Raw genomic sequence first — 54,809 nt, forward strand, 5'->3', positions numbered from 1 at the left:
CGAACCCTGCGATGCGCAGGTAAACCTGCGCCATTCCCGCGATGTCCGGGTCTTGCCCCAGCGCGACGAGCAGCGGCTTGGACCAGATGAAGGCCGGCAGACAAAGTGCGCCTGCCCCGAGAGACACCCACAGGCCCATGCGCGTGACGCGCCGGATGCGCACCTCGTCATCATGCTCCGCCGCTGCCGCGACCAGCGGTGTGACCGCCCATGCGAAGCCGGAGATGAAAAGGAAAAACAGAATGTAAACAGAGGTGCCCAAGACCAGCGCCGCGAGCGCGCGCACGTCGTACCAGCCGATCATCAGCGTGTCGGTCGTCTGCACCGCGACCTGTGCGAGCTGGCTGCCTATAAGCGGCAGGCCAAGGGCCAAGTGGGCACTGGCATGACTGCGATATGTGGCGAGGCGGGACATGGGGGTCCTTTGCCATGAGGCGCAGGCGGGGGAAAGGGATTTGATCGGATGGTCGAAAACGGGGCGTGCCTGTTCCGGGCACCCCTCTTCATGGACTCGGCGTCACGCGCGCTCGGCCATCATCCTGACAAAACCGAGCCGTTGGAGCCAGGTATCGTTATATCTCAGGACCTTGCCGGAATGGCTTGCCGCTTGAGCGACGGTATCATGGCCGCAGCTGGTGCATGCCGCACCATTCAGCCGGGCTTTCGCGCGATCAGGTCGATGAGCGCTGACATGCCGGAATGACCGGCCCCCTCATCGAGCTCGGTCTCATAGGACTCGAGGCAGAGCACTTCCCACCCGGCGACAGCCTCTGCCAGCAAGTCTTCCGTGTAGAGGTTCTCCGCCACACCTGGTCCGCCGGTACCGTACTCCAGTTGCTTCGGCGTGTACCCGTGGATCATCAGCAGCCCGCCGGGAGCCACGGCGCGCTTCATGCCGTCGAAGACCGTGGCGCGATCCTCAGGCCCCATGAATTGAAAGAAGATGCCCGCGACGACGTCGTACTGCGTGGCGTCCCAATCCCAGTCGAAAATGTCAGCCTCGACGAACTCGACCTCGACGTGATGCGCCCGCGCGAGCTTGCGTCCCTTGGCAATGGCGTTGGGTGCGGCCTCCATCGCCGTGACGCGCAGGCCCTTTCGGGCCATGAATACGGAATTGCGTCCTTCGCCATCGGCCACGGCGAGCGCGGTCATCCCCGATTCGAGGTAGTCCTGCCGCGCGACAAGAAACTGCGAGGGCGCGGTGCCGAAGACGAAATCCTCGATAGCGTAACGGTCGTTCCACATAGCTGACGCCTCCTGTCAGGATCCGTTCATCAAGCCTATTGGCGAATGGGGTGTTGGGGGCCAGACTGCACCGAACTCGGAGGAGAGTGAATGGACAGCTTTCATGACCTCGTGCCCGGCTCCCGCGACTTTTTCGCACGGCTGGCTGCGAACAACGACCGGGAGTGGTTTGCGGCGCACAAGGCAGATTACGAGGCTGCAGTGAAGCGCCCCGCCGACCTGTTGCTCGACGATATCGCACAGCGGCTCGCTCGCGACATGGGCCAGACGGTCACGCCCAAACTCTACCGGGTGCATCGCGACGTGCGGTTTTCCAAGGACAAGACACCCTACAACACGCATCTGCACATGCAATGGACCGTGCAGGGCGCGCCCATAAGCTTCATGTTCGGAGCCTCTGCGAGCTATTGCAAGCTGGGCGTGGGGTCGATGGCCTTTCCCAAGGACGCCCTGCCCGGCTGGCGTGAGCGGGTGGCGGGTGGGCATCCGGTGGTGGCGCAGGCCGCCGCGCTGGAAGCCGCTGGGTGGGACATGTCGGACCCAGCGTTGAAGCGCGTGCCGACTCCGTTTCCGCCCGATCACCCGCAGGGGGCGCATCTGCGGCGCAAAGGCCTCGTCCTGTGGCATGAGGTGGATGCGGGCGAACAGGCGTCGCTGACCACGACGCTGCCGGCCCGTTTCGCCGAGGCGACCGGTTTCCAGAGGGCGCTGTCGGACGCGCTGGCCTGAGCCCCGGGATTTCCAGACCGAAGAAGAGCGAGCCCAGCGCTCAGGCGCCGGGCCGACCGCCCAGCTTGACCAGTAACGCCTTGGTGGCGAGACCGCTCGAGGGCATACCGTTGGCAGCCTCGAACGCGCGGATGGCCGCTTCGGACTTGGCACCAATAACGCCGTCCGTGCCATCGGTGTCGAAGCCCTTGGAGGTCAGCCGGCGCTGGATGTCCTTGCGGTCTTCGAGCGTGAGGCCCTGCGGATCAGGGCCGAAGTTGCCCCGGATCGGGCCGCCGCCTGCGATCCGGTCACCCAGATGACCCACGCCAATCGCGTAGGAGGTCGCGTTGTTGTAGCGCTTGATGACATCGAAGTTCTTGAACACCATGAACGCCGGACCGCCGCCGCCGGCGGGTTCGATCACGCGGGCGGCGCCGTGATTGGGCACCGTGCCGCCGTTCATGTCGCGCACGCCCATCGACGTCCAGGTGCTCACGCTCCGGCTGTTGGAAAAGCCGGCCTGCGAGCGGTCGAAGCCCTCGGGCAATTTCACCTCGACACCCCACGGCTGTCCCTTGGTCCAGCCGAACTGGCGCAGGTAGTTGGCGGCGGAGGCCAGCGCGTCGGTCGGATCGTCAGCCCAGATGTCGCGCCGCCCGTCGCCGGTGAAGTCCACGGCATAGGCGAGGTAGGAGGTCGGCATGAACTGCGTATGCCCCATCGCGCCGGCCCATGAGCCGCGCATGTTCTCGGGCGTGGTGTCGCCGGCGGCCAGGATCTTGAGCACCGCGAAGAGCTGTTTTTCGAAGAAATCCTTGCGCCGCCCGTCGTAGGCGAGCGTGGACATGGCCGAGACGATGTGAACGTCACCGCGCCGCGTGCCGTAGGAGCTTTCCATGCCCCAGATCGCCGCGACGACCTTCGCGTCGACGCCGTACTGGCTTTCGATGGACGAGAGCTTGCCCGAAAGCGCGCGGAAATTGGCGCGTCCGTTGCGCACGCGCTCGTCGCTGGCTGCGATGGCGAGGTAGTCTTCGAGCGTACGCGTGAATTCCGTCTGCTTGCGGTCCCGCTCAATCACGCCGGGGAGGTAGCCGGCCCCGCGAAACGCGCGATCGACGACGGGTTGGGCATACCCCGAACCCACGGCCCGGTTCTTGAAGCTTACGACCCAGGAATCGTATCCCGCGTTGGACGCCGTCTGAAATGACGAGGACGAGGTCGAGGCCACGTTGCTCGCCCCACCGATCGGTCCGGCTGCACGACCGCAAGCGGTGAGCCCCGTCAGCGCGAGTCCGCCCAGCGCAAAGCCGCGCCGTGATAGTTTCGTGATCGTCATGCCTGCCCCCGGCCGTTTCGGGTTTCATTTTGCGAAACAATAGCGCGGACAGCGGTTTGGGCCAAGGCTTCCAACGCGGGCCGCGATGATCGTCGGCGAGCTTACGCCTTGCCGGCACCCGACCCCTTCGGTCCCGCCTTCTGTCGCGCACGGAAGCGGCGCTGGAACCCCGCGACGAGGCGTGGGTATTGTCCCGGAAACGCCCGAACGAGCAGATCGAGCCAGAAGGCGCGCGGGGTGATGAGAATACGCCAACGCCCACGCGCAACCCGGTCGAGGATCTTCTTCGCCGCTGCCTCGGGTGACATGCGCAGCATCGTCTCGTAGTGCAGGTCGATGGCATGGCGCACCTGCGCCTGACGCTCCGGCGACAGTTGGTCGAAATCGGGCGGCAACATCCGCACGATATTCGTGGCGATCCCGCCCGGCAGGACGAGCGACACCTGCACCGGATGGCGCGCGTCCAGCATCTCGACCTGCACGGATTCGGTGAAGCCACGCACCGCGAATTTCGACGCCGAATAGGCTGACGCCTGCCCCATCGCGAGAAATCCGTTGATGCTGGAAATGTTGCAGACGAGCCCTGCCCCGCTCTCGATCAGATAGGGCAGGAACGTTCGGGTCCCGTGGATGACGCCCCATAGGTTCACCCGGAACACGCCAAGGAAGTCGGCGTTCTTCGTGCGCACGAGCGGCTTTTCCCCGACCGTCAGGCCCGCATTGTTGTAGATCTGGTGGATCACCCCGAAACGCGCGTTCACCTCGGCAGCATGGGCGCGCATTGTTGCACCGTCAGAGACGTCCAGTTGCCGGTGCAGAACCTCGACGCCCGCAGCGTCCAGCAGCCGCGCGGTTTCCGCGACCGTCTCACCATTAATATCGGAGACCGCGAGTTTCGCGCCGCGCGTTCCGAGATCAAGGGCCAGCGCCCGGCCCAGTCCGCTGCCAGCGCCGGTCACCACCGCGACCTTGTTCGTGTAATATCCCACGCCTGCCCCGCGTCCAACCTGTCCCGACGGAACGATTACCCCGTCAGAGCGGAACGGTCCATATTCTCGCGCCTCAGGGCGTCGAGCGCCGCAGATCCGGGTGAAGGCTCGCGCCAAGGATATGGTCGGCCCCGTGGATCACATGACTGGCGTGGCCCACGATCAGCGGGTCCGGGGCGGTTGCGATGTCGTGGTCCTTGTCCGGGTAGTCGATGGTCGACAGGAAGTGGCGCATGGCCTCCAGCCGCGCGCGTTTCTTGTCGTTGGACTTCACGATGGTCCAGGGCGCGTCGGCGGTGTCGGTGTAAAAGAACATCGCCTCCTTCGCTTCGGTGTAGTCGTCCCATTTGGAGAGCGAAGCCTTGTCGACCGGCGACAGCTTCCACCGCTTGAGGGGATCGCTCTCGCGCGCCTTGAAGCGACGCGCCTGTTCCTCACGCGTGACGGAGAACCAGTATTTGTAAAGCCGGATGCCGGAGCGCACGAGCATCCGCTCGAGATCCGGCACCTGGCGCATGAATTCCAGGTATTCGTTTGGGGTGCAGAACCCCATCACCCGCTCGACGCCCGCGCGGTTGTACCAGGACCGATCGTAGAGAACCATCTCGCCCGATGTTGGCAGATGTTCGAAATAACGTTGAAAGAACCACTGTCCCTTTTCGCGGTCCGACGGCTTGTTCAGCGCGACCACCCGGGCCTCGCGCGGATTGAGGTGTTCCATGAAACGCTTGATGGTGCCGCCCTTGCCGGCGGCATCGCGACCCTCAAAGAGCATGACGAATTTCTGGCCGGTCTCGCCCGCCCATTTCTGGACCTTCAGAAGCTCGGCCTGAAGCTGGGCCTTCTGTGTCTCGTAATCCTTGCGATCAAGCTTGCCCTCGTAAGGGTACTCACCATTTTCGAAAGTCTGCCGGATGAGGTCCGAGGTCACCTTGGGAAAGCTCGTCACGCGTCCCTCGCCTGCGCTTTCCGTCGTCGTTGCCGTGTCGCGCGCCATGTTGCTCTCCTGTCCTGATTGGGACGATTGTACGCCCCTCAAGCCCTGTGCGCCTTGATACCGGTCAAATCTTGCCGCGCTCGAAAGGTCAGGCTAGGCTCACCCCCATGATTGCCTGACCACATACGTTTCGCGCTTTTCTGTGAACAGGACAGCCGTGCACGACACGGATTGTCCGGCAATCGAAAGACACCAAATGATCGGATATATTACCCTCGGGTCGGACGACCCGCATGGCGCAGCCCCGTTTTATGACGCCGTGTTCGGCGCGCTCGGCGGCACACGGTCCCACACGACCGAAACGCTAGCCGCATGGGACTTCGGCCCGTTACGACCTCAGGTCATGCTGACCGTCCCTTTTGAAGGGGCGGCGGCTAGCGGAAACGGCTCCATGGTCGCGCTCATGGCCCCTGATCCGGAAACGGTCGACCGGGTCCATGCGCTCGCCCTGAACCAGGGCGCTGCTGATGAAGGCGCACCGGGACCACGCGGGCCCGACTTCTACGCCGGTTACTTCCGCACCCCGGACGGTCACAAGATGAACCTCTTCGCAGTCGGTTGACGAAAAAGCCCCGCCGGGCGCGAACCCGGCGGGGCAATCCGGCCGCTGCGCGCGCCCTAAAGCGGTTTGTCGCACCGCACCGTGACATGAGCCGTGCCGCGACAGGCCTGCGGCCAGACAAGCTGAACGAATCTGTTCTGTGCCCCGGCATTCACGTTCACATAGGGCAGCCCGTCGACGCGCCCGTTGGAGCCGTTCTTGATTTCGCCCTCGGTCACGACCGACGAGACCGCGCGCGCATTGGCCCCGAACGGGAGGTAGCCCGAGGGGTTCAGGGTCCAGGTCGTCGCGTTGGAGGACTGGTTGAACTCGAGGCAGACAGGACTGATCGTGCGCTGGCTGATGCCATTGAAGTTGTTGCGCTCGAACGTGATGTTGCGGAACCTCCAGTAATCCGGCCCGGCGTGGGTCGTGTCCCATTCCTCCACCCGCTGCACGGTTCCGGTCGAGGAGTAGAACGAGTTCTCGTTCACCTGGAAACCGGACAGGAAATGCCCGCTGCCATAGGGTTTCACCCGGATGAACCGGAAGCTCGAAATCGCGTCGGAGCAATAGAAGATATTGCCGGTGATCGTCAGCCCGCCGAACCCGTATTCATTCGAGAAATCGGGCTTGGCGTCATGCTCGTTGGTCCATTCGATCGCGCAGTTATCGATGTAGTTGCTGGTGACGGTGGACACGCAGGCCTCCCGCGTGAAAACCAGCCCGGCGATCCGGGGAGCGTTCGAGAAATCGTCGCCCTGAAAGAAGTGGTTACCGGTGATCATGTGGCCAGTGCCGTTGATGATGGCGGAAAGGCCCATACGCTGGAACCGGCAATCGCGGATCTTGGAGTCGTTGGCGTTCACATTGAACCCGACGCTCACCCGCTGGTCGGCCGCGACACCCTGCTCGGAAGAAATCCACTGACACTGCTCGAGGTGCAGGTCCTGACATGCCCGACCGGCCGAGGTGATGCCCTTGTGCTTGGGTTTGACGAAGAAGCAGTCCTTGAACTGGATGTTCTCACCCTCCTTGGAGAGCATGACGCCGTTGCAATAACCGTTCATCTGGAACTCGACCTCCGAGAAGGTCAGACGGCGCAGGTTCTCGAACCCCATGAAGTCGAGGATGTATTTGTAGCGGGTGAAGGTGTAGCCCTGCGTGGAGTTGGGACCGTACAGCGGCTGGCTCAGTTGCAGCGTCCCTGCCCCGACGTTCACCGATTTCACATAGACTTCGCGCCCCACGCCATTGCCGGTGACCTGGCTGCCCGGCTGAATCTGGCTCGCGTTCGTGAGGCCGGTGATCTGAAGCGGGTTGTTGGGGTTGTAGCTGCCCTGGCTGCTGGCCACCTCCGGCTCCCATGCGGGATCATCCTGCGCATAGAACTGCCCGTTGCGGATCACGCGCCGGATCAGGAAGGTGTCCGCCGTGTTGAGGGCATCCTGCATGTCGATCGGACCCCAGAGGTTGATCGTGCGGCCCTTGAGGTCGAACCCGTCGTGGTCCGAGAAATTCATCAGCGCCTGAAAACCGCGGCGGAACGCCTCCACCTCATCCCCGAAGGCGTCGATATAGGTGGGCAGGTCGAAGTTGCGGATCAGCGCCAGATGCGCACCCGCCGGCATGTTCACGGTTCCGTCGAAGCGCACCTTGTTCTGGATCGTGAGGGTGGAGCCGATGTGGTAATTGCCGTCGGGCACGACGACCGTGCGCCCGTCCGCGTCGGCATCTGCGGCGGCGAAAGCCGCACGGTCGTCGGTCGAGCCGTTGCCCACCGCGCCATAATCGCGCACGTCCACCACATCCAGGATGTCGCGCAGAAACGTCCCGGTCACATCTTCGATCTCGATGTCATCCACGCGCACGATACCGCCCGAGGCGCCGATCAGGTCGATGCCGAAATGGCCATATTCCGGCGCCGCTCCCCAGATCATGTCGACGCCGTCCCGGTTGCCTGCCGCGACGATCCCCGTCACCGTCACGACCTCACCGTAGCTGTCGAGCGTGACGGTGGGCGCCGTCTCGTCCAGTCCGCCCACATGGCTGTTCGATCCGTCCATCGCATAGCCCGCGACGCGGACCGAGGGGAACGCCCCGCTCATTGCCTTCACGCGGGCGGTAATGCGCAAATAGGTGCCCGGCAGTATCGGCGTCTGGCCGGTCCAGCGCAATTTCTGCGTGCTTTCTGTCTTCAGAAGTTCGAGGCAGCCGCCGAAATCTTGGTCCGAGGGGACGAAAGCGGCGTTCGCGGCCCCGTTGTAGGTGGCGGACCCGGCGGTCCCGTTCTCGCTGGACCACTGGTCCAGCCCATCCACGAAGGGCGACGGCATCAGGTCGAGGTTGGTGCTCATGGGGGTCCCTTTCCGGTCAAGCTGTGCGAACGCCACGCGCCGCACCCATCGCGAAAAGGGCTACCCTGCCTGCCTTAACCGGCCTTGAGGCCACCGTACGCTGCCTGCGGCCGCACGGCTCGCAAACGCGAGCGCGTTCCTTATGGGAAAACTCAGTCCAGAATCCATCGGAAGGCCCGGCGCAGCTCCGCCACGCCCTCGCGGTCGTACCAGCGTCCGTGCGCAAGGATCACCCGCTCTGGCCGCCAATTGATCATGCGCTCCACGTCCGCGCGAAGCGCGTCTCGCCCCTTGCGGAACGTCGCGCGCATGTCGCGGGGCATCTTGCCGTCCGGATCGGCCACGCCCACGAGCGGGACCACCGGGCGCAGCCACCACGGCAATTTCCGTGGCTCAAAATTCTCGATGAGATCGGTAAGGATCAGCGTCCGACTCGCCCGGTGATGAAACACTGCCTCGCGGTGCACGTCGCTGCCGCGGACGATCAACTGGTCAATCTCGCCCTCCCATGCCGACGGAGGTTCCCGCGTCAGATCATGGTCGAAGGCGACATCCAGTCCGTGCTTGCGCGCCCGCGCCGCGACACCGGGCGCGGCCCAACTCTTGGCCTCGGGGAACGCAGCCTGCCACTGCGCGACATAGGCGTAGTGAATCCAGTTCGGCGCGACGAGATGCGCCACCGGGCCAAGCGCCATGACCCGTTTCTTCAGCTCATCGTCTAGCCGGGTTGGCGAGTGAACCCATAAAGCCCCGTTCGCGAGCCGGACAATGGTCGCCCGAGTGGAAAACGGTAGACCGTAGAACCGAATAGCCGGCCCATCCACGACCCAGATATCGTCTGCCACGGGCTTGGGCGTGTCGAGTGGCTCGTAACCAGTGCCGTTCATCGACCTAAGGAGGCGGGAACGGGATCTGGATAGTTGCGCAGATAATCCGTCATTTGCCAGCGGATCAGATAGTCCGCTGTGTAGGTCTGAACCTCGACACCAAAATAGCGTGCCGCCTTTTCGACCTGCATTTCAAAACGGTCTTCAGTGCGATTGGTGTCGATTATGGCGATGGCCGGAATCTTGCCGCTGATGTCCGCGGCGACGCCAGCTTGATGCAAACTGTCAAACGAAGAGCGCCTGTCCAGACCGAACTCCCAGACATGAGTGTCCGTCTCGCAGTCGAAGTAGGTAGAGTATTCTCCAAGCTCACCATACGAGAAATTCTCATAGCGATGATGGGATTCCGCCTCGCCCTTGAGGACGAGCACGCACAATATTGCGCCTAACAGGTCTTCGTTCATAAGTTCATCTCCCCCCAGCAATCATGCAGAGATAGGGAGAGATGACGCGGACGTTAACCTTTTGTTAACACTTTTTCACCGCCTTCAAACGCCGATACCGGCCTCGCGGATGAGTTGAACCCCGTCGATCAACCAGTCGCCTTCACGTTGGACCATCTTGTATTCAAGGACGTGGAACGTGCCGCCAGTGTCTTGGACCAGCACCTTTTGCCACAGCGCACCATTGCGCTCGTCGAGTTCGAGAAACTTGGTCGAGGCCGGAGCCCAGACCATCGGATAGCCGTTCTCGACCATCTGGCCGAAATTTGTGGCCGACCGGAAGAGCCCCTGGATCATCGGGGAGGCGTAGGAAAACGCCGTCTCGACATCTTCGGCAAGGAACGCGTCGAATTGATCGGAAATGACGCCCTGAATCGCGCCGGCATCTCCGTCCTGAGCGGCGGTCGGGCGCGGCAGGATCACCGCAAAGGTCAGGGCGATCACGAGAAGGATCTGTTTCATGGTATTGCCTCCTGTCTGATGAAGTTACGGGCGAGACGCCATGAGGGTTTCATCGGAAGGCGAAAAAGTTGACCCTTGGTCAGCCCCGCGCAGGAACCGCTCGTCCGTCAAGGGGTTGAGCTTCATAACGGAATCGTGCGCCCACGCGGCGAATTGTCCAGTCGCACCGGAGGAGGTGGCGCACCTAAATTGTATCGGGAAGTCAGGTTAAGGCTGCGTCCTGCCACAAGGAGACAGACATGCTCGCCAGTTTCGACGCGATCCTCCTCGCCCGTATCCAGTTCGCCTTTACGGTGTCCTTCCACTTTCTGTTCCCTGCCTTCACCATCGGGCTGGCGTCTTACCTGGCCGTGGTGAACGCGCTCTGGCTGTGGACCAAGGACCACAAGTACCTTGATCTTTTTCGCTACTGGGTGAAGATTTTCGCGCTCGCCTTCGCCATGGGCGTCGTCTCGGGCATCGTCATGTCCTACCAGTTCGGCACCAACTGGTCGGTGTTTTCGGATAAGGCCGGTCCCGTGATCGGTGCTCCGATGGCCTACGAGGTGCTCTCGGCCTTCTTCTTGGAAGCCGGGTTCCTCGGCATCATGCTTTTCGGGCGCGAGCGCGTCGGACCGGGGCTGCACATGACGGCGACCGCCATGGTGGCCATCGGCACGTTCATCTCGGCCTTCTGGATCCTGTCGGTGAATTCGTGGATGCACACACCCGCAGGCTTTTCGATCGACCCGGACACCGGGCAATTCATGCCCGAAGACTTCTGGCAGGTGATCTTCAACCCGTCCTTCCCCTACCGGCTCGCCCATACCATCACCGCCGCCTACCTCACGACCGCCTTCATCGTCGGTGGCGTCGCGGCCTGGCACCTGCTCCGGCGGCGGCGCGAGGGCGCTGAGTCGTCCCCCGCGACCCGCACCATGTTCTCGATGGCGATGTGGATGGCGACCATCGTGGCGCCCGTCCAGATTTTTCTGGGCGACCTGCATGGGCTCAACACGCTCGAACACCAGCCGGCCAAGGTCATGGCTATGGAGGGTCACTACGAGAGCCACCCGGATGGTGCGCCGCTTTACCTGTTCGGCATCCCGAACGACGCGGAGCAGCGGCTCGACTATGCCATCGGCATCCCGAAGCTTTCCTCGCTGATCCTTAAGCACGGCTGGAACGAGCCGCTGGACGGGCTGGACACGATCCCGGACGAGGATCAACCACCCGTGGGCATCGTTTTCTGGTCGTTCCGGATCATGGTCGCCATCGGCTTCGCCATGCTGGGGCTTGGCCTGTGGTCGCTCTGGGCGCGCTACCGGGGGCGGCTGTTCTACTGGCCCTGGCTGCACCGCGCAGCCGTCGCGATGGGCCCCTCTGGCCTGGTCGCCGTGCTTGCCGGGTGGGTCACGACCGAGGTTGGGCGCCAGCCCTTCACGGTCTACGGCCTTCTGCGCACCGCCGACAGCGCGGCGCCGCTGGACGCGCCCGCTGTGGGCACCTCGCTCATCGCCTTCATCGTGGTCTATTTCGCCGTCTTCGGCGCAGGAACCTTCTATATCCTGAGGCTGATGGCGAAACCGCCAACACCTGACGAGCCACGACTTAAGGACGTCGCGGACGGACCGACCCGTGCGGCGGGCATCACGCCCGGCACGCATGGCCACCAGCCGGGAGAGTGACATGCCTATCGTATCCGACATCTCCTTCGACCTGACGACCATCTGGGCCTTCATCATCGCCTTCGCGGTGCTGGTCTATGTCGTGCTCGACGGCTTCGACCTTGGCATCGGCATCCTGTTCGCCGCCGAACGCAAGAAGGACAGCCGCGACGTGATGATGAACTCGGTCGCGCCGGTCTGGGACGGCAACGAAACCTGGCTTGTGCTGGGCGGCGGCGGGCTGTTCGCGGCCTTCCCGCTGGCCTACTCCATCGTCCTACCTGCGCTCTATGCGCCACTGATCGCCATGCTCCTCGCCCTCATTCTGCGGGGCGTTTCGTTCGAGTTTCGGTGGAAAGCCAACACAGGGCGCTGGATCTGGGACGCGGCCTTCATCGCGGGCTCCACGCTTGCGGCGTTCGCACAGGGCGTGGCTCTCGGCGGTCTCCTCCAGGGCATTGACGTGAACGAGGCCGAACGCGCCTATGCCGGCGGTTGGTGGGACTGGCTCACCCCGTTCTCGGTTTTCGTCGGGTTCGCCGTGGTGGTGGGCTACGCGCTCCTCGGTGCGACGTGGCTGGTGATGAAAACCACCGGCGACCTTCAGGAGCGGATGCGGACCCGCGCATGGCACCTGGGCATCGCCACCGTGATCTTCATCGGCTCCGTCTCGATCTGGTCGCCCTTCCTGCAGGATGGGTATTTCGCCCGGTGGTTCGAGGGCTGGCACATCCTTTGGGCCGTTGCGGTGGCAGCGGTCGTGCTCGGCCTGACGTGGGCGCTCTTTCGCGCGCTCCATGTGCACCGCCACGACCACTGGCCGTTCTTCTCGGCTCTCGGTCTGTTCATCGTGAGCTTCATCGGGCTGGGCCTGACGATGTATCCCTACATCATCCCCACCGAAATCACGATCTATGAGGCTGCCGCCCCGCGCGCAAGCCAGGTGTTCATGCTCGTCGGCGCAGGCGTGCTGATCCCGATCATTCTGGGCTACACCGCCTATGCCTATTACGTTTTCCGGGGCAAGATCGACGTGGATTCCGGGTATCACTGATGGATGACACAGGTGACGAAAGACGACCCAAGAAGCCGCTGCGCCGGGCGCTCTGGTTCGTGGGGCTCTATTTGGTAAGTGTGCTTGCCATTGGCACCGTAGCGTGGCTCATCCGGCTCTGGATCGTCTGACTCGTGGCCGGGGTGCGGTGGCGTAAGCCGCGCACTCTGCCCGCAGCGAACTGTCAGGCGACCAGCTCACCCGCGAGCGCTCGGTTTATGAGCGTAGTCGTTTCAGCAACCCCGTAAAGGGCGATGAAGGAGCCGAAGCGCGGGCCCTGATCGGCGCCAAGCAGGACTTGATAAAGCGCCTTGAACCAGTCGCGCATGGGTTCGAACCGCTCACGGCCGCAGGCGAATACCTCACCCTGAAGACCCTCGGGGTCATTGCCCCCTTCCCACGCCGCAAGCCGGGCCCTGAGATCCTCAAGCGCCTCGCGCTCAAGATCGGTGGGCAGACGGTACGACTTCGTGGGCGCCACGAAATCCTCGTAGTACCGGACGGCATAGCCCGCCGCGGCATCGAGGTCCGGGTGGCTTTCGGGTGTCGCATCCGGCGCGTAATTGCGGATGAAACCCCAGAGCACCGACTTGTCATGGGCCGACGCGACCGAGGCGAGGTTGAGGAGCATCGAGTAGTTCACCACCATCCGGCTTTCGGGGACATCGCCCGCATGGATGTGATGCACGGGATTCGCGACCTGCTGCTCAGGGGTCTGGCCCGGATAGGCCGCGAGCTGCTGGTGATACTCGTCCATCGCCCGCGGGATCACGTCGAAGAACATACGCTTCGCCGTCTTGGGCTTCTGATACATGAAATAGGCGAGGCTCTCGGTCGAGGCATAGTTCAGCCACTCGTCGATCGACAGGCCATTGCCCTTGGACTTGGAGATCTTCTCGCCCTTGTCGTCGAGGAACAACTCGTAGGTGAAATGCTCCGGCGCCCGGCCGCCGAGCGCGCGGCAGATACCGTCGTAGATCGGCGTATTGGTCGAGTGATCCTTGCCGTACATCTCGAAATCGACATCGAGCGCGGCCCAGCGCGCGCCGAAGTCAGGCTTCCATTGGAGCTTCACGTTGCCGCCCGTAACGGGCAGCGTCCATTCACGCCCGGTCTCGTCGTCGAAGGTGATCGTGCCATCCTTGGCGTTCACCTCCTTGAGCGGCACATAGAGCACGCGCCCGGTTTCAGGGTGGATCGGCAGGAAGATCGAATAGGTCTGCTGGCGCTCTTCACGCAAGGACTTCAGCATGATTTTCATCACGTCGTCATAGCGCTCTGCCGCGCGCAGAAGCGTCTCGTCGAAGGCACCGGATTTGTAGAACTCGGTCGCAGAAAAGAACTCGTACTCGAACCCGAAGGTGTCGAGGAACCGGCGCAGCATAGCATTGTTGTGATGGCCGAAGCTTTCGTACTCGCCGAACGGATCGGGCACCGAGGTCAGCGGCTTTTGCAGATGCTCGCGCAGCATGTCGGCCTGCGGCACGTTGTCGGGCACCTTGCGCATCCCGTCCATATCGTCGGAAAAACAAATGAGCCGCGTCGGGATATCGCTGATCGTCTCGAACGCCCGGCGGATCATGGTTGTCCGCGCCACCTCACCGAAGGTGCCGATATGCGGCAGACCCGAGGGGCCATAACCTGTCTCGAACAGCACATGACCCTTCTCGGGCGGGGCCTTTTCATAGCGTTTCGCCAGCCGCCGCGCCTCCTCGAAGGGCCAGGCTTTCGAGTTCATCGCGGCGTCACGCAGATCAGACATTGTTCGGTTCCGGTTCATATCGTCGGGGCGCACCCCGCGCCCGTGGAAGCGTCTACCTATTGAACGGGATGATCCGGGTCAATATTCTGCAATGCAACAAAGAAAATCCAAGGAGGCCGCCGTGCCCGATCTTCCCAACGCTTTGACCCCCGAAGACTGCCTTATCGCGGTGATGCTGACCGTGTCGCTGTCGGACGGGCAGATCCGCACATCCGAACTGGTCCGGATCGAGGAAATCGTCGACCACCTGCCCGTTTTCGCGCAGTACGACGCGGACCGCATCAAGCAGGTGAGCCAGGCGGTCTTCGACCTCATGAGTGAAGAAGACGGGCTGGACGCGCTCTTCGGTCTGGTGCGTGAGAACCTGCCGGACCGGCTGTGGGAAACCGCCTATGCGATGGCCTGCGACGTGGCCGCCGCCGACACTGTTATGCGCGAAGGCGAACTCCGGTTGCTCGAAGAAATCCGCTACGAACTCAACATCGACAGGCTTCACGCCGCTGCCATCGAACGTGGGGCGCGCGCCCGTCACATGACGCTCTGATGCGCGCTTACTGCGCTGCGTCGTGCCGAAACCGCGTCCAGTGGGCCTTCTGTTCCACTCGGCCAAGCCGTCTGGGGTGAACGACCCTTGTGCGCGAATGGTGATGGCGGAGGGTGCGGCGAAATGAAACACTCTCGATCAAACGTGACCGCAACCCAATGAAGGACGCAGACATGCTCACCGATTTTCCGATCACCAAACGCTGGCCCGCCGAAGACCCGTCGAAAATTCAGCTTTATTCCCTCCCGACCCCCAACGGGATCAAAGTCTCGGCCATGCTCGAGGAAACCGGGCTCGCCTATGAGCCGCATCTCGTCAACATCATGGAAGACGACCAGTTCACGCCGGAGTTCCTGTCGCTTAACCCCAACAACAAGATCCCCGCGCTCATCGACCCGGACGGACCGGGCGGCCAGCCCCTCGGCCTGTTCGAAACCGGCGCGATCCTGATCTATCTCGCGGACAAGACCGGGTTGTTCCTGTCGCAGAATCCGGCAGAAAAATACGAGACGATCCAGTGGCTCATGTGGCAGATGGGCGGCGTCGGCCCGATGTTCGGGCAACTCGGCTTCTTTTACGCCTTCGGCGGCAAGGACATCGAGGATCCTCGCCCGCGCGAGCGGTACATCGGCGAGTCGAAGCGACTTCTGGGCGTTCTGGACAAGCGGCTGGACGGGCGCGAGTTCCTCATGGGCGACGATTACACCATCGCCGATATCGCGACCTGGCCATGGGTTCGCGGGCTGACCTCGGCTTACAAGGCCGACGACGTGCTGGAATTGGCGACGTTCGAGAACGTCCTGCGCTGGCGCGCGGCCTGCATGGCGCGACCCGCAAGCGAGAAGGCGGTCAATATCCCCGGCCGGCCCTGACGTTTCCAGACTGCGCGCGGGCAATCCCGCGCGCAGGTCTTGCGCCGGACCGGGCAGCGCCCGAAAGAACCGGCGGCTCAGGCGCCGTAGACCGTCATCCAGCGGTTAATGAACTGGTGTTGCAGCCAGCGTGACCGACCGGCCCAGCCGCGACCGCCCGGCGGACGTTCCCGTTCGGCCTTGGTCAGCGCGTTGCGCCGCTCCATGTCACTGGTGAAAATCGCAAAGGCGAGCACGTTGCCGTCCGGCGCCGTGACGTAGCCCGCGAGCGTCGAGACGAAGTTGAGCGTCCCGGTCTTTGCTTCGATCGCGTATCCCGCCTCGGGGTCGAGTTGCCCCTCCTCGTCTTTGGCGACCACCGTCTTCATGTGGCTGCGCAACGCACCGCCGGGCCCCGTACGCACGAGCATGTTCACCAGATCCTGAGGCGAAACGCGGCTCGTATCCCCCAGACCGGAGTGGTCCGTGAAGGCGGGGGCATCGGCACCCATCCTTTCGCGCATCCAGTCGCTCATCGCGGCGCCGGAGGCAGCGAGATCGGCCACGTCCAGTCCGCGGGCGCGGGAGGCGGCAAGGCCAAGCGCTTCGGCGGTTATGTTCGTCGAGTACTTGAGCATCCCGCGCACGATGTCCGAGAGGCTCTCGGATTGATGCACGACGATGGGCGCACCCTGAGCGGCATCCTCCTGAACACCGGGCTTTGGCAGGGTCACACCGTTGACCCGCGCCAGGGCCTGAAAGACTTCGCCGGCGTAGAGGTCCGGGCGACGCACCGGGAGCCATCGGGAGCCGCCGTTGCCCAGCGCGCTTTTGGCGACGGTCCACGCGTCCACGCCGCCCTCGGAGGCGGAATAGGTATAGACGGGCAGATCGCGGTCCACGACCTGCATCGTCGCCATTCTGACCGGCGGACGATAGCGGTCGGAGCGCGCGTCCATTTCGACCGCGTAGCCGTTGCTGCCTTTCGTCCATTGGAAATGAACGCGATTGAAATTGAGATTCAGCCCCGAAACCGCCGGGTTGTACCCGAGGTGATCGGGCTGGCCGGGGTCGATGGAGTTGACGTAGGGAAGCGCGCTGCCGTCGACCCGGAACGCCCCGCTGATGCCGGTAACTCCGAGTTTGGCGAGCTTCTGCGCCATACCGGCCAGCGCGTTGGTATCGAGCGTGGGATCGCCCGAGCCCACAAGGATGAGGTCACCTTGCACCTTGCCGTCGGAAATGCCGCCGGTCGCGACGAGCCGCGTCTCGAACACATGGTCCTGCCCGAGTGCGTCGAAGGCGTAAAGCGCCGTGACCGACTTGGCGACGCTTGCGGGAGGCATCGTGCGGCCGCCTTCGCGTTCCTCCAGTACGAGGCCCGTCCTGGCGTCTGCAACGACGAAACCCACCTGACCGTCCAGATTGGCCTGAGCGATGAGCGAGTCGATATCGGGTGCCACCGAACTGCGCCGGGGCGGCGGGCGGCCGGCCATGTCTCGGGGCATTGGACGAATGGAGGTAAGAGGGGCCTCGGCAATGGCTGTGGTCGCCAGCGCAGAGACTGCGCTGGTCAGGAACATGCGCCGTGAAACTCCCCCTGCCATGCGGTCGAGTAAAACCAAACGCGCCGGTCGCGACAAGTCCGATTCAGGAAACAATAGATCGAGAGTCTTATTTAATCGGTGCCGACGCGAGGTCAATTTTCCGGCACCGGCGCGTCAGTCGCGCCACTCACCCCGCGCGCGGATCTCGGACGACGAGTGCGGCCGCATCGGGACATTAATCAGGGTCCAGGCCGGGGGCATGTGATGGACGATCTTGCGGGCGTGGCGGCCCGGCACCCGGTAGTCGCGAAAGATCTGGGCGGCGGGTGAGGACCGGGCCGCACCCCGCTCGCCCGGGCGCGCGATCACACCCACGGGGAGCGCCGACATGATCCAGTCCCAGTTTTCCCAGCGGTGGAACTGGGCGAGGTTGTCAGCCCCCATGAGCCAGACGAAACGCACACCCGGATAAAGCTCGAAGAGCCGGCCCAGCGTCTCGGCGGTATAGCGCGTGCCAAGCAGGGCCTCGATATCCGTGATTGTCACACGAGGGTGCTGCATGATGTCCCGCGCACGGGTCAGACGCGCGTCCATGCTCCGCGGGCCTTTCGATTTCAATGGATTGCCCGGGCTCACCAGCCACCAGACCTCATCAAGGTCGAAACGTTTGAGCGCCTCGCGGGTAATATGCGCATGACCTTCGTGGGCGGGGTCGAAAGACCCACCCAGCAAACCGATCGTCCGGCCGGGTCGGCCAAGGGGCAGTTCGTGACGCATCGCGCCTGATTGGCCCGCGCGCAGGCAGAGTGTCAACGGCCTTTCGGGTTCTTGACCCGATCACGGCTTCCTGACAATAGTCAGGTAAAGTAACAGACCTGAGTCCGATAAGTGCCCCCGACCGACATCGACCGCATCCGCAGATTCCACCGCGCTGTCACCCGCGAGGCAGGCGTTATGGACCAGAGTTTCCTTGGTCGGGGAAGACCACTCGGCGCCGCTCGCGTGCTCAACGCCATCGGACGCGGCATCTGCGAGGTCGGGGCGATCCGAGACTACCTCGGTCTCGACAGCGGGTTGATGAGCCGGCTGTTGCGGGCACTGGAAGACGAGGGGCTCGTGACTACGTCCCCTGCCCCGTCGGACGCACGCCGCCGGATCGCGAACCTCACGCCGGCGGGCATGTCGGAGTTCGAGGCCTACGAGGCGTTATCGAACCAACGCGCGCAACGGCTTCTGGACCATCACCCGAACCGCGCCGACCTGATCGCGGCAATGGACCTGATCGCCTCTGCACTCGGCCAGCACGCCGTGACCTTTGAAGAGGTGGACCCGCGCGCGCCGGAGGCGGTCACCTGCCTCAACGCGTATTTCGCGGAACTCGCCCGGCGGTTCCGGACCGGGTTCGAAGTCCACCTGTCGAAAGATCCCGAGGCCGTGGACATGCTCCGGCCTAAAGGGGCCTTCTTCGTCATCATGTCCGATGGCCTGCCGATCGGGTGTGGTGGGGTGAAAGGCCACGACGGGACATGGGGCGAGGTCAAGCGCGTCTGGATCGATCCCTCGGCGCGTGGCCTGCGCCTCGCCGCGCGGCTGATGGAGCAAATTGAACGCACCGCACGCGACCTCGGGATGACGACGCTCAGACTGGACACGAACAGCCAGCTTCCCGAGGCGGTCGCAATGTATCGACGCCTCGGCTGGCGCGAGATCGACCGGTTCAACGACGACCCCTATCCGGACGTCTTTTTCGAGAAACGCCTGTAACCCGCCTGACGCAGCGGTGAGCCAACGCGAGCGGGGCGGCGCTTGACCGGTTCCCGGCGCTCGGCCATGCTTTTCGCAAAACAAAGCAGTCACAGGCGGACATTGTCGATGTACACCGGAGTCCCGGCCCTTCTGCGCCTTGCGCTTGCGTTTTCGCTGACCATCGCCGCGGCCCTGCCAACCTTTTCCCAAAGCGGCTGGAAACCGGGCCCCGACCGGACCGTGGTCGTCAAGGGGCTTGGCGATCCGGACGTGTCGTTCGACGGCAAACGCTACCTGCTCACCGGAAGCTGGGGGCCCAGCGGAAACAAGATCATCAAGATCTGGCGCACCCCAGACCTCGGAAAGGTGTTCTCTGCGGCCACTTACGACCCGTCGAAGGTCGACCGTAAACACGATTACTGCCGCATCTGGGCCCCCGACATTTCCCACACGACGACCGAGAGCACGATCACCTTCTCGGCCATGCAATATGAGGAAGGCGGCGAATGCCCCTGCCTGAATTGCCTGCGCGGGCAGCAGGACGTGACCACCTGGACCGCCACCGCACCGCTCGGCTCGCTCGACTTCGGGACACCGCAACCGATCAACGCAGGCACCCGCCTGCCCCGCACCCACAATCCGCGCGCCTGCCCACCCGAGGGCTGCAACCACGCGATCCGTATCGACTCGGCCACTTATCGAGGGGCGCTCGGGGATTGGTTCCTCTATACGTGGTTCAAGGACGGAAACAACGTCGCGGCTTTCCCGTTGAACCGCCCCGAGGCGGTGCGCAACATCCTGATCCCGCTCACGAATTATGCCAACCCGCTCTCCGACGCGACCTATGAGGAGCGGATCAACGAAGCGCCCGACGTCTTCATGCGCAACGGGCGCTCCTACCTCGTCTACAGCCGGGGCAGCACGCAGCGCTCCTATGGCCTGAGTTACCTCATGTCCGACGACAGTTTCGATTTCTCCAAGTCGGATGGGGTCTACAGCCTGTCCACCCCCGTTTTCTCCGAGACCGGACCGGGCTGCGTGAACGGAGACGGCAAAGGCAACTTCCGCCGCGAGCCGCTCGTCGAGAACATGGGCCATTCGTCGGTGATCGAACGAGGTGGGAACTACTATATCTATTTCCACGTCGGACGCTGGCGCGGCGAGAACTGCGCCGGGCTCGAACGCAAGGTGAACCGGCAACAACTGCGGTTCCGCCCGGACGGGACGATCGAGAGCCTGACCGACCTGTTCCTCGTCTGGTCGCGGATGCCGGGGCGGTATTACTCGCTCGACGTGAAGCTCAAGGACGGGACGTGGATCAAGCCCTGCGTGAGTTCCGCGATCCTCGGCCAGACACCCTCCTACCGGTTCACCGGGGTCTGCGCCTCGGCGAACAACCGGCTGGTCCACAAGTCCGAAATCGAGACGGTGCGCCTCGCCCATTCTGCGGATAATCGCTGGACCGACGGCAAAGGGGAAGGCGCGCGCAGCTTTGCCTATGACGGTGGAGAGTACCTTCTGCTGGAGGACGAAAGCAAAGGCAGCGCGCCTGTTTCGTTCACCTGGACCGAAACAGGACGTGCGAACGAACGCTTCACGCTGGACCTCGTACGCGGCAACAATTCGATCATCTCACCCTGCGCGGACGAGGACACGATGGGCCGCGCCCACGCATTCCGGTTCGATGGGGTCTGCCCGTCCCAGCCCGGTGGCGCAGTGGACGTGGCGCGGATAAAGTGGGTTCGGCTGTGTTCCACCTCGGCGTGGCGCAACATCGGCCCGGCCACCACGATCTGCAAACGCGTTCCCTTCGACCAGACGGCCAAGCGCATCCACATGGACATGGGCGGCGGCTGACCGCGTGAGGCCGCCCGGACACGACGCCCGGACGGCCACCGCCTTACATCAGTGACCTCCCAACCACGTCGGGTGGGAGCGATTGCCGCGGCCGCTCGGTCGGCGGCAGGCCGACGTCGCGATACAGGTAATCCGGCACCGACCCTGTCAGGCGCTTGGGCGGCTTGCGCCGCGCGGGCAGGATGGCGAAGACGATCCGCCCGAGCCGGATGACACGGCGGGGCGAGGCTCTGAGGGTCGTGTTGGTCACATAGACCATGGGTCTCTCCTTGCTTTAAGGAAGACCACCCGCAGACGTAACCTATTTAAAAGACAACAAAAAAGGCCGCGAAAACGGGCGGCCTTCGATTCAGTGGATCATGCGAATGCCGCGTTCAGGGGGTGCCCTGAAGGAGATATGCTCGGCAGAAATTCGACATGATCGGCTCCTATCCAGCGCGGGATTGGCCCGCGAGGTGCCACCCGCTTACACCACTCCCACTCAATCGCAAAATCGGGGATTCCCCGCCCGCCGGTTTTCTGCAACCTGTGACATGGATACACGGTGCGCCCGACGGCGCGGTGGCGAGGGACAGCGCATGACGATCACGGTCCGCCCGGCCGAGAAACGGGATGTCGAAGGCATCATCGCGCTGCACATTGAAACTTTCGAGGCCCACCGCATCCGCGAGCCGGACTTCGAAGGCACCCCCTTCATCGAGAAATACCTGGGCAGCCACCTCACGCGATGGCCGCCGAACCTGCGTGCGCGAACCGTGATCGTGGCGGAGCGCGACGGCGCTTTCGTGGGCCACATCGCCTATCATATGGAGCTGCGCCCGCTCTGGCCGCGCACCGTGACAATCGCAGATGTCGCCGTGTTTCCCGAAAAGAAGGGCGTAGGGGTGAGCCAGGCGCTCCTCACCGCCGTGCTGGTGGATGCAGAACGGCGGCGGGCGGGCGTCGTGCGTGGCTACATCTGGCCCGGCAACCGCCCCAGCCTCGCCTATGCAAGGCGCAACCGCTTCACCCTGACGCCACAGCCCGACGGGCAGAGCATCCTCGTCTCCAAACGCCTGCGCTGACCCGGTTGCCCCGGTCCGCGCCCCGGATTATCTAGGCGCAAACCGACAGCGAGGACATCATGGCCAGCTACCAATACGTCTATCACATGGATGGCGTCTCCAAGACCTATCCCGGCGGCAAGAAATGCTTCGAGAACGTCCGCCTCTCGTTCCTTCCCGGCGTCAAGATCGGCGTCGTCGGTGTGAACGGAGCGGGTAAATCGACCCTCATGCGGATCATGGCGGGACAGGACAAGGATTTCACCGGCGAAGCCTGGGCGGCCGAGGGCGCCAAGGTCGGCTATCTCAGCCAGGAGCCGGAACTCGACGAAGGGCTGACCGTGCGCGAGAACGTCATGCAGGGCGTGGCGGGCAAACAGGCGATCCTCGAACGCTACAACGACCTCGCCATGAACTACTCGGACGAAACCGCCGACGAGATGGCCCAGCTTCAGGACCAGATCGACAGCGAGAACCTGTGGGATCTGGACGCGCAGGTCGACGTGTCGATGGAGGCGCTGCGCTGCCCGCCGGACGACGCTGACGTCTCGTCGCTCTCGGGCGGGGAACGCCGCCGCGTGGCACTGTGCAAGCTGCTGCTCGAAGCGCCCGACATGCTGCTCCTCGACGAGCCGACCAACCACCTCGACGCCGAGACGATCGCGTGGCTCCAGCAGCACCTGATCGACTACAAAGGCACGATCCTGATCGTCACCCACGATCGCTACTTCCTCGACGACATCACCGGCTGGATTCTCGAACTCGACCGGGGTCGCGGCATCCCCTACGAGGGCAACTATTCCGCCTGGCTGGAGCAGAAGGCCAAGCGGCTGGAGCACGAGGCGAAAGAGGACAAGTCGCGGCAGAAGACCCTGCAACGCGAGCTTGAGTGGATGCGGCAGGGCGCCAAGGCGCGGCAGGCCAAGCAGAAGGCCCGGATCAACGCCTACGAAGATCTCGCCTCGCAATCCGAACGCGAACGCATCTCCAACGCCCAGATCGTCATCCCCCGTGGCCCGCGCCTCGGCTCCAAGGTGATCGAGGTCGAGGGGCTGAAGAAGGCGATGGGCGACAAGCTCCTGATCGAGGATCTGTCCTTCTCCCTCCCCCCCGGCGGCATCGTCGGCGTCATCGGCCCGAACGGCGCCGGTAAATCGACGCTGTTCAAGATGCTCACCGGGCAGGAACAGCCCGACGCGGGCACGGTGGAGTTCGGCGACACGGTGGACATGTCCTATGTCGACCAGTCGCGCGACGCGCTCGACCCCGACAAGACGGTGTGGGAAGAGATTTCCGGCGGGGCCGAAGTCATCGACCTCGGCGACGCCCAGATGAACTCCCGTGCCTATTGCGGGGCGTTCAACTTCAAGGGCGGCGACCAGCAGAAAAAGGTCGGGCTGCTGTCAGGCGGCGAACGCAACCGCGTCCACATGGCGAAGCTGCTGAAATCCGGCGGCAACGTCATCCTGCTCGACGAACCGACCAACGACCTCGACGTCGAGACGCTACGCGCGCTGGAAGACGCGCTCGTCAACTTCGCCGGCTGCGCCGTGGTCATCTCCCACGACCGCTTCTTTCTCGACCGCATCTGCACCCATATGCTGGCGTTCGAGGGTGAGGCGCATGTCGAGTGGTTCGAGGGGAACTTCGAGGATTACGAAGAGGACAAGAAGCGCCGTCTGGGACCGGATGCGCTTGAGCCGAAGCGGTTGAAGTACAAGAAGTTCTCGCGGTGATCCGTAGGGTGGGTGACAACCCACCGTTTGCAGGCTTCAGGCCGATCCGCCGCGTGGTGGGTTGGCACCCACCCTACGGCTCGCTCGGCCAACGACCGGCATGTCACGGTGGATCGAGGAAAACGGCCATTCCATCGGATCTGTGACAAATCCGTGTTTCACGGGATTGTGCCAACAATATTCAATATGACTTGCCAGATCCGCCTCATCGCGAATGGCGTGTTCCCAGAACCGCCGCTGCCAGACCCCGACTTCCCCTTTCGCGCGCATGCTTGCCGAAACCCGTAGGGTGGGTGCCAACCCACCGTTCGCATCACGAATGACGACCTTGGAGAACCCGGCCTTGATCTTTTTCCAACGGACCGAAAAGTCCGTGTCGCCGTCGGGGAGCGTCCAGACCGCGTGCAGGTGATCGGGCATCACGACGATCGCTTCGGTCAGAAAAGGATGATGGCGCGCCACCGTGGCATAGGCATCGCGGAAGTCCTGGATACGATCAACAAGCAGTGATGAAGTTCGATCCGCGAGATTGACCGTAAAGAAGAAGGTCCCGCCCGGGCGCTGAAAGCGACGATAGTTCGGCATATCGTCGACTATGATGAATGTTGGTTTAGCGAAGCTTAAGACGTGGGCGGTGGGTTGGCACCCACCCTAACCCAACATCTCATCCGCCTTCTCATAATGCCCCTCGTCCAGCCGGTTCCCGAAGGACCGGAGCGCGGCCAGGATCACCACCAGATCATCCGTGAACCCCAGCCCCGCAATGAAGTCCGGCACCGCGTCCACCGGCATCACCAGATAGGCCAGCGGTGCGACCAGCGCGGCGCGGGTCAGGACCGGCACGTTCGGGTCGAGCATGGCGTAATAGGCCGCCGCTGCGTCCCGCACGAAAGGGATGCGCTTGCCGAAGCGGCGCACCTTGGCTGCAAAGCCGTCGCGCACGATGCGTTCCTGCTCGGTCTGTGACAGGCCGCTCAAAACGGTGTTCATCTGAGGGTCCATTCCTGCCTCCGTCTCCTACGCGGCCGGTCGCGGCCACGTTTTCCATATAGGAACGCTGAACACAGGTGCGAGTCCCGGGACGGCCCAAGCCGCCCGTGCGTTCTCTTTTGTATACCTACGGATTCCAATAGTGGACGCTGAATGATTCTTTTGCATACAATCGTGGCGTCAAAATTGTTCAGGGAGGACACAATGAACCGCATTCTCACCACGGCGGCACTGGCCGTCACGCTCGCCGCCCCGGCCCTCGCGCAGGGCACGTTCCCGACCCAGCACTGGGCCACCAATACAGGCATCGCGAACATCCAGCCCAACTCCACCGTGATCGAAGAGGGTCAAGTCGCAGATGTCATGAACATCCAGCAGGCGTTCTCGCGCTGGGGCGTCTATTACGACGAGGGTAGCTCCGACCTCATCCCGTCGCTCTTTACCGTGGACGCGACGACGGTGACCTATCTCGGCACCGACGAGTCCATCGCCGATAACGAAGGGCACGAGGCGATCGCGACCTATATCGACAGCTCCCTCGAAGGTCAGCTCGACCAGCGGCGCCATGTGCTGACCAACTTCCTCATCGACGAACTGACCGAGGACACGGCCAAGGCGATGGCCTATGGCACGGTCATCAAGGCCGCCGACGGCCTGTCGCTGGGCGCGATGGTGTTCTATTCCGGCGAGCTCGAAAAGGGCGACGACGGCGTGTGGAAATTCTCGAAGCTGACGATCGGGATCGACGACTACGCCGGCAACCTGTCGAACTGAGCCAACCCGGGGTCCGGCGCGTCCGGGCCCCGGTCAGGCCTCGTCTTCGGTTTGAAGGTCACTCAGGACGCCCGCGACATAGCGCCCGAACAGGTCCGAGAACCGTTCGATGTCGGATTCGGTCCAGTCCGAGAACATGTCGACCATGTGACTCCAGCGCAGGTCGCGCACGGTTTCGAACGCTGCCCTGCCCTTTTTCGTCAAAAGTAGAACCGACTTGCGCCCGTCGTCCTGCGCCGCCGCCCGTTCGATGTAGCCGCGCGTGATCAATTCGCTCGCGATCCGGCTGGCACGCGACGGGTCGATCGACAACTCTTCGGCCAACAACCCTACCGTTGGTTCCTGCGCCGCCGGACGCCCTACTCCGTGGGTGATGCGCATCACGGCCATAAGCGCCTGAAACAGCGCCGGTTCCAGGTCGAGATCGGTTTCGGCCAGCAAGCGCCCGGTCAGTTCGCCCTTCGCGAGTTTGCGATGCCATTGGAACATCGCCGCATCAAGCTCCATCAGAGCCTGTTTGGCCACCGCGGAGAATTCGGCCTTTTCGAGCGGCGGCGCAATGGGAAAGGGTTTGAACGGTGCGTCGGACATGGGTCGGATATGCCGCGCCTAGTGGCACAGGTCAAGAACCTGCTACAAACATTTATGTGCTGTTGACATATAATTCTGCCGGGGCGTATGAGGAGGCCCAAAGCGACAGGATTCCACGATGACCGCACCAGACACCAACACGGACGACCGCTACACCGCCTATGATGCCGGAACCATCCGGCTCATCATTATGTCCATCGGGCTACTTCTGTTCCTCGCGGCGCTCGATCAGACCATTGTCTCCACCGCCCTGCCGACCATCGTTTCCGACCTCGGCGGGCTGGAGCACCTGAGCTGGGTCGTCACCTCCTACATCCTCGCGTCGACCATCGCCGCACCGCTCTATGGCAAGCTGGGCGACCTCTACGGTCGGCGCAATACCGTCTTTGTTTCGGTCGGGCTGTTCCTGCTCGGGTCTGCACTGGCCGGTGCGGCACAGAACATGACCTGGCTCATCGCATCCCGCGCGGTGCAGGGACTTGGCGGCGGCGGGCTGTTCGTGCTGGCGCTCTCGGTCATCGGCGATGTCATCCCGCCCAAGGACCGGGGCAAGACGCAGGGCGTGTTCGCCGCGACCTTCTCAGTCGCCTCGGTCGTGGGGCCGCTCATCGGCGGCTGGTTCGTCGAACAATTCTCATGGCATTGGATCTTTTACATCAACGTGCCGATCGGTCTGGCCGCCGTGATTGGCTTCGCCACCGCCTTCAAGCCGACGGGCGTGCGCCACAAGCATGTGATCGACTGGGGCGGGGCCGCCGCGTTGTCAGTAGCTTTGGCCTCGATCACACTCGCCACGTCGCTGGGCGGCGCGACCTTCGCCTGGGACTCCTGGCAGATCATCGGTCTGGCCGTGCTCGCCATCGTCGGCGCGATGAGCTTCGTTCAAATCGAGCGGCGCTCGCCCGAGCCTCTGCTGCCACTAGGCCTGTTCCGCATCAACGTCTTCTGGGTGACCTCCTTCATGTCGGCGATCACGGGGGCGGCCATGTTTGGCGGTATCACCTTCATCCCGATCTACCTCCAGATCGCCAAAGGGATGAGCCCGACAAACTCCGGCCTCATGCTAGTGCCGATGACCGCAGGCATCCTGACCTCGGCCATGCTGTCGGGCCGTTTCATGGGGCGCACCGGCCGTTACCGGGTGCTGCCGATCATCGGCATGGGCCTGCTCGTCGTCGGTTTTCTGCTCCTGAGCGGACTGACCGCAGAAACGCCCACTTGGTCCTTCGCGCTCCGACTCGTGTTCGTGGGCCTCGGCCTTGGCGCGATTTTCCCGGTGCTCACGACGAGCGTTCAGAATGCGGTGGACCGCAGCCAGCTTGGCACCGCCACCGCCTCGGGCCTGATGTTCCGGCAGGTGGGTGGCTCCATCGGTGTCGCGGCATTCGGTGCGCTGTTCGCCACAAGGCTGGCCGATCAGATGGGCAGCGCGGCGGGCGCGATGCCAAGCGGTATTGGGCTCGAACTCGGCCCCCAGACACTCGCGGGCTTGCCCGAGAGCGTGCGCGGCATGATCGGCGAAGCGGTGTCCAATGCCATCCACCCGATCTTCCTTATCGCAGCGGGACTCGGGGCGGTTGGCTTCGTCTTCGCGCTGGTGCTCGAAGAGATCAAGCTGGCCAACCGTATGGTACCCCAGGGCGAGTGAGGGTTGCTCCCGCGCCGAAGCCGTGAATGATGCCGGGTATGGACCTCGACCGTCGATATCCGGCCCTCTCCGACTTGCGCGCCCGGGCCCGCCGCCGCATCCCGCATTTCGCGTGGGAATACCTCGACAGCGCGACGGGGGCCGAAACGGTTCCCGACCGGAACCGGGCTGCGCTGGACGCGGTGCTGTTTCACCCGGCAATCCTCGCGGGGGACAAGGAGGTGTCACTGTCCACCCGTTTTCTCGGACGTGATTACGCCTTGCCCTTCGGCGTCGCGCCTGTCGGGATGTCCGGCCTCTATTGGCCGGGCGCAGAGGTTTCACTGGCCCAAATGGCGCGGGCGCGGGGTATCCCCTACAGCCTCTCGACCGTCGCGTCGCAGGCGCCCGAGACGCTCGCGCCCCACATCGCAGAAAATGGCTGGTTCCAGCTATACACACCGCGCGACCCGGACATCCTTGCCGACATACTGAAACGTGCAAGAGCCGCGGGATTTCATACGCTCATTGTGACCGCCGACGTCCCGGCCGCCTCGCGCCGGGAACGGCAGGTGCGCGGCGGCGTAACAAGCCCGCCCCGGCTGACCCCGCGCATGATGGCGCATGTGGCCACCTGCCCCTCCTGGGCCCTCGGCACACTAAAACACGGGATGCCCCGTCTGCGGTTGATGGAGAGTTATGCAAAGGCCGACGCCGGCACCTCGTCCACCGCACATGTCGGCTACCAGCTGCGGGCAAATCCCGACTGGGGTTACCTCGCCCGGCTGCGCGAGGCCTGGGACGGACCGGTCATCGTCAAAGGCGTGACCGACCCCGAGGTCGCGCCGCGCCTCGCCCAAGCCGGGGTCGATGCGATCTGGCTATCGAACCACGCCGGCCGCCAGTTCGACGGCGCACCGGCCGCGCTCCCAGCCCTGCCCGCGATCCGCGCCGCCCTGCCCGACATGCCGCTGATCTATGACGGCGGTATCACATCGGGCCTGGATATCGTGCGGGCGATGGCGTTGGGCGCGGACTTCGTGATGCTCGGCAAAGCATGGCACTGGGGGCTTGGCGCTTTCGGACCGGAAGGCGCGGATCACGTCGCGCATATCCTGTCTGCCGACATGCGCGCCGTCATGGGCCAGATCGGTGCCGCGACACTGGCAGAGCTGCCTGCGCCGCTCGCCTGACGGGGTTCCAAACCTGCATACAGGACTCGTCAGACGCGCTTGCGCCGCATTGCAGCATCGCCTAGCGTTCCCCCAATAATAAACCGACAGGTCGGGGAGAGACAGATGCCGGACTTCAAGAAGATCCTTGTCGCCAACCGGGGCGAAATCGCGATTCGAATCCTGCGTGCCTGCAACGAGATGGGCAAACGCACGGTCGCGGTCTATGCCGAGGAGGACAAGCTGGGCCTGCATCGGTTCAAGGCCGACGAGGCCTACAAGATCGGCGAAGGTCTGGGTCCGGTAGCGGCCTATCTCTCCATCGAAGAGATCATCCGGGTCGCAAAAGCCGCGGGCGCAGATGCGATCCACCCCGGCTACGGCCTGCTCTCCGAAAACCCCGAATTCGTGGACGCCTGCGACGCCGCCGGCATTACCTTCATCGGCCCCAAGGCCGAGACCATGCGCAAACTGGGCGACAAGGCTTCGGCGCGCAAGGTGGCCACCGAAGCGGGCGTCCCGGTCATCCCCGCGACCGAGGTGCTGGGCGACGACATGAAGAAGATCGCCAAGGAGGCCGAGGAGATCGGCTACCCCCTCATGCTCAAGGCGAGCTGGGGCGGCGGTGGGCGCGGCATGCGTCCGATCGAGGGTCCCGACGAACTGGAAACCAAGGTCAAGGAAGGCCGGCGCGAGGCCGAGGCGGCCTTTGGCAACGGCGAGGGTTATCTGGAAAAGATGATCATTCGCGCCCGCCACGTCGAGGTGCAGATCCTCGGCGACCAGCAGGGCAACATTTACCACCTGTGGGAGCGCGACTGCTCGGTCCAGCGCCGCAACCAAAAGGTCGTTGAGCGCGCACCCGCCCCTTACCTGAGCGAAGCCCAGCGCGAGGAGCTGTGCAACCTCGGGCGCAAGATCTGCGAGCATGTGAATTACGAATGCGCAGGCACGGTCGAATTCCTGATGGATATGGAGACCGGCAACTTCTACTTCATCGAAGTGAACCCGCGCGTGCAGGTCGAGCACACGGTGACGGAAGAAGTGACCGGCATCGACATCGTGCGCGCCCAGATCCTCATCGCGGAAGGAAAATCGCTGACCGAGGCAACCGGGATCGCCAGCCAATACGACGTGAAGCTCCAGGGCCACGCGCTCCAGTGCCGGATCACGACCGAAGACCCGCAAAACAACTTCATCCCCGACTATGGCCGCCTGACCGCTTATCGCACCGCGACCGGCATGGGCATCCGTCTGGACGGCGGCACGGCCTATGCAGGCTCCGTCATCACGCGCTATTACGACTCGCTTCTGGTCAAGGTGACGGCCCACGGACAGACGCCCGAGCAGGCGATCAAGCGGATGGACCGGGCGCTACGGGAGTTCCGTATCCGGGGCGTGTCGACGAACATCGACTTCGTCATCAACCTGCTCAAACACCCGGTCTTCCTGAACAACGAATACACGACCAAATTCATCGACACGACGCCGGAACTGTTCAACTTCAAGAAACGGCGCGACCGGGCGACGAAAATCCTCAACTACATCGCGGACATCACCGTGAACGGCCACCCCGAGACCGAAGGCCGCCCCGCCCCGCGCTCCGATCTCAAACCGCCGGTCATCCCGAAGCTTCACGCAGACGCCCCGCCGACCGGGAGCCGTACGCTCCTCGACGATATGGGGCCCGAGGCGGTCGCGAAGTGGATGAAGGACCAAAAGCAACTCCTCATCACCGACACGACGATGCGCGACGGACACCAGTCCCTGCTCGCCACGCGCATGCGCTCGATCGACATGATCAAGATCGCGCCTGCCTATGCCGCGAACCTGCCGGAGCTTTTCTCGGTCGAATGCTGGGGCGGCGCGACCTTCGACGTGGCCTATCGCTTTCTTCAGGAATGTCCGTGGCAGCGCCTGCGCGACATCCGCGAGAAAATGCCCAACATCATGACGCAGATGCTTCTGCGGGCCTCGAACGGCGTGGGCTACACCAACTATCCTGATAACGTGGTGCGCTCCTTCGTGCTTCAGGCCGCGGAGACCGGCGTGGACGTGTTCCGCGTGTTCGACAGCCTCAACTGGGTCGAGAACATGCGCGTTGCGATGGACGCCGTGGGCGAAAGCGGAAAGATCATCGAAGGCACGATCTGCTACACCGGGAACGTGCTCGACCCCGACCGCTCGAAGTACGACATCAAGTACTATGTCGAGATGGCCAAGGCGCTGGAAAAGGCGGGCGCCCATGTTCTCGGCCTCAAAGATATGGCGGGGCTTTTGAAACCCGCCGCCGCGCGCGTGCTGATCCCTGCGCTCAAGGACGCCGTCGACCTGCCGATCCACTTCCACACCCACGACACCGCAGGCATCGCCGCGGGCACGATCCTCGCAGCCTCCGATTCCGGTGTCGACGCGGTCGATTGCGCGATGGATGCGCTATCTGGCAACACCTCGCAGGCCACGCTCGGCACGGTGGTCGAGGCGCTGGAGTTCACGGAACGCGACACCGCTCTGGATATCGGCGCGATCCGCGAGATCTCAAACTACTGGGAAGCGGTGCGCGGGCAATACGCCGCCTTCGAGTCCGGGCTTCAGGCCCCGGCGTCCGAGGTTTACCTGCATGAAATGCCGGGCGGCCAGTTCACCAACCTCAAGGCACAGGCACGCTCGCTCGGGCTGGAAGAAAAGTGGCACGAGGTCGCGCAGGCATATGCCGACGTGAACCAGATGTTCGGCGACATCGTGAAGGTGACGCCCTCCTCCAAGGTCGTAGGCGACATGGCCCTTATGATGGTGAGTCAGGGTCTCACCCGCGACGAGGTCGAAGACCCCAAGACCGACGTGAGCTTCCCCGACAGCGTGATCGACATGATGAAGGGCAACCTCGGCCAGCCGCCGGGTGGCTTCCCCAAGGGGATCGTGAAGAAGATCCTCAAGGGCGAGAAACCCGACACCGAACGGCCGGGCAAGCATCTTGAACCCGTCGACCTCGACAAGACCAAGGAGGAGCTCAAGACCGAGCTCGAGGGCTTCCCGGTCGATAACGAGGACCTCAACGGCTATCTCATGTATCCCAAGGTCTTCCTCGACTACATGGGCCGCCACCGGCTCTACGGCCCCGTGCGCACGCTCCCCACGCTGACCTTCTTTTATGGCATGGAGCCGGGCGACGAGATCGAGGTCGAGATCGACCCCGGCAAGACGATGGTCATCCGGATGCAGGCGGTGGGCGAGACGAACGAGGAAGGCGAGGCCAAGGTGTTCTTCGAACTGAACGGCCAGCCGCGCGCCGTGCGCATCCCCGACCGCTCTGCCAAGGCGACGCAGGCCGCGCGACCCAAGGCGGAGCAGGGCAATCCGCTCCACCTTGGCGCGCCGATGCCGGGCGTGGTGGCGAGCGTCGCCGCGCAGGTGGGGAAGAAGGTCAAACAGGGCGACCTGCTCCTGACCATCGAAGCGATGAAGATGGAGACCGGCATCCACGCCGAGCGCGACGCCGAGGTAAAAGCTGTCCACGTCACGCCGGGTGCGCAGATCGACGCCAAGGACTTGCTGGTCGAGTTCGAAGAGTAATGGGGCAAGGCCGGGGCGTCATCGTCCCGGCCTGCGGTTCATGCGGGGACGGCGCTGAATCGCGGACGGCCGAGAAGCCACTCCGCGACGGCGAGGTTCGGCAACCACGACGCCCATGCGAGAATGGCAATCGCGTCTTCATATGCCATACCCGCCCCCACCATCGGGAACAGTTCGAACCGGAGCGTCACGGCCGCGAAGGTCAACGCGAAGGACCGGATCATCCACCGCCGATGGGCGGTGATGTTGCCGGCGCGCGCATTGATGATGCCGGCAATAGTGAAACCGATCCAGAGCACGGCCAGCAGCCCGAAACCCAGTGTTGAGACCAGCCCGCCATTCGCGCCCGGTGCCATCACCAGCGCGCCAAGACCGGCGATCAGGATCGCAATGGCGTATACCTGCCCGCTCCACCGATGGACCCCGGGGAAGCGGGCGCGCAGACGCGGCATGAGCTGAAACGTCGCTGTCACGAGCGCGATGGGCGCGGCGCAGACATGGGCGAGGAACGCGATCCGCGTCGTCTCGATGTGTCCCACCATGTCGGGAAAGGCCGGGACGACCCCAAGAGCGAGAAAGCGATAGGACATGAACGCGGTCATGACGCTGAACGGAGCCGCGATGGGAAGGAAGATGCGACGGGGCATTGGGGTCTCCTGGGGCTAAACTAGACAGCGTCAAGTTCTCCCAGTAACTTGACGCTGTCAAGTTTATTGTTAGGATGCGGTCATGGCAGAAGGAAAACCACACCACCACGGGAACTTACGGGCTGCATTGGTAGAAGCAGGCGTTGCGTTGGTGCACCGCGACGGCCCCGATGCACTCTCGATTCGCAAGGTTGCCGCCGCCGCCGGGGTGAGCCATGCCGCCCCCGCGCACCATTTCCCGTCGCTCCTCCACCTGCGCACAGCTATCGTCGCAGAAGGCTACCGACGCTTCACGGCCTCCATGGAAACGGCCATCGCCGAGGCGCCGAACACCCCCCGCGACGCCGCTCTGGGGGCCTGTTTGGGCTATCTGCGCTTCGCGCGCGCCAATTCGGGCCTTTTTGACATGATGTTCGGGACCACGGACTGTATCCATGACGACCCCGACCTGCGCGAGACGGCGGATGCGTCCTACGCCGTGCTCGCGCGCATCTCGGCCCCCTTCGCGGGGGCCGACCCGGTCGACACGGAACTCGCCATCTGGTCGATGATCCACGGCTTCGCGAGCCTCGCGATCAGCGGCAACGGGATGCACGATGCCCCCGATCTGGAGGAGCTTTTTTTACGTATCTTCGAGGCGCTCGACCTGTCCGCCCGCTGAACGCTCAGGGCAGTTCGATCGTGCCCACCTCGGCATCCTTGAAGAAAACCCGGTAGCTGCCGGACGCGCCGGAGCCAAGGAAGTAGAACGTGATATCCGTCGCGCCGGACGTCCCTTCCCCGCTCCAGTTCTGCGTATGCGTCACCGAGTTTTCGACATTGAGATACCCCCGGATTTCGCGCCCCTCACCAAGCGGGAAGAGCGGCAGGCCCTCGGGACCCACCATCTGCACCGCCAGCGAGCGGAAGGTCGCGACGTTCTTGCCGGCCTCTGCATCGGTACTCAGGTTCTGTTTCGGATCGAGCGTCACGTCCAGCCTGATGATCGACCCGGCGTCGGGGGTGATGGACGCACCGAGACTGCCATCGCCATCACGATAGGAGGTTTCGACCGTCTCCAACGTCTCGATCCCGTTCAGACTCACGTTCCAGAAGCTCGCGGCGGAGGGCAGTTCGCTTGCCGGTCCTGACAGGTCCAGCGGCACTTCGACCTGCCCCGCTTCCGGATCGCCAATGAGGAGTGTCGCGCCGGTCAATCCCGCAGGCACCGTGAAAACAGCGTTGAGATGGGCGTCCCGATCCTCGTCAGGCCAGTTGCGCGGGCGTCGCGTGGACATGCTGACCGTGCGAATCTCGACCTCCGGGAAGTAGCTGACACTGCCCCAGGCCTGGATCGCCTGTTCGATGTCGGTCACGCCCTCTGGCATAAGAAAGATCGTGTCGCGCCCCGAGAGCGACAGCTTGTCCACCTCCTCGGACCACGCGACGTCGAAGTCGATGTCGAGGTAGAGAAAATCGGCCTCCTCCCCGCTTTCGAAGGTTTCCCGCGCGCAGCAGGGCGCCGCGTTGTCTACCGAGAGGTTGGGGATCGTGTCGAGACGCGTGACCTGGATGTCGATCGGTGAAATCGGCGGCGGACCATCCTGCGCCAAGGCCGGTGCGGCCGCCAGAAAGAGGACACAGGACAGACGGGCTGGTGACAGGCGCATGGCGGCAATTCCTTTCAAAAAAGACTTCAAGTATGGGTTCATGAGGCCAAAAAGCCGCCCGCCTGTCAACTTTGGTGCGCCGCCCTCTGGCAGCCCGCTTCGCGTGGCGCCAAAAAATTCCCCGCTCGCGTGATTTTGCCCTTGCAGCCAAACGCGGGGTTTTATAAATCACCGCTCACCACAGGATGCGGGTGTAGCTCAGGGGTAGAGCATTACCTTGCCAAGGTAAGGGTCGTGAGTTCGAATCTCATCACCCGCTCCAACTTCCTCCGGGAAGAACGTGATGAAAACGGGCCGCCTTCGGGCGGTCCTTTTCATTTCTGCCTTTCTTCCAGTGCAGACGGAACATCAACCCGCCGTCGCGGATTGCCTTTACATGTTCGACAGCGAAACCCACACTATGTCCCGATCCGAGGACACGGGAGGCGGTATGGAAGCGGAGTCCGTGGAGTTTTTGCTCACGGCCCAAGAGGCTTATCCGGCCTTCGAACGCCTGGTTCTCGACGCGCGCCGTCATGTGTCGATCTCGATGCGCATGTTCGACCCGGCGACGAAGCTCAAGAGCGACGAAGGCAAAGCGATCGGGCGCGACTGGGCCGACCTTCTTACCCATAAGCTCGACGAAGGGGTGCGCTTCACCATCGTCATCTCGGATTTCGACCCGGTAGCGCGCCCCGAACTGCACCGCTATTCGTGGGAGTCTCGTGCTGCCTGTCTGGCCGCCGCCGCAGCGTCCTCCAATCCCGGCGCCCTCACGGTGGACGTCCATATGCACAAGGCTCAGGTCGGTTGGGCGCACCGCGTCATGTTCATGCCTGTCACGCGCCGCAAGTTGCGCGACGAATGCAATCGCCTGAGCGGACTGGAACAGGAGGCTTGTGACACCGCGCTGGAGCACATGCCGAAATTCCGACGGATGGTGCGCAAACAAGGGCGTAAGCTGTTTCCTCGCATCTGGCCGCCCGCGCCGCTAATTCCGGCGACACACCACCAGAAGATGGCCGTTGTGGATGACGAAACGCTCTACATTGGCGGGCTCGACCTCAACCCGCGCCGCTATGACGACAAGGCGCACGACCGCGCGCCGGAAAAAACCTGGCATGACGTGCAGGCGGTGGTAACCGGCCCCGTGGTCAGGGCCGCCGCGCGGCATCTGGCCGAGTTTCGCGAGGTGACCGCCGGGGACCGCGCTCCTTCCCCGTTCGGTGGCCTGCTGCGCACTCTGTCGTCGGACATTCCCGGCGGACGCCGTCTCGCCCCGCGCGAAATACTGTCGGAGATCGAAGAGGCCCACCTTCGCCTTATCCGCACTGCGCGGGACTACATCTATATCGAGACGCAGTTTCTCCGCTCCACGCCGATCACCGACGCGCTGGTTGCCGCGGCCGAGGCGATGCCGGAATTGCAGCTGGTGGTCATGCTGCCCGCCGCGCCGGAGGACGTGGCCTTCGACCGCTCCGATGATGTCGACGCGCGCTATGGCGAGCAGTTGCAGAGCGATGCGGTGGAACGGCTGCGCGAGGCATACGGCGAACGCGTGTTCTTTGGCTCCCCTGCGCAAACCCGGCCGATGGACACCGGCCATCGTGACTCCCACTACGGTGCGCCGATTATCTACATCCACGCGAAACTGATCATCGTGGACGGGCGCGCCGCAGTGGTCTCCTCGGCCAACCTGAACGGCCGGTCCATGCGCTGGGACAGTGAGGCGGGGATCGAGGTGGCCGATCCGCTGCTTGTGGCGAGCTTCTTCGAGAAATGCACCAAGCATTGGTATTCCGACAGCATCCCCGGCAACACCGCAATCGCGGCGACCTGGAGCGAGGCGGCCCAATCGAATGCCCGGCGCAATCCCGAAGACCGCGAGCATTTCGTGCTCCCTTATGCCGTGGAACCTGCCGCAGAGATGGGCGAGCCTCTGCCCGGCGTGCCGGAGGAGATGGTCTAGCGCCCCACGGGAGCGCCCTTGATCTTGTCCCAGATCGCCGAGATATCGCCGTCGTCGAGGTCGAGCGTGAAGTCGATCGACAGCACGCGCGCCAAATCCCCGGCATCTTCGAGCAGGCGCGTTTCAAGGTCAGGCGGCAGCCCTCGGGAAAACGCCCGGTTGAACAGCGTAACTCGACCGCGGGGTCCGTGGAATGCCGCCATCAGATTCGCCCGGAACGGCGCCTTGTCCCAACAGGCGGTGACGATGTTCGCGGCCTCGATGTCAATTTGCGGCACCGGCACCCCGTCATAGCCCCACAATGAGGTCCAATCTGTGCCCGACAGGCGCTCCAAAACCGTCTCGCCGGTCGTGGGATCAGTGACAAAGCGGTAGCGGCCATTGGGGACCTCGAACGCCTCTCCGGTGCGATACGGGATGGGCGCAAGCGGCGCGTGACCACCGAAGCCCACATCGCTCATCCAGGTCTCCCCGTCGATCTCGACGAGCCAGGCCTGATGTGTCCGCGCGCCACCGACGGGCGCGCCATTGCGAACGCGGGCGAGGAGCGGGCGCGCCGTGTGGCCAAGCTCTGCGAGCGCAAGGCCGTAAAGCCCGTTGTGTTCGAAGCAATAGCCCCCGCGTCTGCGCCTCACCAGCTTGTCCATCAGCGCTGCCGGCTCAAGCGACGGGATGCGCTCCAGCAGTGGCGCGGTGTTCTCGAACGGAATGTGGGACATGTGTGCGAAATGAAGGCGCGCGAGCCCCTCTCGCCCGGTACCCGGCTCGGGCAGCGACAGGCGGTCGAGATAGGCGGAAAGGTCGAATGCCATCGTCAGAACAGCCGGAAATATTCGGCCTGCTCCCAGTCCGACACATGCGCCAGATAACGCTGCCACTCGGCGCTCTTGAGCGTCACGAAGTAATCCACGACCTCGTTCCCCCAGATCTTGCGATATAGCGCGGAATCCCGAAATAGCTCGATAGCCGCACCGAGGTTCATGGGGAGCGCCGGGGCATCGGATGAATAAGGCTTTTCCACCGCCTCGGGCGGCGCCGTCCCCGCATCGAGTCCAGCAAGGCCCGAAACGATTTGCGATGCGAACAGGAGATAGGGATTGGCCGCAGGATCGGCCACCCGGTTCTCCACCCGGCTCGCCGTGTCGCCGGCGCCCATGAGCGCGCGCAGCATGGCGCCGCGGTTGTCCCGGCCCCACGCGATGCGATCCGGGGCCAACTGGTGCTGGGTGTAGCGTTTGTAGCCGTTCACGGTCGGGGTCGTGAGCACGCAGCTTTCGCCCGCATGGTCCAAGAGCCCCGCGATCCAGCCGGATGCGGTGCCTGTCAGGCCCTCGTCCGCAGGCATGAACAGGTTGTCACCGGTCTCGGTCGAGATGAGCGACTGATGGACATGCCAGCCTGAGGCAGCCGCGTTATCCACCTTCGGTCGGCACATGAAGGTCGCATGCTTACCATCTGCCGAACAAACCTCCTGCACGAGCGTCCGGAACATCACCATCGCATCCGCTTGGGTGATGGGATCGGCCGGGTCGAAGGTGAACTCGAATTGCCCCGGGCCCATTTCCACCTCGGTCGAGCGCACGGGCAGACCGATCTCTTCGGACATGCGCCGCAGCCTGTCCATGACCGGCTCGAGCTGGCCATAGACCGTCTCGGTCAGGAACTGGTAGCCGGGCGCGAGCGCGCGCGTTTCGGGCGGTGCGGGCGGCATGGTGGTGTCGCCATGAGACAGGCGCGGGTCGATCACGTCGAAGACGTGGAACTCGACCTCCAGACCGACCCTCATCTCCATCCCGCGGTCCGCGAGCCGCCCCACCTCCGCGCGCAACAGGTCGCGCGGCGCGAAGGGGATCGGCGCGCCAACTGAATCGACACAATCGCACAGCAACCAGCCTGAATGAGGCGACCAGGGGAGCCGCCGGAAGGTCGCGGTATCGGGCACGAGCAATATGTCCGACGCGCCAGCCATCGGTGCGCCATCTCCCGACCAGATCGGAAAGGCCGTGCGATGCGCGGTGTCCTTGAGCAGGAGTGTCGAAGGCACCTTCATTCCGTCCGACAGCACGCTTGGCAACGCGCGCGCCGCAATGGCCTTGCCGCGAAGCACGCCATGCGGGTCCGAAAACAGGACGCGGACCGTTTCCAGCCCGTCGTCCCGCACACGTTTCAACAGCCGCACCCCGGCCTCGATCGCCGCCTCGTCGACCAGCCCCAGCCGCGCGAGCGCGCCAGAGCCCAGCCTGTCTCGATCCTGTTTCGTCACGCGCGCCTCATCCGACCTTGGCATCCCAGCCGGTGCAGCCGGCCCGGCGGGCGGCGTCACCCTCCTGATAGGCGCGCTGCCAGTCGCCGTCCGTGGCGATCGTGTCGTTCGCTAGCGGCCCGGTCAGCGCGGAAACATCCGCGCCGTTCTTCATCGGCAGCGCCGCTGCGTCGCCATCTTCCAGCGCCTTGATCGCGGCGCGCAGCCTGCGACGGTTCGCGATGATCGCCTTGTCAGTCTTGCCAAGGTGTTCCTGCGTCCGGTCCTGGATACGCCCCATCGACTCCACGGCCCACTGGTCGTGCACGTTGATGTCGAGCCCCATGCCCGTATAGGTCAGGCTTTCCTGCTCATCCGGGTTGTAGCCGTATTGATTGCGCTTGTTCTTGAGCGGCGCGTAGTCCGGAAGGCGGTGCTCGGCGAGGCGCTGTTCGCGCATGAGTTCCTTGTTCACCGGCTCCCCGAAACTCGTGAACATCGAATACCAGTAGCAGGTCTCGTCATCGACCGGCACATGCCACTGGGTGATGATCATCTCGCGGCTCATCGGGATCGTGATCGCTTCGGGAAAGATCTGGTTGGTCACCCGAACGTGCGTTCGTCCGTCATCCAGGTGACGCAGCGCAATGACGCGCATGCCGTAGTCGGTTTCCTCCACCTCGATCTCCGGGCGCGGGTAGTCGCGCAGAAGCTGGGTCATCGGGATTTCGGTGTTCGCGGCCTTGTCGCGGAACTGTTTGCCGTAGCTGTCTTCCGGGTCTTCGTCTTCAAGGAAGCGGTGCAGGAATGAGGCGTGGGCAGGATCGATCCCAACCTCCAGCGCTTGAAGCCAGTTGCATTCCCATAGCCCCTTAAAGGCGAAAACGTGGCTTTCGGGCGCGCGGAAACAATCGAAGTTCGGGAATGGCGGCGGGTCGCCCGGCCCCATATAGGCAAAGATGATTCCGTTCCGTTCTTCAACGGGATAGGAGGTGGTCTTGATCTGCTCGTGCATCCTCGACCCTTCCGGCTCGCCCGGCTGCTCCACGCATTGTCCGGTCCGGTCGAAATGCCAGCCGTGGAACGGACACCGCAGCCCGTTGTTCTCGAGCCGTCCATAGCAAAGGTCCGACCCGCGATGCGGGCAATGCCGGCCGATCAGCCCCAGTTCGCCGTCGTCGTTGCGAAACAGAACGAGGTCCTCGCCCATGAGCCGCACCGGAACCACCGGCCGCTTTCCGTCCAACTCGTCCGTGAGTGCGGCGGGCTGCCAATAGTGGCGCAGCACCTCACCCGCCGGTGTACCCGGTCCGACCCGCGTTATGGTATCGTTCAGTTGCTGGCTGATCATGGTGCCTCCTCCGGGTCTTCGTTGCTCGGGGCAATGGTTACAGGATTTGACCAAAAGGCCAAATGCTTTGACAGTGACGGTGCGGCAGAGGGAGAACGGCTTGAAACACTCGGCACTGGCATTGGCGTTTTGCGGGATCGCAAGCGGGGCACATGGCGCGCCTGAGTGGTCCGAGGCCGCCCCTTTGCCCGCGCCCGTGCAGGAAATCTATGCAGCGCCCTCCGGTGACACGATCTACACGCTTGGAGGATTCGCGCGCGGCGGCGTGCCCACGGATCAAGCCTATGCTTACAACGCCGCAACCGACACCTGGCGAACCCTGCCGCCGCTCCCCGCGCCGCGCCATCATGTGGGCGTCGCCGTCGTCAGCGGTGCGATCTACGCCATCGGCGGGTTCTCCGGCACCCCGCCCGAGTGGCGCGCGGTGAGCGAGGTGCACGTTTTCGACATCGCAACCGGCGCGCGGCGCGACGCCCCCTCCCTTCCGGTGCCACGGGCCGAGCATGTGACAGCGGTGGTTGACGGCAGGATTTTCGTGATCGGCGGGCGCGTCCCGTCCGGTCCCGATGCCCGCCGGTTCGGGGGCCACCGCGACTCGGCCCGCGTGGACATCTTCGACCCGGCCACAGGCCGATGGACGCAGGGCGCCGACACACCCACACCGCGCAACAGTGCCGCTGGCGCAGTCATCGACGGGCGCATTTATGTGGTCGGCGGACGGCGGTTCCTGCCCAACGAGACAGCGCGCATCCGCAATCTTGCGACACTGGAAATCTACGACCCCGCCCGTGACATGTGGGAGGCCGGTCCGGACATGCCCGCAGCCCAAGGTGGCCTGTCCGCCGCCGCCCTGAACGGACAGCTCTACGCGTTTGGGGGTGAGGCCTTTTCGCCCGACCCCAAGGTGTTTCCAGAAAGCTGGGTCTTCGACCCGGTCTCAGGGGCTTGGACCGCCCTGCCTGACATGCCATCGCCGCGCCACGGCACGGCCGCTGCCGCGATCAACGGCGCGATCTATGTCATTGGAGGAGCAAAGGCCGCCGGGTTCGGAGCAGTCGCAACGGTAGAGCGCCTCAAACCCTGAACGGAAACGGCCCCCGCCGCGAGGGCGAGGGCCGAAATCGTGCGGTCAGGTAGTGTTACCCGCGGTCATCGACCACGACTTCCACCACACCCATCGGCGTCAGATAGACCATGAGCACGTCGCCGCTCTCATAGCCTTCATCTTCGAGCGTGGCGTTCACCTGCTCGTTCGCCTCGACGTCGGACTGGAAGCGCTCCATGTCTTCCGAGGTCTTGGCGAGCGCATTATCGAGAGCCTGCGCATTCGCGTCGGCTTCGCCATTGGCATCGCTCACACCGGTCACGCTGACCTCGGTCTGCTCATCGACCTCCGACCAATCGAAGTTCGAAAAGTTACCGGTGTTCATCGACGACACGATGCGGCCATAGGTCAGATCACCGCTCGCGTCATTCGACGCCATATCGGTGTCCGTGTCGGCCTCCGTGCCGGTGTCGCTCTGCGCGTCTGCTGCAACGTCCTGACCCGGCGCGTCGGTCTTGCCAAGGCCGCCCGACTTGCCGTTGTCGGCATTGGCCGAAACGCCGCCGGATACGTTCGCGCCCGTCGAAACGCCGGTGTCACCGGTGCTTACGCTTGCGCCGCCGCCGGCATCAACATTGGCATTTGCACCCTGGGCGAGCGCTGCGCCGGACACGGAGGTGGCAAGCAGCGCTGCGAGAGTTGCTGATTTCTTCAGAAAGGTCATGGTGAACTCCTTTCATTCTGACGCGGACCAGTATGGCCCGCTCTGTCATGGAAATGCGTCACCCCCTCACAGCGTTCCAACCCGGATAAGAGGGTCGGAGAAACCTTGCCGAGTGTGCAGGCCAATGTGCGCCGAGCGCCGCCGAACCCCGGGTCGCGGCGTGAGGGCCGGAACAATGTCGCGCCACGCCAATGCTTTCGCGCCTCGCGCTCAACGCAACGCTTGTCTGTCGATGGCGCCTCGTTAATGTTGCATCTGGCATACAGGTGCCGACCGACACCGTCGGCCCGTCGTAGACAACAGGACCCGCTTTGAGACGCGCCCGTCGCTCCATCATGACCGCCACGCTGATCGCACTCGCCGCCGTGTTCATGGCTGCCCCGACATCGGCCCGTGCGCAATCCTGGCTGCCCTGCGACACCACATCGGTCGAGTATTTCAGCAAGTTCTGGCACATCAAGAAAGCCACCGGGCTTGCGACCAATGACGAGCTGAACGCCCGCGCGGTCAATTGCAACAATGCCTATGACATCAGCCCGAGCTTTCGTCTGACCACCGGTTATTTCGCCATCGCCATGGTCAACAGCTACAGCGCGCAGTCTTTCGCCCTGGGCGTGAGTTTCGAGGCACAGTACAGGCCCGCGGCGCTCGGCGGCCTCGGCGCATACGCCGGTCTCGATGCCGGGTTCATGTATGGCTATCAGGGTTTCCTGAATCCCAACGCGCTGATCGGACCGTTTCGCGCGGTCGCACTTCTGAAAGGTGGGGTTCTCTATGACATTCCGGGCACGAACATGACCGTCTTCGCCGGCGTGCGCTATGCACCGCCACGCTCGAATGGCAGCGGCGTTATCGCCCCCGCAGCCGGGTTGAAGTTCGACCTCGGCCCACCCCGCGCGACACGGGTGCCCACACGCCGACAAACAGCCGTGACCCGCGACTACCTCCGCCCACCGTCGATGCCCGCAGCACAGCGGTTCTGACACGCGTCCGGCGCTTGAGGCCAACCTGAGAATGGGGGGAAGTGGTGGGCGACCCTGGAATCGAACCAGGCGTGGGTCTCCCCGGCGGAGTTACAGTCCGACGACATCCGCTGTTTTCATTAGACTTTTGTGTAAACGGACCCGGTTTGTTCACCACGAACAATCAATGGGTTACCGGGAAGGTGTAAACCGAAAAGGAGGCAAGGAATGGGAGCTCTAAACCAGCTCTACAGACATTTCGATAAAGACGGCGACTTGCTCTATGTCGGAATTTCCTTGAGTGCGATCGACCGATCTAAGCAGCACAAGAATGGATCGGACTGGTGGCAGGAAGTGGCGTCGATCACCGTAGAGAATTTCGCGTCTCGCGCCGCTGCCGAACGAGCCGAGCGTCGAGCGATATCCAGCGAGCGGCCGATCCACAACAGGATGCACGCCGATCAATTTCCTGTACCGATCCCCGACTGGGCGGATCGATCAACAATCGGCAGAAACGGGCGTGTGACGCTGGCCGCGCGTTTTCGCGACACGATGGGGCAGACCTTCGTAGTTGCATTCGGCAAAGCCGGACAGTTCTTGATCCAGCCGCGGCGGAACCTTTCGATCGGAGTCGACTCTGATATCGTGAAGCAGTTTCAGCATCGAAGCCGCGAAGCAGATCAATGGTATGCTGAATGGTTCCCGGAAAAGGTGCCACCAACAGACGATTTTGAGATCTGAGTGAACCGCCCGAATTACTGCACGATGACCAGCAAGAACCGCGTTGCGGCGTCAATGCCGTGAAGCGCCAGAACTACGCTTGCCAACCATACGAGCCACTTGGGCACTGTGATCGTGACCATCGCCAATCTCCTCCTATTTGGATTTCACATCGGGGTGCGCTTTCAGAGCCGCCACCTGATCGGGCGTCATGTAACATCGCCACCCCTTGCGAACCGCATTGGTTTCCGTCACCTCGATTTTTTCGCCGTTGTTCTCGATCACCGTTCCCGGCTCAACTTCGATAATTTCGATGCCACCGAACATGGCCCACTCCTGTTTGGATCACTCGCCGTGCGTGTCGGGCGAGCGGTTTTCAACGTCCCAGACCTTCTGCCACGCATAGTAGGCGGCGCGGCTGATCTTGGGGCCTTCCATCTTCTGCATCGCGCGCCAGACCGTGTTGCCGCGCTCACCCTCGGCCAGCATTTCAGCCGCCTTGGCGATCCGTTCCTCTGTCATGGCGAGGGGCCGGCCGCCGCGTTCGCCGCGCTCCCGCGCCCGCGCGATCCCGGCCTTGGTCCGCTCGCGGATCAGGTCGCGCTCCAATTCTGCGAACACGGCCAGGAGGCGGATCATCGCCTTGCCCATAGGGCCTTTCGTGTCGATGCTTTCGGTCAAGCTGACGAAATCGACACCGCGATCCGTGAGCAATTCGAGCGTGTCGAGGATGCCGCCGAGGGTGCGCCCGAGCCGGTCGAGCTTCCAGACGACAAGCTCTGTGCCTTCATGCTGCGCATACTTCATCGCCCGGATGAATTGCGGACGTTTCATGGTCCCGCCGCTGGCCTTGTCGATGAAGATCAGGTTCTCCGGCACGCCGTAATTCTTGAGGGCCTGGATCTGCATGTCGGGGTTCTGGTCAGCCGTCGAGACGCGGGCGTAACCGATCTTGCGAGTAGGCAGGTTTTCGGATTCAGACGCCACTTTCTTACCCACTTTGGGAAATCTTCGCAGATCAATCTGGACTAAATTTCTGGACAAGGCAAGCGGGATGGCATACAGTCCAGAAACTTAGTCTAACAAACTCCGCAGGAGGAGAGGCATGCGCGGGTAAGCCGGGTCTGGTTGCACGGTTAAAGACCGCTACTGATACAGCGAAACATAACCGCCTCTGACGCGGTTTAGAAAGTCCAGTCGCCGCCTAATAAGTTGCGACTGGCACCAATCAACTTAGCCCCCGGAGGCACCATGCCCAATCACATTGTAAACGAAATTCGCTTGCATCGCGTCGCTTACCCGGTGGCCCGCGCAATTGCATCGAGCAACGAGCGCGTGATCGACTTTGAGAAACTTCTCCCCCTGCCGCTGAACTACTGGCCGGGCAGCGTGTCTATCCTGCACGAAAAGGCGTTCCCTGGCACGCACCTCCGTGCGGCGACAGACACATGGGGCACAAAGTGGAACGCATATGCCTTAAACGACGACAGTTTGCGGCAGGATGGAGAGGATACAGTCCTCACGTTTGAAACCGCATGGGCACCACCACGCGGGTGGGTCGTCGCGGTGTTCAACACACTGAAGTGCGACATTACCCATCACTGGCAAGACGAAGGCAGCGATGACGTTCACCGAGAGGTCTACATTTTCACTGGCGACGACAGCATGGTTTTCCCGAAATGGGAGGCCGAGACGTTAGAGCATGGAAGCGAAGATCATCGCCGCCTCTACAAACTGCAATGGGGCGTCGAAACACCAGATGAACTCGCAGAATCCAACTGACCGAGGCCGATATGCACAACGACTGCGATGGCGGGCAATGCGCCGCCTGCCACCAACAAGACCTCGAGCGTGACGCTGCACGCTATCGCTGGCTGCGCGCGCGTGACCTCGACACGATCGATAAGGGCGGCGTGTTTGCCGGTCTGACCCCGCAAAACATGGTCCTCAATGGCGAGGATCTGGACGAAGCAATCGACGCGGCAATGGCCGAGTCCTAAAAACCCCGCCAACAAAAAGCCCCGCACGGTCCTCACCGGCGGGGCTTTCGCTTCACTGTCGATCGGTCAGGCGCCCCGGCCCCATTTGCACTCAGCCCCAACGAACACGATGACCCCCCCCCGGTATCTTGACGGCTTCCAGATATTCCCGCGTCGGCCGCCTCATCACGATGCACTCTTTGGGGTCGTCGTAGATCCGCACCTCACGCTGACATTCCGCCTCTTGCCCGAAGGCGATGCAGACCGTGGTGATGAGGATGGCGGTCATTTCCGATCCGCCTTGAGAAACGTGCGGCTCAGACAGACGGCGCCCATCTTGAACACGCCCACATGCCAGTGCCAACAGGCCTCCCATGTGAAGCCCGCCGGGTCGCTGACGCAGGACGCCGCCCACGCGATCTGCCACCGGCCAGCCTCGCCCGCCTTGGTGTAGCGCGTCGGGCCTCCGCGCTGCTGGCAGAAATGCCCGTCATTCCAACCCTTCGTCAGCGGTGTCACCGTCTCGATGTAGGAGATGCGCGGGCGAGGCAGTCCGAGCGCGTCAGTGGGAAACGACCGGGCCACGCTGACGTTCAGCCCGTCCACCTCGACCGCCTGCGGGTCGATCACCAGCCGCGTGACCGGCGCGATCGATAGCACCAGCGCGAAGATGCAGGCGATGCCTATCCAGTTCCACGACTTCATTAGCGCACCCACGACGTAAGCCATTGCATACCCTGATCCCAGAAAAACCAGATCGCGGCCACGACGGGCGCGATCTTGATTGCCCATGTCCCGAGCCAAGCGGTTGCCTGTATGGCCTTCACGACCTTGATGAGAAACCGCAGCGTCTCTTTCTCGCCCTCGGTCAGAACCTGACTTTCGAGATCCGCGAGCCTCGCCTCCAGTCGCTCTATGTCGTCATCTGTCATCATCCGTCACGAGCTCCTTGATCGCGGAAATCTTTCCGTTTGCGGTTTCAAGTCCGGCGCGCAGGCGGAGCGCACACTCGCCCAACGCGCGCTCAGTCGTGCCGTCAGCGCAGCGCACCTCGACAGGCTCGAGAAGGGGCGCAGGGATCGGCTGTCGGGCGGCCGTCTCAGCGCACGCGGTCAAGAACAGCGCGGCCATAAGCGGATAGCGCATCATCTGCCCCTTCCAGGTTCTCAGTTTCGGATAGCGCGGTTTCCAGATCCTCGCGTATCCGGCGCTCGTTGCGCAGAACGTCGTTCAGCACGCGCGCGGCTTCCTCGTGGTTTCGGATGGTTGCCGCCTGGGCCTTGTTCTCGGCGCGCAGATCCGCGTTGCGGTCCGACAGGCGCCAGATCACGCCAGCGGCCACCAGAGCGGCCACCAGCGCGCCCAGAATGAGTGTGAGGCGGGTCACGCCAGCACCATCAGCGCGAGCGGGACGGCCCACGTCCCGCCCAGCATGGTCAGTCCGACGAAATGCAGCGGCAGCGGGTAGGCCGTGCTATGGAGCATCCAGAACACGGCGAGGATGCAGGCGAGCGTGACCGAGAACGGAAGCCAGCCGGTCATTCCACGTCCCACGGGTCACTTTCGGGCGTTGCCTTCGTGTCGCGCTCCATCTTGTCCCGAATGCCGATCAGGCCCAGGCCGGAGAAGATGAGGAACGCGGGCGATGCGCCTTCACCGCCGCCGGTCAGGAGGCCCAGAAGCGCACCCAGAACGCCAAGCTGATCCTGCCCCGGAAAGAGCGCCAACAGGACGCCGCTCGCGATCAGGCCAACGCCCGCCCACCACGTCAGAGATTTGGGTCTGAAGTATCTCATGCCTTGCCCCCTTTCAGAGCCTCGAAAATTCGCCGCAGGACATCCATGAGGCCGTTTGCGGCACCCTCGCCCCCGGAAGGTGTCTTTCGTGCGCTGACGGCCCGCTTTTCGGCGTATCCCGCCGCCCTGAGTGCCTTGGTGAAGGCGAGGGCGTAGTCGGACACGTCATGGCCGGTCACGCGCTTGTCGCCGTTCACGATGGCGCGGGCGCCGAAATGGTCGAACGGGTCGCCGTCGTAGTCGGCCAACTTCTTGCCGGTGAACAGACCGCGCGAGCATCCTTCCACCGCGACCTTGGCCGAGATTGCCGGATCGAGCGCCTTGTCGGGGTTCTTCACGAGGTCCGCACCGACATATGGCGAGAGTTTCGCGTAGTTGGCCCGGTGCGTGAGCTGGATGCCACCGCGCCCGAACCAGCCGTCGCGCCAGTAGGGCGCGGAAACCCAAGGCAGGCGTCCCCGGCGATAGGCCGCGTCGAGGCGGGCAATTACGGTGGCGTCGGACGGGTTCTGATCTTTGTGCGACCGGAACACCGTTTCCTTGACCGGATACATGCCGCCGCCTGTCTCATGGTAGACCTCGCCAAGCACATGCGCGAGGTGATCGATTGGCAGGTGCGCCCCGGCGTCGAGGATGGCGTCCGTCGCCGTGACCTGCCGTTGCGAGAGGGACGTGCCGAACACGCCGCTTTCGCGCTTGCGCAGGCAGTCGAAGAAAGCTGCTCGGTTCATGTCTGGTCCTTTCATGTGGACGCACGAAGCGAACGCGCTGGCGCGGGTGCGTCGGTCAGATTGTGGGAGTGTGGGTTAGGTGCTCAATGCTGCCGTGAGCGCAGCCTGACAGGCTGTCGCCGCTGCGTCGAGGTCGTCTTGGTCGGTGGCCGCATCAATCGCCGCGCCCCACTTTTGGCGGATGCCGGACAGAGCGCCGGAAATCGCCGCGAATAGCGTTGCCTTGGTCTGCACTACCGCCGCCACATCCGCAGGCGTGACGCCAAGGGCCTGCGCCTCTGCCGCGATGACCGGGAACTTCGCCGGGTCGGTCTCCCCGCCTGCGATAGCATCGGCCTCCCGTGCCTTGCGATCCCAGCTATACGGTTCACCATTGGAGTATCCCGCGAGATACGGCGCTTCGGCCTCCTTGAGCGCGGCGAGCATCGTGGCCCGCGCTTCGGCCTTGGCTTCGTTTAGCGAAAGGGCAAACGGCGGGATCGTGTTTCCCTCGGCTTCCCATTCCGCGATCATGCGACGATGGCGGTTTCCGGGAGCGTCAGGAACCGACATACGCTTGCCGTTGATGGTGGCGTCGATAGAGCCGGATTGTGTGTAGCCGTGAATTTCCATGATTAAAGCCTCGCATCCAGATCAATGCTGCCACTTGCGCCAATAAACAGCGCCCCGCCGTCTGCTGTCGCCGCTGAACTCGCGCTGCAAGTCACGTCTACCAAGGCCACCCTCTCATTCGTGGCCCCCCCGGACAGGCTGATGCCCGTAATCGTCGCTGTCTGCGCCTGAGTCGTGTAGTCGCCAAGCGTGCCGTTGTAGGACAGGCTCGGGTCGGCGCGTTTCGTGACCGCCATTTTTGCAATTACAAGCAATTGTGTCCCGCTGTTCCAGAAGCCCGGCAGGTATTCGAGCGGTCCGAGCCTCTCGAAATACCTTTTACAAAATTGTTCCTCCAGCCAATGGGGGCGCGGCTCGTGCGGGTCGGTTTCGCCGGTCGCGTCACCTTGGACAGCGGAAACTCGGGCAATATCCACGCTCGCAGTCGGGTTCGTCGCGTCGTGGGCGCGGGTGAGCTTGAGCGACAGGTAGTCATTGCTGTCGCTGCCCACGGTCTTGCCCGAGATTGACGGGACCGAAACGCTATAGGTGAATTTCTGCCACGATGTTGTCAGGGATGCCCCGGAAACCACAGACGTTTCCACCTCAGATGAGGGCGAGCCGCCCGTGCCGAAGTTCTGCACAAGATCAATGTCGATCTCGGTCGCCGCCGATGCCTTTAGCCAAACCGTTTCCGTGGTGGTTTCCCCTGCGAGCGTCCGAACATCCTCCATAGGCTGCTCAAAGGTAGACGCCGCCGAGCCTGCCGTTCCCCTTGCCCACCGTGCGAAGAACTTCGGGTTTCCGGGAACGTCCGTCTGCCCAAGCGTGAAGGCCTGCCGAGACACCGTGCAGGCCGCGCCCGAGCCTTCCGTCAGTTTCCACTGATCTGCGGTATAGCCGTCAGCCGTAAAGCTGGTGCCTTCCTGCCAAACGTCGAAGTTGCCGTTGATGATCTTGTTACGAAAGCCGGACATGAGGCCGACACCGAGACTGTCACGGGCTGCTCCGCCGCTTTGGTAGGCGAAGGCCCCGGCTGCCGTAGAGACGAGAAACTGCGCCGCAGCCGTCGCCGCTCCAAGCGTGTTCAGGTCGTCCAGAACGTCGCCTTGGGTCTGGAGAGCGCCGCCAAGATCGTCGCTGTCGATGGCCTCCAATTCGGGGATATGGTTGTCCCGAAGCCACTGGAACAGCGCCAAAGCGCGGGAATTGAACGTCGACGGATCGCTCAAGTCCGGCAGGGTTGGCGGATCGGTCAAGCTGATTGCCATTACACAAGTCCTCTCACATCAAGGGAGCCAAGGGACGTGCCGCCTGCGCTGAGCGGCACGAGGAAGTCTTCATAGAATCCGTAAACAGTCGCGCCGTAGTCCACGATTTCGGGGTCCGCGAAGTAGACGCAGGGCGTGGCCCGGTTTTCCGACAGGATGCGCTTCACGCGACGGGCGGTGTCGGTTCGGAAGCTGAATTGGAAATTCACCAGATCCGCGAAGCCGCGCTCAGTCACGGACAGGTTTCCGAATTGGTCCTCAGACTTGGCCGAAAAGTCCTCGATCCCTATTTCCGTGCCGTCGAGCGTCTGGCCGAGTCGGTAGGCTCGCCCGAATACGATCTGTCCGACTGCGGGCGCAGGGTCCGCTCCGTCGCCGATGGTGATATTCAGGGTGTAGCCGGACAACCCCGTGATCTGGTCAAAGATCAATTCCGGCTCCGGGTCCACTTCGGCTGTGAAGAACGTATACCAGTCGATGATTTCCGATGCGTCGGCGGCCGTCTGAGTTTCATCGAAGACCGTGCCGCCCCCACCGTCCAGGACCTCGACCGTGACCTGCGACGCGGCTAGGCCGAAGAATGTTACGGTGTCGATGAAGCTGGAAAGGTCGATGGAGTAGGTAATCGACCCCGAGCCTTCCGCCTGATCGCTGATTGTCTGATCAAACGGCTTCCAGCGGTTCGTCGCGCCAACGTCCACCCACCATGTGCCGTCATCCGTCGACGGGTCGTTGCCGGTGTTGGAGCCCTGAACGCTCTCGTAAATCCGATGGTCCGCGACCACGATCACGCGGTTGCCGTCGGCGTAGGTGGTGCCGCTGTCATATTCGTCGTAATCGTCTTCGGTCAGGTTCGAGGATGAAAGGTCGCTGTCGGTCAGCGCGTAAGGCGGCACGATGAACATTAAGCTTGCTCCTGCGGCAGTCCGATCTCATCCCACTTGTCGAGGTTCTGAGCGGTTTTCCGGGTGTTGCGGACGGTCTGAACGCCAAGCTGGCGCTGTTCATCGCGAAGCGCGGCAATCTCACGGCGGGCCTCGCGCATCTCGCGCTCAAGACCGGAGAAATCGAGCATCCGGCGCGTATCGCTGTTGCTGAAAATGCGCGATGGGCCGGTCGCCTCAATTTCCGGGCCGCGCTCCCCGACGATGCGTAGCCCGCCACGGTGCATCCCGCCTGTCGCGAAGGTCGGCGTGGCGCCAAGCGACCGGACTTGCGAGCGCAGGGCGTCCAGTTGACCTTCAAGGGATCGCTCTTTCGCCAGAGCCGAGGCGCGGCTTTCGTTCGCCTTGTCGACGTAGTTGCGTGCCTTTTCGATCGCTTGCTCGTGCTCGCGGAACGGGTTGAAGGCGCTCGCCTCAAACTTCTTGCCGTCCGAGGTTTCCGCCCAGGACGGACCGAACACGACCATCCGGCTATCAGACATGCGCACTGCGTTCGGAATGTCGTTCTGCTCAAGCTGCCGGACGATGCGCACCGCCTCAGATGAGATTTGCGCGATCTTCATTGCCGTGGCATTCGCCGCGTTCTGCGCCGCGCTGTTGTCCTGTCGCGTGAGCGCGGATTTCAGGTCGATAAGCTGCGAGACGATGCTGGCGTTCATGCCATCCAGCGCCGAAATCTGGGCGTTGAGCAGCTTGTGCGTCACGTCGTCCTTTTGAAGCGCCTCGATCAGCGCATCCAGAGACTCGGCCTCGATGTTCTTCGTCTCGCCAATATCGCCGGCCAGATCGGCTACGTCCGAAATCTGAGCAGCGAGGCGCGCAGAGAACGTTTGGAATTCAGCCCGGCTGCCCGCGATTTGAGCGAAGGTCGACTGAAGCGCAGACGCCGATCCTGTGAGTTCGCCCATAGCGCCCGCGTCACCGGACATAGCCCGGCGCAGGAGCGCCTGATATTCGCGCTGCTGATCCGCGAAAAGGGCCTGTGTCGGCATGGCGTCCCGGCGCAGGTCGCGGGCCCCATCCGACAGGGTTTCAAACAGGCGCTCGAATTCGCTGGCCGTGCGCCGCGCCGCGTTGGCGCCTTCCTCCGCACTGCTGATTAGGCTTGAAACCTCCGTCGTGAAATCCACGATCTTCGGCAGAATGGCGTCGAAAGCGCCCGCCATCTGCATCAGCGCAGCGTAGTTCTCACGACCCTTTTCCGTCATGAGGGCTTGGCTCTCTAGAAGCTGGATGAATTCGCCTCTGGTCGCGGGCATTGCCAATCCAAGATCCGCGATGTCGCGAGACAGCTTGCCAGTGAGCAGCGCCGTGCGCTCGCTCTCGGTGTAGAAGCGTTCAAAGACCGTGTTTGCGGAGCGCGCAAAGTTCTCGACGCCACCGAACAACTCGGCCAGCGCCGAAGCGGCGTCAGCTCCAACGATGGATATGTCGAACATGCGCTGACCCATCGTATCGAGGGCGGCGTTGACGGTCGGCAGAGCCTCCGCCATGCGCTTGAGCGCATCCAAGTAGCTTTCGCCGGCGCGCAAATATTCTTCGCTCTGGATGATCTGTTGAGCAACGAGGTCGCCGTATGCGGTCAACTGGTCCTCAAGCGCCGACTTGATCTCGTCTTGGCTCATATCCCGTGCATCGATCTTGAAGTCCAAGGCGACCCGAGACAGGTCCGTCGCGCCAGCGCCAATCGTGGCCGCGATGTCGATGATGCTGTCTCGGATCATCTGCGTCCGGTCGCGCATCAAGCCCGTGAGTTCCGAGTTCACCTTCTCGGTCTCCGTGGTCCACGAAATCAAGCCCCACAGGATCTTGTGCCGGGTCGTTTCGAAGTCACGAACCGCGGTATCCATGCCCAGCGTGCCCGTCACGCCAGCGCCGATGGTCTCTTTGGTGTAAAACCCCTTGATCAAGTTGATGACGCCGACGACCGCACCGATGATCGGAAGGGCGCTCGACACGGCTGACATGATCCCGCCAATCCCGCCGGTGCTCAGTCCTTGCATCACACCCTGAAACGCGCCGGTGAGCCCGTTCATCACGCCTTTGATGCCATCGCCGCCGGGGGCGAAACTGGTTTTCAGAATGTCGGTGAACGCATCGACGCCCGCGTCTTTGATGTCTGCCCATACATCGGTCAGATCGCCGTTGCCCTTCAGGAGATTGCTCCCGATGGAATCGATGATGCGGTCCGCTCTGGCCTTCAGTTCACGCTCTGCATTTTCGGCTTCGGCAATCGCCTTTTCCATTGCCTCTGCGACTTCGTTCGCGACGTTGTCGGCCATCGCCTCGATGCCGATCCCGTAGCCCTCCATCGTGTCTTCGCCAAGCTGTTGAAACACGCGAGAGGGCGACTGGATTTTCAGAAGCGACTTGACCGTGTTGACCGCTGACGCCGCCGCGCCGCTGACCGCCTCCCCAACGCTGCCGAGTTTTTCCCTGATGCCGCGCGTAAAGCCGTCGATCAGATCTCGGCCCGCCTGAACAAGTGCGCCCGACCACCCCGCGACAGTGCTTTGGATCGTCGCCAGAATCGAATTGAACGCCTCGGTGACGGACGCCGCTGCCGCGCTGACGCCTTCGTTGATCCCGTCCACCAGATCGCGACCCTTGGCGACCATGCGTTCGGCCCAGCCTTCGACAGCAGGAATGATCGTGCCGGTCCACACGCTTGAGATCGACGCCCCGACGTTCGCCGCGGCCGCCCGGATGCCGTCCGCCATGCGGTTCATCGGGTTGATGTTCTGCACGAAGGCGACGAACCCCTGAAACGCAGCCTTCGCGCTTTCCCAAGCCGCCGCCCAATCGCCTGCAAGGGCCAGCTTGACGGCCTGAATCGAAGCCTCGATGCCCGACAGGCCGCCGTTTACGGCTTCCTCCATCGCAGGGGCCCACGTCTCGCTGATGTAGGTCTTGGCCCCGTCCATCGCTGCTGTGATCCCGCCCATAATGCCGGGAAAGCGCGCCTCCAGATCTTGCCAGTGCGTGGCGATGTAGATCGCGCCAACCGTCAGCGCCGCCGCAGCCGCCGCAACCGGGAACACCATTGCAGCGAAGGCCGCAGCAACAGCGCCAACCCCGAGGGCGATGTTCTGTAGGTTGTCCATTTCGGCCAGCGTGTCCACGAAGCTTGAAAGCTTCATCACGACCCCGGCCAGCGCACCCGTCATGCCGGTTTCGCCGTTCATCTTGCCGATCAGGTTCGTGAACGAGTTGCCGAGCATGGTTGTGGCCTGCCCGACAGTGACCGATGTTTCGTCAAACGCCTTGGTGATTTGGGGGGCTTGCGACAGGATCGCAGCGAAAAATTCCTCGCTGGAAATCTTGCCTTCGACCACAAGCTGGCGCAGCTTTCCGACCGACCCGGCCGCCGCCTCGATGCCGTCCGCCGCCGCTTGCGCGATTGGGAACGCGCCCTCAAGGATCGAGTTGAATTCCTCGGCCCGCACCACGCCGCCGGCCATCGCCTGGGACAATTGCAGAAGCGCGCCGGATGCTTCGGAGGCGGACGTGCCGGACGCGGCCAGCGCCTTGCCCACTGTCTCGGTGAATGTCAGAACCTCACGCTCGCTGGCGCCAAGTTCCCCTGCGGCCATGCTCAGGCGAGTGTAGAGTTTCGCGGTGGCTTGCATCGGCGCGCGGGTGGCCTGCGACACCCGGAAAATCTCGTCCATAGCCGCCGCGGCTTCCGTGGTGGATTTCCCCATCGCCTGAATCGAGTTCTG

The 54,809-nt window shown here is 63.3% G+C and carries 57 protein-coding genes and 1 tRNA gene (2 of these 58 running past the window's edge); 23 read left to right on the forward strand and 35 right to left on the reverse strand.

The window, feature by feature from the left end; translation table 11 throughout:
- A protein-coding gene (locus tag B2585_RS07670) for an MATE family efflux transporter (RefSeq protein ID WP_292021637.1) crosses the window boundary here: on the reverse strand, positions 1 to 415 show its 5' end (the start). It extends 956 nt beyond the left edge of the window; the window shows 415 of its 1,371 coding nt (coding positions 1-415); the start codon lies at positions 413 to 415; its stop codon lies off the left edge, out of view.
- A 236-nt stretch (positions 416 to 651) separates the two neighbouring features.
- Positions 652 to 1,248 carry an SAM-dependent methyltransferase gene (locus tag B2585_RS07675; RefSeq protein WP_292021639.1) on the reverse strand — a complete coding sequence of 199 codons (597 nt, stop codon included), beginning with the start codon at positions 1,246 to 1,248 and terminating at the stop codon, positions 652 to 654.
- 90 nt (positions 1,249 to 1,338) lie between these two features.
- Between B2585_RS07675 and B2585_RS07680 the strand changes: the two genes are divergently transcribed.
- Entirely contained in the window at positions 1,339 to 1,977 is a 639-nt protein-coding gene (locus B2585_RS07680; protein WP_292021641.1) for a TIGR02453 family protein, read from the forward strand.
- A 40-nt stretch (positions 1,978 to 2,017) separates the two neighbouring features.
- Here the strand turns inward: B2585_RS07680 and B2585_RS07685 are convergent, their stop codons facing one another.
- The 3 genes from B2585_RS07685 to ppk2 all read right to left on the reverse strand — a co-directional run bounded on the left by B2585_RS07685 (position 2,018) and on the right by ppk2 (position 5,284).
- A complete protein-coding gene (locus B2585_RS07685) occupies positions 2,018 to 3,298 on the reverse strand; it encodes a lytic murein transglycosylase (protein ID WP_292021643.1) in 1,281 nt (426 codons plus the stop codon).
- A 101-nt stretch (positions 3,299 to 3,399) separates the two neighbouring features.
- Positions 3,400 to 4,287 (reverse strand): SDR family NAD(P)-dependent oxidoreductase, encoded by an 888-nt coding sequence (locus tag B2585_RS07690; RefSeq protein WP_292021645.1) that lies wholly within the window; start codon positions 4,285 to 4,287, stop codon positions 3,400 to 3,402.
- Between the two features lie 73 nt (positions 4,288 to 4,360).
- Positions 4,361 to 5,284 (reverse strand): polyphosphate kinase 2, encoded by a 924-nt coding sequence (gene ppk2 / locus B2585_RS07695; RefSeq protein ID WP_292021646.1) that lies wholly within the window; start codon positions 5,282 to 5,284, stop codon positions 4,361 to 4,363.
- A 196-nt stretch (positions 5,285 to 5,480) separates the two neighbouring features.
- Between ppk2 and B2585_RS07700 the strand changes: the two genes are divergently transcribed.
- Positions 5,481 to 5,846: a VOC family protein gene (locus B2585_RS07700; RefSeq protein ID WP_292021648.1), complete on the forward strand. Its 366-nt coding sequence runs from the start codon at positions 5,481 to 5,483 to the stop codon at positions 5,844 to 5,846.
- A 56-nt stretch (positions 5,847 to 5,902) separates the two neighbouring features.
- Here the strand turns inward: B2585_RS07700 and B2585_RS07705 are convergent, their stop codons facing one another.
- The 4 genes from B2585_RS07705 to B2585_RS07720 form a co-directional block, all read right to left on the reverse strand.
- A complete protein-coding gene (locus B2585_RS07705) occupies positions 5,903 to 8,182 on the reverse strand; it encodes a glycosyl hydrolase family 28-related protein (RefSeq protein WP_292021650.1) in 2,280 nt (759 codons plus the stop codon).
- Between the two features lie 152 nt (positions 8,183 to 8,334).
- Positions 8,335 to 9,027, reverse strand: a complete 693-nt coding sequence (locus B2585_RS07710; protein ID WP_292021651.1) for a DUF4336 domain-containing protein — start codon at positions 9,025 to 9,027, stop codon at positions 8,335 to 8,337.
- A 38-nt stretch (positions 9,028 to 9,065) separates the two neighbouring features.
- Positions 9,066 to 9,473 carry a hypothetical protein gene (locus B2585_RS07715; RefSeq protein ID WP_292021654.1) on the reverse strand — a complete coding sequence of 136 codons (408 nt, stop codon included), beginning with the start codon at positions 9,471 to 9,473 and terminating at the stop codon, positions 9,066 to 9,068.
- Between the two features lie 84 nt (positions 9,474 to 9,557).
- Entirely contained in the window at positions 9,558 to 9,974 is a 417-nt protein-coding gene (locus B2585_RS07720) for a DUF4864 domain-containing protein (RefSeq protein ID WP_292021656.1), read from the reverse strand.
- Positions 9,975 to 10,213: 239 nt separating this feature from the next.
- Here B2585_RS07720 and B2585_RS07725 point away from each other — a divergent pair, with 239 nt between their 5' ends.
- The 3 genes from B2585_RS07725 to B2585_RS07735 are packed head-to-tail and all read left to right on the forward strand — an operon-like array spanning position 10,214 to position 12,805.
- Positions 10,214 to 11,641: a cytochrome ubiquinol oxidase subunit I gene (locus tag B2585_RS07725; protein ID WP_292021657.1), complete on the forward strand. Its 1,428-nt coding sequence runs from the start codon at positions 10,214 to 10,216 to the stop codon at positions 11,639 to 11,641.
- Position 11,642: 1 nt separating this feature from the next.
- Positions 11,643 to 12,674: a cytochrome d ubiquinol oxidase subunit II gene (gene cydB / locus B2585_RS07730; RefSeq protein ID WP_292021659.1), complete on the forward strand. Its 1,032-nt coding sequence runs from the start codon at positions 11,643 to 11,645 to the stop codon at positions 12,672 to 12,674.
- On the forward strand, positions 12,674 to 12,805 hold the full coding sequence (locus tag B2585_RS07735) for a DUF2474 family protein (RefSeq protein WP_292021661.1): 132 nt from the start codon (positions 12,674 to 12,676) through the stop codon (positions 12,803 to 12,805). Before cydB ends, B2585_RS07735 begins: the two co-directional genes overlap by 1 nt.
- 53 nt (positions 12,806 to 12,858) lie before the next feature.
- Here B2585_RS07735 and B2585_RS07740 read toward each other — a convergent pair whose 3' ends face one another.
- Positions 12,859 to 14,436 carry a lysine--tRNA ligase gene (locus tag B2585_RS07740; protein WP_292021663.1) on the reverse strand — a complete coding sequence of 526 codons (1,578 nt, stop codon included), beginning with the start codon at positions 14,434 to 14,436 and terminating at the stop codon, positions 12,859 to 12,861.
- 91 nt (positions 14,437 to 14,527) lie between these two features.
- Between B2585_RS07740 and B2585_RS07745 the strand changes: the two genes are divergently transcribed.
- Together B2585_RS07745 and B2585_RS07750 are read left to right on the forward strand one after the other, a co-directional pair.
- Positions 14,528 to 14,980, forward strand: coding sequence for a tellurite resistance TerB family protein (locus B2585_RS07745; RefSeq protein WP_414674043.1), 453 nt, complete (start codon positions 14,528 to 14,530; stop codon positions 14,978 to 14,980).
- A gap of 158 nt (positions 14,981 to 15,138) precedes the next feature.
- The gene (locus B2585_RS07750) at positions 15,139 to 15,852 is read left to right on the forward strand and encodes a glutathione S-transferase N-terminal domain-containing protein (RefSeq protein WP_292021667.1); all 714 of its coding nucleotides are present in this window, start codon (positions 15,139 to 15,141) and stop codon (positions 15,850 to 15,852) included.
- Between the two features lie 77 nt (positions 15,853 to 15,929).
- Here B2585_RS07750 and dacB read toward each other — a convergent pair whose 3' ends face one another.
- Positions 15,930 to 17,414, reverse strand: a complete 1,485-nt coding sequence (gene dacB, locus B2585_RS07755) for a D-alanyl-D-alanine carboxypeptidase/D-alanyl-D-alanine endopeptidase (protein ID WP_292021669.1) — start codon at positions 17,412 to 17,414, stop codon at positions 15,930 to 15,932.
- A gap of 138 nt (positions 17,415 to 17,552) precedes the next feature.
- Positions 17,553 to 18,155, reverse strand: coding sequence for a nicotinate-nucleotide adenylyltransferase (locus tag B2585_RS07760; protein WP_292021672.1), 603 nt, complete (start codon positions 18,153 to 18,155; stop codon positions 17,553 to 17,555).
- A 111-nt stretch (positions 18,156 to 18,266) separates the two neighbouring features.
- Between B2585_RS07760 and B2585_RS07765 the strand changes: the two genes are divergently transcribed.
- Together B2585_RS07765 and B2585_RS07770 are read left to right on the forward strand one after the other, a co-directional pair.
- Positions 18,267 to 19,142: a bifunctional helix-turn-helix transcriptional regulator/GNAT family N-acetyltransferase gene (locus tag B2585_RS07765; RefSeq protein WP_292021675.1), complete on the forward strand. Its 876-nt coding sequence runs from the start codon at positions 18,267 to 18,269 to the stop codon at positions 19,140 to 19,142.
- 108 nt (positions 19,143 to 19,250) lie between these two features.
- Positions 19,251 to 20,981 carry a family 43 glycosylhydrolase gene (locus B2585_RS07770; RefSeq protein ID WP_292021676.1) on the forward strand — a complete coding sequence of 577 codons (1,731 nt, stop codon included), beginning with the start codon at positions 19,251 to 19,253 and terminating at the stop codon, positions 20,979 to 20,981.
- A gap of 43 nt (positions 20,982 to 21,024) precedes the next feature.
- Here B2585_RS07770 and B2585_RS07775 read toward each other — a convergent pair whose 3' ends face one another.
- Positions 21,025 to 21,240, reverse strand: coding sequence for a hypothetical protein (locus tag B2585_RS07775; RefSeq protein WP_292021678.1), 216 nt, complete (start codon positions 21,238 to 21,240; stop codon positions 21,025 to 21,027).
- A gap of 319 nt (positions 21,241 to 21,559) precedes the next feature.
- Here B2585_RS07775 and B2585_RS07780 point away from each other — a divergent pair, with 319 nt between their 5' ends.
- Together B2585_RS07780 and ettA are read left to right on the forward strand one after the other, a co-directional pair.
- Entirely contained in the window at positions 21,560 to 22,045 is a 486-nt protein-coding gene (locus B2585_RS07780; RefSeq protein WP_292021680.1) for a GNAT family N-acetyltransferase, read from the forward strand.
- A 59-nt stretch (positions 22,046 to 22,104) separates the two neighbouring features.
- Entirely contained in the window at positions 22,105 to 23,760 is a 1,656-nt protein-coding gene (gene ettA / locus B2585_RS07785; protein WP_292021682.1) for an energy-dependent translational throttle protein EttA, read from the forward strand.
- 36 nt (positions 23,761 to 23,796) lie between these two features.
- Here ettA and B2585_RS07790 read toward each other — a convergent pair whose 3' ends face one another.
- On the reverse strand, positions 23,797 to 24,345 hold the full coding sequence (locus tag B2585_RS07790) for an REP-associated tyrosine transposase (protein WP_292021683.1): 549 nt from the start codon (positions 24,343 to 24,345) through the stop codon (positions 23,797 to 23,799).
- A 66-nt stretch (positions 24,346 to 24,411) separates the two neighbouring features.
- Positions 24,412 to 24,762, reverse strand: coding sequence for a YkvA family protein (locus B2585_RS07795; protein WP_292021685.1), 351 nt, complete (start codon positions 24,760 to 24,762; stop codon positions 24,412 to 24,414).
- 192 nt (positions 24,763 to 24,954) lie between these two features.
- Here B2585_RS07795 and B2585_RS07800 point away from each other — a divergent pair, with 192 nt between their 5' ends.
- Positions 24,955 to 25,524 carry a nuclear transport factor 2 family protein gene (locus B2585_RS07800; protein ID WP_292021688.1) on the forward strand — a complete coding sequence of 190 codons (570 nt, stop codon included), beginning with the start codon at positions 24,955 to 24,957 and terminating at the stop codon, positions 25,522 to 25,524.
- Between the two features lie 33 nt (positions 25,525 to 25,557).
- On the opposite strand, the gene B2585_RS07805 is transcribed toward B2585_RS07800, so the two are convergent.
- Positions 25,558 to 26,115, reverse strand: coding sequence for a MarR family winged helix-turn-helix transcriptional regulator (locus B2585_RS07805; protein ID WP_292021690.1), 558 nt, complete (start codon positions 26,113 to 26,115; stop codon positions 25,558 to 25,560).
- A 118-nt stretch (positions 26,116 to 26,233) separates the two neighbouring features.
- On the opposite strand from B2585_RS07805, the gene B2585_RS07810 reads away from it, so the two are divergent.
- From B2585_RS07810 to B2585_RS07820, 3 genes are all read left to right on the forward strand, one after another.
- Positions 26,234 to 27,763: an MDR family MFS transporter gene (locus tag B2585_RS07810; RefSeq protein WP_292021693.1), complete on the forward strand. Its 1,530-nt coding sequence runs from the start codon at positions 26,234 to 26,236 to the stop codon at positions 27,761 to 27,763.
- 38 nt (positions 27,764 to 27,801) lie between these two features.
- Positions 27,802 to 28,935 carry an alpha-hydroxy acid oxidase gene (locus B2585_RS07815; RefSeq protein ID WP_292021695.1) on the forward strand — a complete coding sequence of 378 codons (1,134 nt, stop codon included), beginning with the start codon at positions 27,802 to 27,804 and terminating at the stop codon, positions 28,933 to 28,935.
- Between the two features lie 105 nt (positions 28,936 to 29,040).
- Entirely contained in the window at positions 29,041 to 32,487 is a 3,447-nt protein-coding gene (locus B2585_RS07820) for a pyruvate carboxylase (RefSeq protein ID WP_292021697.1), read from the forward strand.
- 38 nt (positions 32,488 to 32,525) lie between these two features.
- On the opposite strand, the gene B2585_RS07825 is transcribed toward B2585_RS07820, so the two are convergent.
- A complete protein-coding gene (locus B2585_RS07825; RefSeq protein ID WP_292021699.1) occupies positions 32,526 to 33,134 on the reverse strand; it encodes a DUF2306 domain-containing protein in 609 nt (202 codons plus the stop codon).
- A gap of 82 nt (positions 33,135 to 33,216) precedes the next feature.
- Here B2585_RS07825 and B2585_RS07830 point away from each other — a divergent pair, with 82 nt between their 5' ends.
- The gene (locus B2585_RS07830) at positions 33,217 to 33,795 is read left to right on the forward strand and encodes a TetR/AcrR family transcriptional regulator (RefSeq protein ID WP_292021701.1); all 579 of its coding nucleotides are present in this window, start codon (positions 33,217 to 33,219) and stop codon (positions 33,793 to 33,795) included.
- A 4-nt stretch (positions 33,796 to 33,799) separates the two neighbouring features.
- On the opposite strand, the gene B2585_RS07835 is transcribed toward B2585_RS07830, so the two are convergent.
- Complete coding sequence (locus B2585_RS07835) at positions 33,800 to 34,783, reverse strand: hypothetical protein (protein ID WP_292021703.1); 984 nt, start codon at positions 34,781 to 34,783, stop codon at positions 33,800 to 33,802.
- Between the two features lie 187 nt (positions 34,784 to 34,970).
- Here B2585_RS07835 and B2585_RS07840 point away from each other — a divergent pair.
- Positions 34,971 to 35,045 (forward strand) — tRNA-Gly (locus tag B2585_RS07840).
- Between the two features lie 168 nt (positions 35,046 to 35,213).
- A complete protein-coding gene (locus B2585_RS07845) occupies positions 35,214 to 36,731 on the forward strand; it encodes a phospholipase D family protein (RefSeq protein ID WP_292021705.1) in 1,518 nt (505 codons plus the stop codon).
- Here the strand turns inward: B2585_RS07845 and B2585_RS07850 are convergent.
- The 3 genes from B2585_RS07850 to B2585_RS07860 are packed head-to-tail and all read right to left on the reverse strand — an operon-like array spanning position 36,728 to position 40,324.
- Positions 36,728 to 37,543: an arylamine N-acetyltransferase family protein gene (locus B2585_RS07850; RefSeq protein ID WP_292021707.1), complete on the reverse strand. Its 816-nt coding sequence runs from the start codon at positions 37,541 to 37,543 to the stop codon at positions 36,728 to 36,730. The two genes, B2585_RS07845 and B2585_RS07850, sit on opposite strands and share 4 nt — an antisense overlap.
- Before the next feature lie 2 nt (positions 37,544 to 37,545).
- Entirely contained in the window at positions 37,546 to 39,018 is a 1,473-nt protein-coding gene (locus tag B2585_RS07855) for a glutamine synthetase family protein (protein WP_414674044.1), read from the reverse strand.
- Entirely contained in the window at positions 39,002 to 40,324 is a 1,323-nt protein-coding gene (locus tag B2585_RS07860; protein ID WP_292021712.1) for an aromatic ring-hydroxylating dioxygenase subunit alpha, read from the reverse strand. Before B2585_RS07860 ends, B2585_RS07855 begins: the two co-directional genes overlap by 17 nt.
- Before the next feature lie 100 nt (positions 40,325 to 40,424).
- On the opposite strand from B2585_RS07860, the gene B2585_RS07865 reads away from it, so the two are divergent.
- On the forward strand, positions 40,425 to 41,408 hold the full coding sequence (locus B2585_RS07865; RefSeq protein WP_292021714.1) for a Kelch repeat-containing protein: 984 nt from the start codon (positions 40,425 to 40,427) through the stop codon (positions 41,406 to 41,408).
- A 55-nt stretch (positions 41,409 to 41,463) separates the two neighbouring features.
- Here the strand turns inward: B2585_RS07865 and B2585_RS07870 are convergent, their stop codons facing one another.
- A complete protein-coding gene (locus B2585_RS07870) occupies positions 41,464 to 42,093 on the reverse strand; it encodes a hypothetical protein (protein WP_292021717.1) in 630 nt (209 codons plus the stop codon).
- A gap of 335 nt (positions 42,094 to 42,428) precedes the next feature.
- Here B2585_RS07870 and B2585_RS07875 point away from each other — a divergent pair, with 335 nt between their 5' ends.
- Both B2585_RS07875 and B2585_RS07880 read left to right on the forward strand, forming a co-directional pair.
- Positions 42,429 to 43,076 carry a hypothetical protein gene (locus tag B2585_RS07875; protein ID WP_292021718.1) on the forward strand — a complete coding sequence of 216 codons (648 nt, stop codon included), beginning with the start codon at positions 42,429 to 42,431 and terminating at the stop codon, positions 43,074 to 43,076.
- Positions 43,077 to 43,283: 207 nt separating this feature from the next.
- On the forward strand, positions 43,284 to 43,796 hold the full coding sequence (locus tag B2585_RS07880) for a hypothetical protein (protein WP_292021720.1): 513 nt from the start codon (positions 43,284 to 43,286) through the stop codon (positions 43,794 to 43,796).
- Between the two features lie 135 nt (positions 43,797 to 43,931).
- On the opposite strand, the gene B2585_RS07885 is transcribed toward B2585_RS07880, so the two are convergent.
- Together B2585_RS07885 and B2585_RS07890 are read right to left on the reverse strand one after the other, a co-directional pair.
- Positions 43,932 to 44,102 carry a hypothetical protein gene (locus B2585_RS07885; RefSeq protein WP_292021722.1) on the reverse strand — a complete coding sequence of 57 codons (171 nt, stop codon included), beginning with the start codon at positions 44,100 to 44,102 and terminating at the stop codon, positions 43,932 to 43,934.
- An 18-nt stretch (positions 44,103 to 44,120) separates the two neighbouring features.
- The gene (locus tag B2585_RS07890; RefSeq protein WP_292021724.1) at positions 44,121 to 44,762 is read right to left on the reverse strand and encodes a recombinase family protein; all 642 of its coding nucleotides are present in this window, start codon (positions 44,760 to 44,762) and stop codon (positions 44,121 to 44,123) included.
- A gap of 264 nt (positions 44,763 to 45,026) precedes the next feature.
- On the opposite strand from B2585_RS07890, the gene B2585_RS07895 reads away from it, so the two are divergent.
- Both B2585_RS07895 and B2585_RS07900 read left to right on the forward strand, forming a co-directional pair.
- On the forward strand, positions 45,027 to 45,557 hold the full coding sequence (locus B2585_RS07895) for a hypothetical protein (RefSeq protein ID WP_292021726.1): 531 nt from the start codon (positions 45,027 to 45,029) through the stop codon (positions 45,555 to 45,557).
- Between the two features lie 11 nt (positions 45,558 to 45,568).
- Complete coding sequence (locus B2585_RS07900) at positions 45,569 to 45,775, forward strand: hypothetical protein (protein ID WP_292021728.1); 207 nt, start codon at positions 45,569 to 45,571, stop codon at positions 45,773 to 45,775.
- 91 nt (positions 45,776 to 45,866) lie between these two features.
- On the opposite strand, the gene B2585_RS07905 is transcribed toward B2585_RS07900, so the two are convergent.
- From B2585_RS07905 to B2585_RS07955, 11 genes are all read right to left on the reverse strand, one after another.
- Positions 45,867 to 46,043, reverse strand: a complete 177-nt coding sequence (locus B2585_RS07905; protein WP_292021730.1) for a hypothetical protein — start codon at positions 46,041 to 46,043, stop codon at positions 45,867 to 45,869.
- Positions 46,040 to 46,483 (reverse strand): hypothetical protein, encoded by a 444-nt coding sequence (locus tag B2585_RS07910; RefSeq protein ID WP_292021732.1) that lies wholly within the window; start codon positions 46,481 to 46,483, stop codon positions 46,040 to 46,042. The genes B2585_RS07905 and B2585_RS07910 overlap by 4 nt, the downstream gene beginning before the upstream one ends.
- A complete protein-coding gene (locus B2585_RS07915) occupies positions 46,459 to 46,689 on the reverse strand; it encodes a hypothetical protein (protein WP_292021734.1) in 231 nt (76 codons plus the stop codon). The genes B2585_RS07910 and B2585_RS07915 overlap by 25 nt, the downstream gene beginning before the upstream one ends.
- A 164-nt stretch (positions 46,690 to 46,853) precedes the next feature.
- The gene (locus B2585_RS07920; RefSeq protein WP_292021736.1) at positions 46,854 to 47,141 is read right to left on the reverse strand and encodes a DUF2570 family protein; all 288 of its coding nucleotides are present in this window, start codon (positions 47,139 to 47,141) and stop codon (positions 46,854 to 46,856) included.
- Positions 47,138 to 47,296, reverse strand: coding sequence for a hypothetical protein (locus B2585_RS07925; protein ID WP_292021738.1), 159 nt, complete (start codon positions 47,294 to 47,296; stop codon positions 47,138 to 47,140). Before B2585_RS07925 ends, B2585_RS07920 begins: the two co-directional genes overlap by 4 nt.
- On the reverse strand, positions 47,293 to 47,550 hold the full coding sequence (locus tag B2585_RS07930) for a hypothetical protein (RefSeq protein ID WP_292021739.1): 258 nt from the start codon (positions 47,548 to 47,550) through the stop codon (positions 47,293 to 47,295). Before B2585_RS07930 ends, B2585_RS07925 begins: the two co-directional genes overlap by 4 nt.
- Entirely contained in the window at positions 47,547 to 48,281 is a 735-nt protein-coding gene (locus tag B2585_RS07935; RefSeq protein WP_292021741.1) for a glycoside hydrolase family 19 protein, read from the reverse strand. The genes B2585_RS07930 and B2585_RS07935 overlap by 4 nt, the downstream gene beginning before the upstream one ends.
- A gap of 75 nt (positions 48,282 to 48,356) precedes the next feature.
- Positions 48,357 to 48,893, reverse strand: coding sequence for a hypothetical protein (locus B2585_RS07940; protein WP_292021742.1), 537 nt, complete (start codon positions 48,891 to 48,893; stop codon positions 48,357 to 48,359).
- Between the two features lie 2 nt (positions 48,894 to 48,895).
- A complete protein-coding gene (locus tag B2585_RS07945) occupies positions 48,896 to 50,143 on the reverse strand; it encodes a hypothetical protein (protein WP_292021744.1) in 1,248 nt (415 codons plus the stop codon).
- The gene (locus tag B2585_RS07950; RefSeq protein WP_292021746.1) at positions 50,143 to 51,048 is read right to left on the reverse strand and encodes a hypothetical protein; all 906 of its coding nucleotides are present in this window, start codon (positions 51,046 to 51,048) and stop codon (positions 50,143 to 50,145) included. Before B2585_RS07950 ends, B2585_RS07945 begins: the two co-directional genes overlap by 1 nt.
- Positions 51,048 to 54,809, reverse strand: the 3' portion of a protein-coding gene (locus tag B2585_RS07955) for a tape measure protein (RefSeq protein WP_292021748.1). Its footprint extends 249 nt past the window's final position; only the last 3,762 of its 4,011 coding nucleotides appear in the window; the start codon falls outside the window, past its right edge — the gene reads right to left on this strand; it ends in the stop codon at positions 51,048 to 51,050. Before B2585_RS07955 ends, B2585_RS07950 begins: the two co-directional genes overlap by 1 nt.

This window comes from Maritimibacter sp. UBA3975 (assembly GCF_002384975.1).
Classification (GTDB): Bacteria; Pseudomonadota; Alphaproteobacteria; order Rhodobacterales; family Rhodobacteraceae; genus Maritimibacter.

Coding starts and splice junctions, on each gene's coding strand:
- B2585_RS07675 (WP_292021639.1), bottom strand. CDS start 1,248: ATGTGGAACGACCGTTACGCTATCGAGGATTTCGTCTTCGGCACCGCG.
- B2585_RS07680 (WP_292021641.1), top strand. CDS start 1,339: ATGGACAGCTTTCATGACCTCGTGCCCGGCTCCCGCGACTTTTTCGCA.
- B2585_RS07685 (WP_292021643.1), bottom strand. CDS start 3,298: ATGACGATCACGAAACTATCACGGCGCGGCTTTGCGCTGGGCGGACTC.
- ppk2 (WP_292021646.1), bottom strand. CDS start 5,284: ATGGCGCGCGACACGGCAACGACGACGGAAAGCGCAGGCGAGGGACGC.
- B2585_RS07700 (WP_292021648.1), top strand. CDS start 5,481: ATGATCGGATATATTACCCTCGGGTCGGACGACCCGCATGGCGCAGCC.
- B2585_RS07705 (WP_292021650.1), bottom strand. CDS start 8,182: ATGAGCACCAACCTCGACCTGATGCCGTCGCCCTTCGTGGATGGGCTG.
- B2585_RS07715 (WP_292021654.1), bottom strand. CDS start 9,473: ATGAACGAAGACCTGTTAGGCGCAATATTGTGCGTGCTCGTCCTCAAG.
- B2585_RS07720 (WP_292021656.1), bottom strand. CDS start 9,974: ATGAAACAGATCCTTCTCGTGATCGCCCTGACCTTTGCGGTGATCCTG.
- B2585_RS07725 (WP_292021657.1), top strand. CDS start 10,214: ATGCTCGCCAGTTTCGACGCGATCCTCCTCGCCCGTATCCAGTTCGCC.
- cydB (WP_292021659.1), top strand. CDS start 11,643: ATGCCTATCGTATCCGACATCTCCTTCGACCTGACGACCATCTGGGCC.
- B2585_RS07735 (WP_292021661.1), top strand. CDS start 12,674: ATGGATGACACAGGTGACGAAAGACGACCCAAGAAGCCGCTGCGCCGG.
- B2585_RS07740 (WP_292021663.1), bottom strand. CDS start 14,436: ATGTCTGATCTGCGTGACGCCGCGATGAACTCGAAAGCCTGGCCCTTC.
- B2585_RS07745 (WP_414674043.1), top strand. CDS start 14,528: ATGCAACAAAGAAAATCCAAGGAGGCCGCCGTGCCCGATCTTCCCAAC.
- B2585_RS07750 (WP_292021667.1), top strand. CDS start 15,139: ATGAAGGACGCAGACATGCTCACCGATTTTCCGATCACCAAACGCTGG.
- dacB (WP_292021669.1), bottom strand. CDS start 17,414: ATGTTCCTGACCAGCGCAGTCTCTGCGCTGGCGACCACAGCCATTGCC.
- B2585_RS07760 (WP_292021672.1), bottom strand. CDS start 18,155: ATGCGTCACGAACTGCCCCTTGGCCGACCCGGCCGGACGATCGGTTTG.
- B2585_RS07770 (WP_292021676.1), top strand. CDS start 19,251: ATGTACACCGGAGTCCCGGCCCTTCTGCGCCTTGCGCTTGCGTTTTCG.
- B2585_RS07775 (WP_292021678.1), bottom strand. CDS start 21,240: ATGGTCTATGTGACCAACACGACCCTCAGAGCCTCGCCCCGCCGTGTC.
- B2585_RS07780 (WP_292021680.1), top strand. CDS start 21,560: ATGACGATCACGGTCCGCCCGGCCGAGAAACGGGATGTCGAAGGCATC.
- ettA (WP_292021682.1), top strand. CDS start 22,105: ATGGCCAGCTACCAATACGTCTATCACATGGATGGCGTCTCCAAGACC.
- B2585_RS07790 (WP_292021683.1), bottom strand. CDS start 24,345: ATGCCGAACTATCGTCGCTTTCAGCGCCCGGGCGGGACCTTCTTCTTT.
- B2585_RS07795 (WP_292021685.1), bottom strand. CDS start 24,762: ATGGACCCTCAGATGAACACCGTTTTGAGCGGCCTGTCACAGACCGAG.
- B2585_RS07800 (WP_292021688.1), top strand. CDS start 24,955: ATGAACCGCATTCTCACCACGGCGGCACTGGCCGTCACGCTCGCCGCC.
- B2585_RS07805 (WP_292021690.1), bottom strand. CDS start 26,115: ATGTCCGACGCACCGTTCAAACCCTTTCCCATTGCGCCGCCGCTCGAA.
- B2585_RS07810 (WP_292021693.1), top strand. CDS start 26,234: ATGACCGCACCAGACACCAACACGGACGACCGCTACACCGCCTATGAT.
- B2585_RS07815 (WP_292021695.1), top strand. CDS start 27,802: ATGGACCTCGACCGTCGATATCCGGCCCTCTCCGACTTGCGCGCCCGG.
- B2585_RS07820 (WP_292021697.1), top strand. CDS start 29,041: ATGCCGGACTTCAAGAAGATCCTTGTCGCCAACCGGGGCGAAATCGCG.
- B2585_RS07825 (WP_292021699.1), bottom strand. CDS start 33,134: ATGCCCCGTCGCATCTTCCTTCCCATCGCGGCTCCGTTCAGCGTCATG.
- B2585_RS07830 (WP_292021701.1), top strand. CDS start 33,217: ATGGCAGAAGGAAAACCACACCACCACGGGAACTTACGGGCTGCATTG.
- B2585_RS07835 (WP_292021703.1), bottom strand. CDS start 34,783: ATGCGCCTGTCACCAGCCCGTCTGTCCTGTGTCCTCTTTCTGGCGGCC.
- B2585_RS07845 (WP_292021705.1), top strand. CDS start 35,214: ATGGAAGCGGAGTCCGTGGAGTTTTTGCTCACGGCCCAAGAGGCTTAT.
- B2585_RS07850 (WP_292021707.1), bottom strand. CDS start 37,543: ATGGCATTCGACCTTTCCGCCTATCTCGACCGCCTGTCGCTGCCCGAG.
- B2585_RS07855 (WP_414674044.1), bottom strand. CDS start 39,018: ATGCCAAGGTCGGATGAGGCGCGCGTGACGAAACAGGATCGAGACAGG.
- B2585_RS07860 (WP_292021712.1), bottom strand. CDS start 40,324: ATGATCAGCCAGCAACTGAACGATACCATAACGCGGGTCGGACCGGGT.
- B2585_RS07870 (WP_292021717.1), bottom strand. CDS start 42,093: ATGACCTTTCTGAAGAAATCAGCAACTCTCGCAGCGCTGCTTGCCACC.
- B2585_RS07875 (WP_292021718.1), top strand. CDS start 42,429: ATGACCGCCACGCTGATCGCACTCGCCGCCGTGTTCATGGCTGCCCCG.
- B2585_RS07880 (WP_292021720.1), top strand. CDS start 43,284: ATGGGAGCTCTAAACCAGCTCTACAGACATTTCGATAAAGACGGCGAC.
- B2585_RS07885 (WP_292021722.1), bottom strand. CDS start 44,102: ATGTTCGGTGGCATCGAAATTATCGAAGTTGAGCCGGGAACGGTGATC.
- B2585_RS07895 (WP_292021726.1), top strand. CDS start 45,027: ATGCCCAATCACATTGTAAACGAAATTCGCTTGCATCGCGTCGCTTAC.
- B2585_RS07900 (WP_292021728.1), top strand. CDS start 45,569: ATGCACAACGACTGCGATGGCGGGCAATGCGCCGCCTGCCACCAACAA.
- B2585_RS07905 (WP_292021730.1), bottom strand. CDS start 46,043: ATGACCGCCATCCTCATCACCACGGTCTGCATCGCCTTCGGGCAAGAG.
- B2585_RS07910 (WP_292021732.1), bottom strand. CDS start 46,483: ATGGCTTACGTCGTGGGTGCGCTAATGAAGTCGTGGAACTGGATAGGC.
- B2585_RS07915 (WP_292021734.1), bottom strand. CDS start 46,689: ATGATGACAGATGACGACATAGAGCGACTGGAGGCGAGGCTCGCGGAT.
- B2585_RS07925 (WP_292021738.1), bottom strand. CDS start 47,296: ATGACCGGCTGGCTTCCGTTCTCGGTCACGCTCGCCTGCATCCTCGCC.
- B2585_RS07930 (WP_292021739.1), bottom strand. CDS start 47,550: ATGAGATACTTCAGACCCAAATCTCTGACGTGGTGGGCGGGCGTTGGC.
- B2585_RS07935 (WP_292021741.1), bottom strand. CDS start 48,281: ATGAACCGAGCAGCTTTCTTCGACTGCCTGCGCAAGCGCGAAAGCGGC.
- B2585_RS07940 (WP_292021742.1), bottom strand. CDS start 48,893: ATGGAAATTCACGGCTACACACAATCCGGCTCTATCGACGCCACCATC.
- B2585_RS07945 (WP_292021744.1), bottom strand. CDS start 50,143: ATGGCAATCAGCTTGACCGATCCGCCAACCCTGCCGGACTTGAGCGAT.
- B2585_RS07950 (WP_292021746.1), bottom strand. CDS start 51,048: ATGTTCATCGTGCCGCCTTACGCGCTGACCGACAGCGACCTTTCATCC.